Source organism: Bradyrhizobium roseum, assembly GCF_030413175.1.
Lineage (GTDB): Bacteria > Pseudomonadota > Alphaproteobacteria > Rhizobiales > Xanthobacteraceae > Bradyrhizobium > Bradyrhizobium roseum.
In genome coordinates, this window is the sequence record NZ_CP129212.1 from 970103 (window position 1) to 1026343 (window position 56241).

56 protein-coding genes (2 of these 56 only partly in view) are annotated in these 56241 nt (G+C 62.7%); 37 read left to right on the plus strand and 19 right to left on the minus strand.

The annotated features are described in order from the left end of the window. The 3 genes in view from QUH67_RS04435 to QUH67_RS34900 are tightly spaced (at most 11 nt apart) and all read left to right on the plus strand, a layout consistent with a single transcriptional unit that may run on beyond the window. On the plus strand, positions 1–937 hold the 3' portion of the coding sequence (locus tag QUH67_RS04435; RefSeq protein WP_300945439.1) for an ABC transporter permease. 242 nt of this gene lie to the left of the window's left edge; 937 of the gene's 1179 nt are visible here — the last part of the coding sequence; the start codon falls outside the window, past its left edge; it ends in the stop codon at positions 935–937. Between the two features lie 9 nt (positions 938–946). After that, entirely contained in the window at positions 947–2572 is a 1626-nt protein-coding gene (locus QUH67_RS04440) for an ABC transporter ATP-binding protein (RefSeq protein ID WP_300945441.1), read from the plus strand. An 11-nt stretch (positions 2573–2583) separates the two neighbouring features. Further along, the gene (locus QUH67_RS34900) at positions 2584–2700 is read left to right on the plus strand and encodes a hypothetical protein (RefSeq protein ID WP_407080406.1); all 117 of its coding nucleotides are present in this window, start codon (positions 2584–2586) and stop codon (positions 2698–2700) included. 668 nt (positions 2701–3368) lie between these two features. On the opposite strand, the gene QUH67_RS04445 is transcribed toward QUH67_RS34900, so the two are convergent. Next, a complete protein-coding gene (locus QUH67_RS04445; RefSeq protein WP_300945442.1) occupies positions 3369–5015 on the minus strand; it encodes a mechanosensitive ion channel family protein in 1647 nt (548 codons plus the stop codon). A gap of 297 nt (positions 5016–5312) precedes the next feature. Between QUH67_RS04445 and QUH67_RS04450 the strand changes: the two genes are divergently transcribed. Further along, entirely contained in the window at positions 5313–6617 is a 1305-nt protein-coding gene (locus QUH67_RS04450; protein WP_300945443.1) for a DUF2254 domain-containing protein, read from the plus strand. 236 nt (positions 6618–6853) lie between these two features. Here the strand turns inward: QUH67_RS04450 and QUH67_RS04455 are convergent, their stop codons facing one another. Beyond that, positions 6854–7696 carry a C40 family peptidase gene (locus tag QUH67_RS04455; RefSeq protein ID WP_300945444.1) on the minus strand — a complete coding sequence of 281 codons (843 nt, stop codon included), beginning with the start codon at positions 7694–7696 and terminating at the stop codon, positions 6854–6856. Then, entirely contained in the window at positions 7689–9071 is a 1383-nt protein-coding gene (locus QUH67_RS04460; RefSeq protein WP_300945445.1) for a leucyl aminopeptidase family protein, read from the minus strand. Before QUH67_RS04460 ends, QUH67_RS04455 begins: the two co-directional genes overlap by 8 nt. 127 nt (positions 9072–9198) lie before the next feature. On the opposite strand from QUH67_RS04460, the gene QUH67_RS04465 reads away from it, so the two are divergent. Beyond that, entirely contained in the window at positions 9199–10032 is an 834-nt protein-coding gene (locus tag QUH67_RS04465) for a tetratricopeptide repeat protein (RefSeq protein WP_300945446.1), read from the plus strand. 245 nt (positions 10033–10277) lie between these two features. Here QUH67_RS04465 and QUH67_RS04470 read toward each other — a convergent pair whose 3' ends face one another. The 9 genes from QUH67_RS04470 to QUH67_RS04510 form a co-directional block, all read right to left on the minus strand. Continuing rightward, positions 10278–11252: a type II secretion system F family protein gene (locus QUH67_RS04470; protein WP_300945447.1), complete on the minus strand. Its 975-nt coding sequence runs from the start codon at positions 11250–11252 to the stop codon at positions 10278–10280. Positions 11253–11262: 10 nt separating this feature from the next. Next, positions 11263–12240: a type II secretion system F family protein gene (locus tag QUH67_RS04475; RefSeq protein WP_300945448.1), complete on the minus strand. Its 978-nt coding sequence runs from the start codon at positions 12238–12240 to the stop codon at positions 11263–11265. A gap of 7 nt (positions 12241–12247) precedes the next feature. After that, the gene (locus QUH67_RS04480; RefSeq protein WP_300945449.1) at positions 12248–13705 is read right to left on the minus strand and encodes a CpaF family protein; all 1458 of its coding nucleotides are present in this window, start codon (positions 13703–13705) and stop codon (positions 12248–12250) included. A gap of 21 nt (positions 13706–13726) precedes the next feature. Further along, positions 13727–14998 carry an AAA family ATPase gene (locus QUH67_RS04485; protein ID WP_300945450.1) on the minus strand — a complete coding sequence of 424 codons (1272 nt, stop codon included), beginning with the start codon at positions 14996–14998 and terminating at the stop codon, positions 13727–13729. Further along, positions 14995–15750, minus strand: coding sequence for a CpaD family pilus assembly protein (locus QUH67_RS04490; RefSeq protein ID WP_300945451.1), 756 nt, complete (start codon positions 15748–15750; stop codon positions 14995–14997). Before QUH67_RS04490 ends, QUH67_RS04485 begins: the two co-directional genes overlap by 4 nt. Before the next feature lie 9 nt (positions 15751–15759). Then, the gene (locus QUH67_RS04495) at positions 15760–17226 is read right to left on the minus strand and encodes a type II and III secretion system protein family protein (protein ID WP_300945453.1); all 1467 of its coding nucleotides are present in this window, start codon (positions 17224–17226) and stop codon (positions 15760–15762) included. A gap of 17 nt (positions 17227–17243) precedes the next feature. Beyond that, the gene (gene cpaB / locus QUH67_RS04500) at positions 17244–18032 is read right to left on the minus strand and encodes a Flp pilus assembly protein CpaB (RefSeq protein ID WP_300945455.1); all 789 of its coding nucleotides are present in this window, start codon (positions 18030–18032) and stop codon (positions 17244–17246) included. 127 nt (positions 18033–18159) lie between these two features. Further along, positions 18160–18684 (minus strand): A24 family peptidase, encoded by a 525-nt coding sequence (locus tag QUH67_RS04505; RefSeq protein ID WP_300945456.1) that lies wholly within the window; start codon positions 18682–18684, stop codon positions 18160–18162. A 191-nt stretch (positions 18685–18875) separates the two neighbouring features. After that, the gene (locus QUH67_RS04510; protein WP_300945457.1) at positions 18876–19040 is read right to left on the minus strand and encodes a Flp family type IVb pilin; all 165 of its coding nucleotides are present in this window, start codon (positions 19038–19040) and stop codon (positions 18876–18878) included. A 309-nt stretch (positions 19041–19349) separates the two neighbouring features. On the opposite strand from QUH67_RS04510, the gene QUH67_RS04515 reads away from it, so the two are divergent. From QUH67_RS04515 to QUH67_RS04545, 7 genes are all read left to right on the plus strand, one after another. After that, entirely contained in the window at positions 19350–20168 is an 819-nt protein-coding gene (locus QUH67_RS04515) for a sterol desaturase family protein (protein WP_407080444.1), read from the plus strand. Between the two features lie 100 nt (positions 20169–20268). Further along, complete coding sequence (locus tag QUH67_RS04520) at positions 20269–21714, plus strand: hypothetical protein (protein ID WP_300945459.1); 1446 nt, start codon at positions 20269–20271, stop codon at positions 21712–21714. An 86-nt stretch (positions 21715–21800) separates the two neighbouring features. Beyond that, positions 21801–23258, plus strand: a complete 1458-nt coding sequence (locus QUH67_RS04525) for a hypothetical protein (protein WP_300945460.1) — start codon at positions 21801–21803, stop codon at positions 23256–23258. 77 nt (positions 23259–23335) lie between these two features. After that, positions 23336–24163, plus strand: a complete 828-nt coding sequence (locus QUH67_RS04530) for a sterol desaturase family protein (protein ID WP_300945461.1) — start codon at positions 23336–23338, stop codon at positions 24161–24163. Between the two features lie 154 nt (positions 24164–24317). Then, the gene (locus QUH67_RS04535; protein WP_300945462.1) at positions 24318–24815 is read left to right on the plus strand and encodes a pilus assembly protein N-terminal domain-containing protein; all 498 of its coding nucleotides are present in this window, start codon (positions 24318–24320) and stop codon (positions 24813–24815) included. A gap of 245 nt (positions 24816–25060) precedes the next feature. Beyond that, positions 25061–25615 carry a TadE/TadG family type IV pilus assembly protein gene (locus QUH67_RS04540; protein WP_300945463.1) on the plus strand — a complete coding sequence of 185 codons (555 nt, stop codon included), beginning with the start codon at positions 25061–25063 and terminating at the stop codon, positions 25613–25615. 19 nt (positions 25616–25634) lie between these two features. After that, entirely contained in the window at positions 25635–26246 is a 612-nt protein-coding gene (locus QUH67_RS04545) for a TadE/TadG family type IV pilus assembly protein (RefSeq protein WP_300945464.1), read from the plus strand. 601 nt (positions 26247–26847) lie between these two features. Here QUH67_RS04545 and QUH67_RS04550 read toward each other — a convergent pair. The 4 genes from QUH67_RS04550 to QUH67_RS04565 form a co-directional block, all read right to left on the minus strand. Continuing rightward, complete coding sequence (locus QUH67_RS04550) at positions 26848–28434, minus strand: TadE/TadG family type IV pilus assembly protein (protein ID WP_300945465.1); 1587 nt, start codon at positions 28432–28434, stop codon at positions 26848–26850. Between the two features lie 277 nt (positions 28435–28711). Beyond that, positions 28712–28924, minus strand: coding sequence for a cold-shock protein (locus QUH67_RS04555; protein ID WP_002714433.1), 213 nt, complete (start codon positions 28922–28924; stop codon positions 28712–28714). A 267-nt stretch (positions 28925–29191) separates the two neighbouring features. Further along, positions 29192–29476 carry a translation initiation factor IF-1 gene (gene infA, locus QUH67_RS04560; RefSeq protein WP_300945466.1) on the minus strand — a complete coding sequence of 95 codons (285 nt, stop codon included), beginning with the start codon at positions 29474–29476 and terminating at the stop codon, positions 29192–29194. 23 nt (positions 29477–29499) lie between these two features. Then, positions 29500–30972 carry a DEAD/DEAH box helicase gene (locus QUH67_RS04565; RefSeq protein ID WP_300945467.1) on the minus strand — a complete coding sequence of 491 codons (1473 nt, stop codon included), beginning with the start codon at positions 30970–30972 and terminating at the stop codon, positions 29500–29502. A 195-nt stretch (positions 30973–31167) separates the two neighbouring features. Between QUH67_RS04565 and QUH67_RS04570 the strand changes: the two genes are divergently transcribed. From QUH67_RS04570 to QUH67_RS04645, 16 genes are all read left to right on the plus strand, one after another. Then, positions 31168–31359, plus strand: coding sequence for a hypothetical protein (locus QUH67_RS04570; RefSeq protein ID WP_300945468.1), 192 nt, complete (start codon positions 31168–31170; stop codon positions 31357–31359). A 211-nt stretch (positions 31360–31570) separates the two neighbouring features. Then, a complete protein-coding gene (gene urtA, locus QUH67_RS04575; protein WP_300945469.1) occupies positions 31571–32854 on the plus strand; it encodes an urea ABC transporter substrate-binding protein in 1284 nt (427 codons plus the stop codon). Between the two features lie 126 nt (positions 32855–32980). Then, positions 32981–34594 carry an urea ABC transporter permease subunit UrtB gene (gene urtB / locus QUH67_RS04580; RefSeq protein WP_300945470.1) on the plus strand — a complete coding sequence of 538 codons (1614 nt, stop codon included), beginning with the start codon at positions 32981–32983 and terminating at the stop codon, positions 34592–34594. After that, positions 34591–35760, plus strand: a complete 1170-nt coding sequence (gene urtC / locus QUH67_RS04585) for an urea ABC transporter permease subunit UrtC (protein WP_300945471.1) — start codon at positions 34591–34593, stop codon at positions 35758–35760. Before urtB ends, urtC begins: the two co-directional genes overlap by 4 nt. Before the next feature lie 4 nt (positions 35761–35764). After that, positions 35765–36526 (plus strand): urea ABC transporter ATP-binding protein UrtD, encoded by a 762-nt coding sequence (gene urtD / locus QUH67_RS04590; RefSeq protein WP_300945473.1) that lies wholly within the window; start codon positions 35765–35767, stop codon positions 36524–36526. A gap of 3 nt (positions 36527–36529) precedes the next feature. Continuing rightward, on the plus strand, positions 36530–37225 hold the full coding sequence (gene urtE, locus QUH67_RS04595) for an urea ABC transporter ATP-binding subunit UrtE (protein ID WP_300945474.1): 696 nt from the start codon (positions 36530–36532) through the stop codon (positions 37223–37225). A 30-nt stretch (positions 37226–37255) separates the two neighbouring features. Further along, positions 37256–38092 (plus strand): urease accessory protein UreD, encoded by an 837-nt coding sequence (locus tag QUH67_RS04600; RefSeq protein WP_300945475.1) that lies wholly within the window; start codon positions 37256–37258, stop codon positions 38090–38092. A gap of 22 nt (positions 38093–38114) precedes the next feature. Then, positions 38115–38417, plus strand: coding sequence for an urease subunit gamma (locus tag QUH67_RS04605; protein ID WP_291854211.1), 303 nt, complete (start codon positions 38115–38117; stop codon positions 38415–38417). Between the two features lie 9 nt (positions 38418–38426). Continuing rightward, the gene (locus tag QUH67_RS04610; protein WP_212419424.1) at positions 38427–38732 is read left to right on the plus strand and encodes an urease subunit beta; all 306 of its coding nucleotides are present in this window, start codon (positions 38427–38429) and stop codon (positions 38730–38732) included. Further along, entirely contained in the window at positions 38729–40444 is a 1716-nt protein-coding gene (ureC, locus tag QUH67_RS04615) for an urease subunit alpha (RefSeq protein ID WP_300945477.1), read from the plus strand. Before QUH67_RS04610 ends, ureC begins: the two co-directional genes overlap by 4 nt. 102 nt (positions 40445–40546) lie before the next feature. Beyond that, positions 40547–40846: a putative quinol monooxygenase gene (locus QUH67_RS04620; RefSeq protein WP_300945478.1), complete on the plus strand. Its 300-nt coding sequence runs from the start codon at positions 40547–40549 to the stop codon at positions 40844–40846. Positions 40847–40874: 28 nt separating this feature from the next. Continuing rightward, on the plus strand, positions 40875–41174 hold the full coding sequence (locus tag QUH67_RS04625; protein ID WP_300945479.1) for a putative quinol monooxygenase: 300 nt from the start codon (positions 40875–40877) through the stop codon (positions 41172–41174). 5 nt (positions 41175–41179) lie between these two features. After that, positions 41180–41755, plus strand: coding sequence for an urease accessory protein UreE (locus QUH67_RS04630; RefSeq protein WP_300945480.1), 576 nt, complete (start codon positions 41180–41182; stop codon positions 41753–41755). Further along, a complete protein-coding gene (locus tag QUH67_RS04635) occupies positions 41736–42473 on the plus strand; it encodes an urease accessory protein UreF (RefSeq protein WP_300947939.1) in 738 nt (245 codons plus the stop codon). Before QUH67_RS04630 ends, QUH67_RS04635 begins: the two co-directional genes overlap by 20 nt. 153 nt (positions 42474–42626) lie before the next feature. Further along, a complete protein-coding gene (gene ureG / locus QUH67_RS04640) occupies positions 42627–43259 on the plus strand; it encodes an urease accessory protein UreG (RefSeq protein WP_300945482.1) in 633 nt (210 codons plus the stop codon). A gap of 341 nt (positions 43260–43600) precedes the next feature. After that, entirely contained in the window at positions 43601–45259 is a 1659-nt protein-coding gene (locus QUH67_RS04645; protein ID WP_300945483.1) for a CHASE domain-containing protein, read from the plus strand. Between the two features lie 254 nt (positions 45260–45513). On the opposite strand, the gene QUH67_RS04650 is transcribed toward QUH67_RS04645, so the two are convergent. Beyond that, positions 45514–46062 (minus strand): sigma-70 family RNA polymerase sigma factor, encoded by a 549-nt coding sequence (locus QUH67_RS04650; protein ID WP_300945484.1) that lies wholly within the window; start codon positions 46060–46062, stop codon positions 45514–45516. Next, positions 46062–46259: a NepR family anti-sigma factor gene (locus QUH67_RS04655; RefSeq protein WP_300945485.1), complete on the minus strand. Its 198-nt coding sequence runs from the start codon at positions 46257–46259 to the stop codon at positions 46062–46064. Before QUH67_RS04655 ends, QUH67_RS04650 begins: the two co-directional genes overlap by 1 nt. 312 nt (positions 46260–46571) lie before the next feature. Here QUH67_RS04655 and QUH67_RS04660 point away from each other — a divergent pair, with 312 nt between their 5' ends. From QUH67_RS04660 to QUH67_RS04670, 3 genes are all read left to right on the plus strand, one after another. After that, on the plus strand, positions 46572–47378 hold the full coding sequence (locus QUH67_RS04660) for a response regulator (RefSeq protein ID WP_300945487.1): 807 nt from the start codon (positions 46572–46574) through the stop codon (positions 47376–47378). Between the two features lie 125 nt (positions 47379–47503). Beyond that, complete coding sequence (locus QUH67_RS04665) at positions 47504–48475, plus strand: DUF808 domain-containing protein (protein WP_300945488.1); 972 nt, start codon at positions 47504–47506, stop codon at positions 48473–48475. Positions 48476–48778: 303 nt separating this feature from the next. Then, a complete protein-coding gene (locus QUH67_RS04670; RefSeq protein WP_300945490.1) occupies positions 48779–49660 on the plus strand; it encodes a DMT family transporter in 882 nt (293 codons plus the stop codon). Between the two features lie 3 nt (positions 49661–49663). Here QUH67_RS04670 and QUH67_RS04675 read toward each other — a convergent pair whose 3' ends face one another. Beyond that, entirely contained in the window at positions 49664–50119 is a 456-nt protein-coding gene (locus tag QUH67_RS04675) for an energy transducer TonB family protein (RefSeq protein ID WP_300945491.1), read from the minus strand. A gap of 118 nt (positions 50120–50237) precedes the next feature. Between QUH67_RS04675 and QUH67_RS04680 the strand changes: the two genes are divergently transcribed. From QUH67_RS04680 to QUH67_RS04705, 6 genes are all read left to right on the plus strand, one after another. Beyond that, positions 50238–51512, plus strand: a complete 1275-nt coding sequence (locus QUH67_RS04680) for an MFS transporter (RefSeq protein WP_300945492.1) — start codon at positions 50238–50240, stop codon at positions 51510–51512. Positions 51513–51585: 73 nt separating this feature from the next. Continuing rightward, positions 51586–51822 carry a hypothetical protein gene (locus QUH67_RS04685; RefSeq protein ID WP_300945494.1) on the plus strand — a complete coding sequence of 79 codons (237 nt, stop codon included), beginning with the start codon at positions 51586–51588 and terminating at the stop codon, positions 51820–51822. Between the two features lie 107 nt (positions 51823–51929). Beyond that, positions 51930–52538: a 2-hydroxychromene-2-carboxylate isomerase gene (locus QUH67_RS04690; RefSeq protein WP_300945495.1), complete on the plus strand. Its 609-nt coding sequence runs from the start codon at positions 51930–51932 to the stop codon at positions 52536–52538. Between the two features lie 192 nt (positions 52539–52730). Then, positions 52731–53993 carry a tyrosine-type recombinase/integrase gene (locus tag QUH67_RS04695; RefSeq protein ID WP_300945496.1) on the plus strand — a complete coding sequence of 421 codons (1263 nt, stop codon included), beginning with the start codon at positions 52731–52733 and terminating at the stop codon, positions 53991–53993. A gap of 350 nt (positions 53994–54343) precedes the next feature. Continuing rightward, positions 54344–55879: a Fic family protein gene (locus QUH67_RS04700; protein WP_300945498.1), complete on the plus strand. Its 1536-nt coding sequence runs from the start codon at positions 54344–54346 to the stop codon at positions 55877–55879. A gap of 117 nt (positions 55880–55996) precedes the next feature. Further along, on the plus strand, positions 55997–56241 hold the beginning of the coding sequence (locus QUH67_RS04705; protein ID WP_300945499.1) for a helix-turn-helix transcriptional regulator. The gene runs 709 nt beyond the window's last position; only the first 245 of its 954 coding nucleotides appear in the window; it begins with the start codon at positions 55997–55999; its stop codon lies off the right edge, out of view.

The window sequence follows — 56241 nt, forward strand, 5'->3', positions numbered from 1 at the left end:
GTACTGGCCGGCCTTCGTCAGCTATTCGGAGACGACGTTCGGCGGCGATTTCGAGACCTCGGCTGACTACCGCGATCCCTATTTGCAGAAGCTGATCGCCGAGAAGGGCGGCACGATCGTCTGGCCGCTGATCCGCTATTCCTACGCCACCCACAATCTCGATCTGCCGACCCCGGCGCCGTCGAAGCCGACATGGATGTTGACGGAAGAACAGTGCAAGCCGGTAGTTGAGAAGAAGGGGCTGAAGAGCTGTCGCGATCTCGAGTACAACTGGCTCGGCACCGACGATCAGGGCCGCGACGTGGTCGCGCGGCTGATCTATGGTTTTCGGATATCGGTGTTGTTCGGTTTGACGCTGACCATCCTGTCGTCGATCATCGGCGTCATCGCCGGCGGCGTGCAGGGCTACTTCGGTGGCTGGGTCGACCTGTCCTTCCAGCGCTTCATCGAAATCTGGAGTGCGATTCCTTCGCTCTACCTGTTGCTGATCCTGTCATCGGTGCTGGTCCCCGGTTTCTTCGTGCTGCTCGGCATCCTCCTGCTGTTTTCCTGGACGACGCTCGTTGGACTCGTGCGCGCGGAATTTCTACGCGGTCGCAATTTCGAATACATTCAGGCGGCGCGCGCGCTCGGCGTCTCCAATGGCGTCATCATGTTCCGGCATCTGCTGCCGAACGCGATGGTGGCGACCATGACCTTCCTGCCGTTCATCGTATCATCCTCGGTGATGACGCTGACCGCGCTCGACTTCCTCGGTTTCGGCCTGCCGCCGGGCTCGCCGTCGCTCGGTGAGCTCTTGTCGCAAGGCAAGGCCAATGTCCAGGCGCCGTGGCTTGGTTTTACCGGCTTCTTCTCGCTCGCGATCATGCTGTCCCTGCTCATCTTTGTCGGCGAAGGCGTGCGCGACGCCTTCGATCCACGCAAGACGTTCAGATAAGGATCGAGCATGGATGCCATCAACCAGCCCCTGCTCGATGTGCGCGACCTCTCGGTAGCGTTCCACCAGCCGAGCGGTGTCACGACTGCCGTCGACCACGTTTCTTTCTCGATCAAGCGCGGCGAGTGCGTGGCCCTCGTCGGCGAGTCCGGCTCCGGCAAGTCCGTCAGCGCGCTGTCCGTGCTGAAGCTGCTGCCTTATCCGGCGGCTTCGCATCCCTCAGGTACGATTCATTTCAAGGGCCGCGAACTGCTCAATGCCTCGGAACGAGAGATGCGCGAGATCCGCGGCAACGACATCTCGATCATCTTTCAGGAGCCGATGACCTCGCTCAATCCGCTCCACACCATCGAAGCGCAGATCGGGGAAATCCTGTCGTTGCATCGAGGCATCGGCGGCCGGGCGGCGCGGGCGCGCACGCTGGAACTGCTGACGCAGGTCGGCATCCCCGATCCGGAAACCCGTTTGCAAAGCTATCCGCATCAATTGTCCGGCGGCCAGCGCCAGCGCGTCATGATCGCGATGGCTCTCGCCAACGAGCCGGATCTGTTGATCGCGGACGAGCCGACCACCGCCCTCGACGTCACCGTGCAGGCCCAGATCCTGGCGCTGCTCGCCGACATCCGCCGGCGGCTCGGCATGAGCATGCTGTTCATCACCCACGACCTCGGCATCGTCCGCCGCATCGCCGACGTCGTCTGCGTGATGAACTCGGGAAAGATTGTCGAGCAGGGGCCGGTCGAGGAAGTCTTCAGTGCGCCGAAGCACGCCTACACCCGCGCGCTGCTCGCGGCCGAGCCGAAGCCCGATCCGGCGCCGCCGCGGCCCAACGAGCCGGTGGTGATATCGGCCGACAATCTCAAGGTCTGGTTTCCGATCAAGCGCGGACTGTTGCGCTCGACCGTCGGCCACATCAAGGCGGTGGATGGCGTCAGCATCGCGGTCCGCAAGGGCGAGACGCTCGGCGTCGTCGGCGAATCCGGTTCCGGCAAGACCACGCTGGGGCTGGCGCTGCTCCGGCTGATTTCCTCCGAAGGGCCGATCGTCTTCCTCGGCAAGGACATCCAGGGGCTGCGTTTCAAGGATATGCTGCCGTTCCGCCGCGACATGCAGATCGTGTTTCAGGATCCGTTCGGCGCGCTGAGCCCGCGCATGTCGGTCGGCGATATCGTCGCCGAAGGCCTGACCGTGCACCAGAAGGCGCTGTCCTACGAGGAGCGCGAAGCGCGCGTCGTCAAGGCGCTACAGGACGTCGGGCTCGATCCGGCGACGCGTTTCCGCTATCCGCACGAGTTCTCCGGCGGCCAGCGCCAGCGCATCTCGATCGCGCGCGCGGTGGTGCTGGAGCCGAATTTCGTCGTGCTGGACGAGCCGACCTCGGCGCTCGACATGCTGTTCCAGGCCCAGATGGTCGATTTGCTGCGCGAACTGCAGCGCAAGCGCGATTTGACCTACATGTTCATCTCGCACGATCTGCGCGTCGTCGCCTCGCTGGCCAGCCACCTCATCGTGATGCGCCATGGCAAGGTGGTGGAGGAGGGGCCGGCCGCGGAGCTCTTCAAGAATCCCAAGAGCGACTACACCCGCGCGCTGTTCGCGGCGGCGTTCCGGATTGAGGCGGTGGCGGAGTTGTAAGCGGCGTCAAGATGACGAGCTTCTCCGGCTATGTGGCTTGGTCCGTGGCTTTGCTTCTGCCGATATACGCGCTGGTGAGGCTGATCTTTTCTCACCGGTCTGGTATTGGGCGATGCAGCGGGCAATAGGCATGCTGCAGAAGGTGGGCGGCTGGTGTCGGGCTGGATGCTATCGTGCAAGGCCCGCGGCATCTTTGGTAGGCCGCAGAAATTTCCCACAGAGGTCCAGCTTGAAATAGGCGTGCAGCCGCAGGTAATGCTTAAGGTGGTCTGCTTTCAAGCAAAACACAGCGGCCGCGGGTCCGGATGTCCGATATCCCAGATTAGTTGGTAGTTTGGCCAATAGCCACAGTCCTCATTTCGGCTTTGAATCTGGCGGACACTCGGGTCTTATTGTCAACGGCTCACCACCGCTTTGCACTGTGGGCGCAGCCGAGTTGGACCCGCCTGCACTCGGCAAAATGGCGCTCTTTCCCACCGTCATAGATGTCGTTTTTTCATCGGTCGTTCCCGACGTTACCGAGCCCGGCGTCGTGCAACTGGTGACCGATTTTTCGCTCGACGGCGTCGCTGGCTGTGCAGCTAAAGCTGCGGTCCAGAACAAGCTAAAGAGACTCGCTATGGCAGCGCGAAGAATTTTCGTTTTCATCGTCCATCGCTTTTCTGAGTTCGAATTAAGAAGACTCCCAGTCGGGACGATAGTTCCACCCTGGTAGGACCGACCATGAAGGCCAAGCATTACGATGAAGGCCGGGGTGCGCGTCACGACCGTCACGACTGCGCGGCGTTGCAAATATTCACTCTTTCAGCAAGTTTTCCTTCGCTTCCGGCGCCTGGCCCCTGGATTGGGCAGACACCTCGGTCTGTTCGTTGCTCAAGTTACCTTCGCCGATTGCCGCAGAAAGCCTTTCTTCTCGGCAATGAATGGAACCCTCCGCCTTCGGAGACTCAAACTTGGAATTATGCGCATCGGCAGGGACAATTGGTATGCCTTTCGGAAAGACAACTTCACGAGCTGCATCGGGAAGTTCGATACCTGCGCCTAGCAGCGCGTCCTTTGTCAGGCGAAGGAGGGCCGAATTGATCTTGATCGGAGAATAGATGGCACTGACGAACCAATAATAGACTCGGAGATTTACGGTCGCCATGCCCAGTTCCTCCACAAGGACCAGCGGTTCTGGCACATCGAGAACCGCGGGATGTTGCTTCAGCACATTCGCGATGAGGGCCTGAGCCTTAGTGGTAGATGAATCGTAGCTGATGCCAACTGAAAAGTCGGCTCTCCGGCTCGCCGAACTGCTGTAGTTCATAATTGTGCTCTTGAAGACAACGGCGTTTGGAATTTGGACGTAGTGGCCATCGAGTGTGAGGAGAACAGTGCTTCGAATGTTGAGGTTCTGAACTATCCCTGTGTTTCCATCGACTTCTATGAGATCGCCCGTCCTGAAGGGATTTCGCACGCTGAGCAGGATGCTGGAAAGAAAGTTCTCAGCGATGTCGCGAAAAGCGAAGCCGACGATGATGCCAAAAAGCCCGGTGCCGCCCAGAACGGTCAGCGCGAGGCGTGTCAGGCCTGCGACCTGAAGGACGAAGTAAAACCCGAGAAGGAAGACCGGGATAGAGAACAAGCGGACAATGACGCTGAGTAGGAGCGGTGAAGGGATCCGACTGACGAAAAAGCGTCGAGCGAGATGCGCAGCGAGACGAGCCGTGAGCCACGTGATCATGAGAATCACAACCGCAATCAGGATCCATGGCCAAACTTGAAGCGCCTGCCGATACGTTTTCTCAAACTCTTCACCGGCGTGTCCAAACGTTGATCCAATGTCCGCCTCAACCCCAATGCGGTTGACCACTGCAACGGTGCCTTGGGTTTTTTGTGCCAGGGCACTGGCCCAGCGGAAATGAGCCTGAGTCTTTGTTTTTCCCTCGATAAAGACTATGCCCTCCCGCACCGAGACGCGCGGGTTTTGGAACCAGTCCGTCGATTGCAGAATGCGCTGGATCCGGCTCGCGATCGCCGTATCGCCGGCGGCGGGCTCGACTTCCACGGACTTTGAAATCAATTGGTCATCTTGGCCGATCGCAGGAGGTGCCGGTGCTGTCGTTTGTGCAATCGCAGGAGAAACTGCCAACGTGATCGCGCTGCAAATCGTAATGCATCGCACGCCTTTACCGGTTGCGAACAACCACCTCAAATCTACACCTGTGCAGAGCGTTCGGCCCGCGACGACTGCCAAAAGGGCCGTCTGTGGGCCGAGCCTGCTCCAACGGCGGACCACACCGCTCGTGCCGCGCAAAGCACAAGCCAAAAGCGCCGCGGAAAATACCAATAAAAGCATGTCCCTCAACAACCAGATAGAGATCATAAGAAACAAGCCGATAGCGCCGTAGCCCAACATCTGGTCGATGCTCTGCAGATGTCGAGCGTTATTTCCGTTCAAAATCCGATCCTCCCTTGTGGAAGATGTGTGCTTGTAAGATCCCAGCGATTATTTCAGTTTCGTTTCAAGAATGCTGCTCTCAATCTCTGTGGCCTATTGCAACCTTCCGGTGGGCGGTTCGTTCAGATCGTGCAGCAATTTGCCGATATAGTTCGCCAATAGTCGCTTCGACGCCGGACGCCGTTGTTATCGACTTCGCAATCTCAAGGGGCTGATCCCTCCATCTACCAAACGTGCGTGTCTCAATTTCCTGTTCTTCACTGAGGAGCTAAAACCTATGATTATGGTGGGTCGTACATGACCGCGCGGCTCCGGAAGCTTTTGGCTGATCTCGCAGAGACGTTTTGGCTAGTCCCAGCGCTTCTGGTACTATTTAGTGTCGTCGGAGCGGTTGGCTTCGTCTCCCTCGACCGTAGCGGAGCAGTCCCGACCCGGCTGCTGGAGAACTGGCTCTATGACGGGGGTGCCACAGGAGCCCGGACCTTGCTTGGAACTATTGCGGCGTCGACTATAGGTGTAGCCGGGACGGTCTTCTCGATCACGATCGCAGCGCTTTCACTAGCCGCTGGCCAAATGGGGCCAAGATTGCTTCGCAACTTTACCCGCGACCGCGGCAATCAACTCACGTTAGGCGCGTTTCTTGGGACTTTCTGCTATGCGTTGATCGTGCTTCGAAGCGTGCGCACCGAAGCTGAAGGCGCTTTTATCCCTCACCTCGCGCTTAGCGTGGGCATCGGTCTCGGGTTCGTCTGCGTCGGAACGCTCGTCTACTTCGTCGGCCACATTGCTGGTCGGATAAACGTCGATACCGTAATCGATCTGGTGAGCGATGATCTCCATGCCGCGATTAAGCGCCTCACGACTGAAGCGACGCAGATCGATGCACCTGGCCCCGGCTTCTGGGCTGCAGCTCAGCCAGTCTCGGACACTCGGCGCGGCTATCTGCAGCAGCTAGACGAGCACGGCCTCGCAACGTGGGCGAGCGAGCACAGTGCTGCTGTCCGCCTCCTAGTCCGCCCGGGGGACTACATTTTTCCTGGAGCGCCCATTGCTCTCATAGTGCCTCCGACCGAGGGGGCTTATGAAGCGATACGGAGTGCCACCGCTCTCGGATCGCAGCGTGTCAGCTCGTCCGACTTGCGCTTTGCGGTTCGCCAGCTCGTCGAAGTGGCCGTCCGCGCCCTGTCGCCGGGAATTAACGACCCGTATACTGCAATGGGTGTGCTCGACCGGCTCGGTGCAGCGCTATGCGAAATCAAGCCGTTGAAGCTCCCAACAGGCGTTACGGTTCAAAATAAACGCCTGGTGTTGGTCGTTCCCCATGTGCAGTACGACGAACTCGTCAACACGATGCTGCACATGATACGTCAGAACGCGGGAGGCAAGCCTTCCGTTTTTATAAGACAGCTGGAGATCTTGACTCAGGTGGTGAGTTACGAACGCGATCCCCAACGAATGCTTTCACTGAGCCGACATGCCGATCTTATCATGGCTGACGCCCAGCGGGATGTCCGATCGCCCAGCGATATTGAGGATATTCATCGGCGGCATCGGGCATTTATCAAGGTGATGCGGAAAGGTAATCTGGCTAATTTCGGATAACCGGATTTCTCGATGCCAATCGCTAGGCAGCATCGATGCAAATTGACACGCTTGCGATCTGACGTCCCGTCTTCATACCTAGCGTCTTGAACAAGGACGGGTCGGCATTGTGCGCTCGCCTTTTGATCTATTGCCATGGATGAAGAAAATTCCGGCCGTCGTGACCCTGTCTTCTATAGCTGACGTCTCTGGAATACTGGGTCACCGCCTTCGTGTTGACGACAGTGGAGGCCGTGCTACAGCCGTTTGATCGCCGTCACTTCACTGCCGGCGGCCTTGATTCGCACGATCGCTTCCCGCGTGCTTTCGATCACGGTCGCCATGTGATGCGCATTGGCGTGCACCATGGTGTCGGCGTCGCGGACGATGGCGACGTGTCCCTTCCAGAAGATCAGGTCCCCGCGTTGCAGCTTCTTCGTCTCGGCCGTGTCGAGCGCTCGTCCGAGCCCATCCTGCTGCATGTCGCTGTCCCTCGGGCAGCCGGTGCCGGCGGCATTCAGCGAAACCTGGACCAGGCCGGAGCAGTCGATGCCGAGTGAGCTCTTGCCGCCCCACAGATACGGCGTGCCGACGAAGCGTTCGGCGACCGCGACGAAATCCTTTTCCATCGCATCGAGGCTGCCGACATGGCGTCGCGGCAGATACCAGCCGTCGTCCGTGACGGCGAACGCGCCGTCTTCGCGGGCGACGGTGACGCGCGCGCCCATCGGCAGCGTCTCGACCGGCGGCAGTTTGATCGAGGGGCCCGGGAACGCGAACGTCCGCAGCGCCGTAACCTTGTGCGTCGGAGCCGCCGCGGGCCTGGCCAGCGCGGCATCCGGAATCCAGCCGACATAGCCGTCGTCGTTCAATTGGCCCCAGGCCAAGCCTTCGCCATCACGGTCGTATATCCTGACGCGCTCGCCCTTCAGCGCCTGCGTCGCCAGCATGGCTTCGGCGGCAGGTCCCTCGCGCAGCGGCGCGATCGCGTCGCGCACGCAGAATTCCTCGCCGGTGACATAGCGCGCGGCCTTCACCTTGCCTTCGAGATATTTGGCGGCGAGGTCCGGCCGGGCCGGGGTCAGGCGCGGATCATCCATAGCGCTGGCTCAACAGCTTGTAGATCGCGCGCGCGGCCTGGCATTCGCCGCCTTCGGGGCGCGCGGGCTTGGCAGACGGAGTCCACCCGTAGATATCGACATGCAGCCAGCTTTTCGCATCGGTCACGAAGCGTTGCAGGAACAGCGCGCAGGTGATCGAGCCGGCAAAGCCGCCCGACGGTGCGTTGTTGATGTCGGCTGTCTTCGAATCCAGCCAGGAATCATAGGGCGGCCACAGCGGCATGCGCCACAACGGATCGTTCTCGTTCCTCGCGTTCAGGGCAACGGCGTCGGCCAGATCTTCGTCATTGGTGTAGAACGGCGGCAGGTCCGGTCCCAGCGCCACCCGCGCCGCGCCCGTCAGGGTGCCGAGGTCGACCAGCAGGTCCGGCTTCTCCTCGTCCGCCAGCGCCAGCGCATCCGCCAGCACCAGCCGCCCCTCGGCATCGGTGTTGCCGATCTCGACGGTTGGTCCCTTGCGCGACTTGAAGATGTCCAGCGGACGGAAGGCGTTACCGGCCACCGCGTTCTCGACCGCGGGGATCAGCACGCGCAGCCGCACCTTCAGCCCGGCGTCCATCACCATCTGCGCCAGCGCCAGCACGTTGGCGGCGCCGCCCATGTCCTTTTTCATGATCAGCATGCCGCTGGACGGTTTCAGATCGAGGCCGCCGGTGTCAAAGCAGACGCCCTTGCCGACCAAAGTCACCTTAGGGTTCGAAGGATCGCCCCAGCTCAGGTCGATCAGCCGCGGGGCGCGCGTCGAGGCCATGCCGACGGCGTGGATCAGCGGAAAGTTCTGCTTCAAAAGTTCGTCGCCGACGATGCAGTTGAACGAGGCGCCGAACCGCGTTGCCAATGCCTGCGCCGCCTGCGCCAGTTCTTCCGGGCCCATGTCGTTCGACGGCGTGTTGATCAAGTCGCGCGCCAGCGCGGCCGCCTCCGCCATCCGCGCGATGTCGGCGGCGTCGACACCCTCGGGCGGCACCAGGCGGACGTTAGGCGCATCATTCTTGCGGTAGCGGCCGAAGCGATAAGTGCCTAGGGCAAAGGCCAGCGTCGCCAGCCGCAGGTCGTGCGGCGCATTGGCGAAGCGATAGACGCCCGGCGGCAGCAGGCCGGGCAGGGCGCCCGGCCGGAACAGGTCGCGGGATTTGCTGCCCTCATCTTCAAGCCCGAACACCACCTGCGCGATCTTGCCGTCGGGTCCGGGCAGCGTCAGGCATTTGCCGGGCTTGGCGGTAAAATCGTTGGCCACCGCGAACTGTCGGGCTGGTTCGGGAAGCTCCTTTGCGACGCCCGCCCATGTCGTTTTGGTCGCGAAAAGGATGGGGATGGCGGCGGTGTCGGGGGCAGTCTCGAACGGAGATGGCATGCGGGTCTCGCGCGAAGGGATTGGGCGGGGTGATGCGGCAGGCATAGCACGGCCGATTAACCGGCCGTTAGGGTTAACAGTCTATTGCTGGCTGCATTCGTCAGCCTTTCCCGCGAGTTGAAGTGCCATGCGTCGACAGTCCAGCCATGCCGGATTCCGGTTCCTCTGCTCCGCGGCCGTGACGGCGATTCTCGCTGCCGGCCTTGGCGGCTGCCAGACCATGTCCGACATCACGGGGTCGCTGACCTCCTCATCGTCTCCGAAGGCGCAGGCCGCCCCCGAGGATCCCCAGCGCGCCGTAGAGGTGTATGGCGAGCAGTACCGCGCCAACCCAAAGGATGCGCAAGCGGCTTTGGCTTACGGCCAGGCGCTTCGTACCACCGGCCAGCGGGAGCAGGCTTCCGCCGTGCTCGAACAGGCCACCATCGCCCATCCCGGCAACAAGACCCTGCTCGCCGCCTACGGCCGCGCGTTGGCCGACAACGGTAATTCACAGGCCGCCTTCGACGTGCTCAGCCGCGCCCATTCGCCTGCCAATCCCGACTGGCGCATTCTTTCGGTGCAGGGCACCACGCTCGACAAGATGGGCAAGCACGAGGAGGCGCGCCGCTACTACGCGAGCGCGTTGAAGATCGTGCCGGAAGAGCCCTCCGTGCTGTCCAATCTCGGCCTGTCCTACATGCTGACCCGGGAGCTGCCGCAGTCGGAGGAAACGCTGCGGCGCGCCTATGCCAATCCCCGTGCCGACGGTCGGGTGCGCCAGAACCTGGCGCTGGTGGTCGGCCTGCAGGGCCGCTTCGCCGAAGCCGAGACCATCGCCAAGGGCGATCTGCCCGCCGAGGAGGCGGCCGCCAACGTGGCGTATTTGCGGGAAATGCTGAACCGCAAGGACAAGGACAATTCGCGTCCGCCCGGCCGCAAGGCGACCGTCCCTGTCGCGGCCCTCAACCGGCCCGACTGAGCGCGGGCGGCCATTCCCGAACTATCCGGACATTGAGGCGGGCGCTCTGCGCACCGCCTCGTTTCGCCCGCTCCACATCCAGCTGTAACGCCGCGGCTTCGCCCGGACGCCGCTACCGGTGCTTGACGCCTTGCCGCCCGGTGAGCTCACGCACCGAAATGGAAAACGGCGCAGCGTTGTCGCCGCGCCGTTTGCCTGGATCACGATGGAAAATGAAGAGCCGGCTTTCCTAACAGCTCGCGATATCAGTGCATCATCTGGAGCTTGATGTAGGTCGGCCCGAGAATGACGATGAACAGGCAGGGCAGGAAGAACAGGATCATCGGCACGGTCAGCTTCGGCGGCAGTGCGGCCGCCTTCTTCTCGGCCTCGGTCATCCGCATGTCGCGGTTTTCCTGCGCCATCACGCGCAGGCTCTGGCCGAGCGGGGTGCCGTAGCGCTCCGACTGCATCAGCGCCAGACAGACCGATTTCACGCCTTCGAGGCCGGTGCGCTTGGCGAGGTTCTCGTAGGCGTTCTTGCGGTCCTGCAGGTAGGACAGCTCCGCCGTGGTCAGCGCGAATTCCTCCGACAGCGCGATCGACTGGCCGGCGATTTCGGTCGAGACCTTGCGGAAGGCGACTTCGACGGACATGCCGGACTCGATGCAGATCAGCAGCAGGTCGAGCGCGTCGGGAAACGCGCGCTTGATCTGGAGCTGGCGCTTCGAGATGGCGTTCTTCAGGAACAGCATCGGAGCCTGCAGGCCGAGATAGGCGGCGCCGATGCAGATACCGAGCTTGATCGTCAGCGACTTGTCCAGCGGCACCAGTACGAACACGTAGAGCGCCGCGGCGATGAACAGCGCGATCGGTGTCACCGCGCGGGCGAACAGGAACGTGACATAGGGCGCGTGACCGCGGTAGCCGGCCATGATCAGCTTGTCGCGCGCCGCCTCCTGCGCCAGCCATTTGGTCAGGTTGAAATCTTCCACGACCTTGGAAACAAGCTGCTTCGGGGTTTGCCGCAGCGATACCTTCTCCGATTTGACGAGGCGCTCGCGCTCGCGCTGCCGGAGCCGTTCGCGTTCGCTGGCGACCGCCTTCATGCGCTTGGCGAGGCCTTCGCCGGCGAACAGCGGCATGATCAGCGTATAGGCGGTCGCGCTCGCCGCGACGGCGGCCAGCAGCATCGTCATGAACCGCGCGTCGTGCATCTTGGTGATCAGAAAATCAATCATGTTCGCACCGTCAGAAGTCGAAGTTGATCATTTTTTTCATGACCATGACGCCGATCGCCATCCAGCCGAGGCAGCACACCAGCATGAACTGGCCGATCTGGTGGGTCCAGAGCAGCGCGATGTAGTCGGGCGTCGAGAGCCACACCAGCAGCATCACGGCCGGCGGCAGCGCCCCGATGATGCTCGCCGAGGCCTTGGCTTCGGTCGACATCGCCTGAATCTTTTCGCCCATCTTCTTGCGGTCGCGCAGCACCTTGGAGAGGTTGCCGAGCGCTTCCGACAAATTGCCGCCCGACTTCTGCTGGATCGCGACGACGATGCCGAAGAAGTTGGCCTCCGGCAGCGGCATTCGCTCATAGAGCCGCGCGCAGGCTTCGCCGAGCGGCATGCCGATGGTCTGGGTTTCGATGATGGCGTTGAACTCGCTGCGGAGCGGCTCGGGTGAATCGGCCGCCACCACCTTGATCGATTCGAACAGCGGCAGTCCGGCCTTGATGCCGCGCACGATGACGTCGACGGCGTCGGGCAGCGCCTTCAGGAAAGCCTTCTCGCGCCGCTTCTTGAGAAAGTTCAGCGCCCAGCGCGGCAGGCCGAGGCCGCAGGCGAAAGCCATCACGGCGGCGCCCAGCGGGCTGCCGCCGACCATGAAGGCGAGGCCGCCGCCGACCGCGCCGGAAATGCCGGACGCGATCCAGAATTTCTGGGTGGTCCAGGTCCCTAAACCGGCCTGGGCGAGCCGCAGGCCGAGCGGGACGGAGCTCTCCTTCTTGCGCCGCGCGTCGAGCTCCTTGAGCGATCCTTCGACCTGCTCGCGGCGCGAACGCTGGGTTTTTTCGGCCTGGCGCGCCGGCGCGTCCGAACGCGCGATCGAGGCGCGGCGCGATTCGGCCTTCCGCTCGCCCGACAGCGACGGATAGATGAATACCCAGGCCAGCCCGCCAAGGGCGGTGGCGGCGAGAAACGCCAGCGCGAGCGTCTGTATGCTCATGGACTCCTCACCTGTTCTCGATGACTTCGGCGGCGTCGAGCGCGGCTGCAAGCCGCTTCTCCTCGCCGTAGTATCGCGCCCGTTCCCAGAACCGTGGACGTCCGATCCCGGTCGAGCGGTGCCGGCCGATGATCTTGCCGTTGGCGTCCTCGCCGACCATGTCGTACAGGAACACGTCCTGGGTGATGATGGTGTCGCCTTCCATGCCCATCACCTCGGTGATGTGGGTGATGCGGCGCGAGCCATCGCGCAGGCGCGCGGCCTGCACGATGACGTCGATCGAGGCGCAGATCATCTCGCGGATGGTGCGCGAGGGCAGCGAGAAGCCGCCCATGGTGATCATGGATTCGCAGCGCGACAGGGCTTCGCGCGGGTTGTTGGCGTGCAGCGTTCCCATCGAGCCGTCGTGGCCGGTGTTCATCGCCTGCAGCAGGTCGAATGCCTCGGGTCCGCGGACTTCGCCGACGATGATGCGTTCGGGGCGCATACGCAGGCAGTTGCGGACCAGTTCGCGCATCGTGACCTGGCCTTCGCCTTCGATGTTGGGTGGCCGGGTTTCCAGCCGCACCACGTGGGGCTGCTGCAATTGCAGTTCGGCGGCGTCTTCGCAGGTGATGACGCGTTCGTCCTCCTCGATGAACTGGGTCAGGCAGTTCAGCAGCGTGGTCTTGCCGGAGCCGGTACCGCCCGAGATCAGCACGTTGCAGCGGACCCGGCCGATGATCTGCAGGATCTGCGCGCCTTCCGGCGAGATCGCGCCGAACTTGACCAGCTGGTCGAGCGTCAGCTTGTCCTTCTTGAACTTACGAATGGTGAGGCAAGGCCCGTCGATCGCCAGCGGCGGAACGATGGCGTTGACGCGGGAGCCGTCGGCGAGACGGGCGTCGCAGATCGGCGAGGATTCGTCGACGCGCCGGCCGACCTGGCTGACGATGCGCTGGCAGATGTTGAGCAGCTGCTGGTTGTCGCGGAAGCGGATGCCGGTCTTCTGGATCTTGCCCGCGACTTCGATGAACACCGTGCCGGCGCCGTTGACCATGATGTCGGCGATGTCGTCGCGCGACAGCAGCGGTTCCAGCGGGCCGTAGCCGAGCACGTCGTTGCAGATGTCGTCGAGCAGTTCTTCCTGCTCGGCGATCGACATCACGATGTTCTTGATCGCGATGATCTCGTTGACGATGTCGCGGATTTCCTCGCGTGCCGACTCGCCGTCCAGCTTGGCGAGCTGGGCGAGGTCGATCGCCTCGATCAGGGCGCCAAAGATCGTCGCCTTGACCTGGTAGTAATTTTCCGATCGCCGCGCCTCCATGGCGGGCGCGGGCGGCGCCTTGGCGGGCGCGATCGGCGGCGACGCCACGGCCGGCGCTGCCGTCTCGCGCGGCGCTGTCGCGGCGATGGAAGCCGGCTGTGGCGCCTGAATGGCGGGCTTCACCCGCGTATCGCTATCACTACGCTTACCGAACACGATGATACTCCACGCAGGCGGCTACTTCTTGGCCCGCAACTTATCGAGCAGGGGCGAAAGCAACGAACTCTTGGGCTTCTTGGTCTCGCCGCGGCCGGTGAGCCGCTGGGCGATTTGCAGGAACGTCTCTGTCGTCTTGTGGTTGGCGGCGATCTCCGCGATCATCTGGCCGTTGTTGGCGGCCGAACCGAAGATCTGCGGCTCGAACGGGATCGTGGCGATCGGGTGGTTTTCAATCGCCTTGGCGAACTCGGCGGCCGGAATCTCCGGACGTTTCGGGACGCCGACCTGGTTGAGGCAATAGAGCGGAGCGCGGTCGTTCGGCCGCGACGTCTTCAGCAGGTCGTAGATGTTCTTGGTGTTGCGCAGGTTGGCGAGATCGGGCGCCGCGACGATCAGGATGTCGTCGGCCGCGATCAGCGCGCGCCTGGTCCAGCCCGACCATTGATGGGGAACGTCGAGCACGATGCAGGGCATGGTGGTGCGCAGCGTGTCGAAGATCGAATCGAACGCCTCCGCGCCGAAATCGTAGACGCGATCGAGCGTCGCCGGTGCCGCCAGCAGGCTCAGATGATCGGTGCATTTCGAAAGCAGGCGGTCGAGGAACGCGGTATCGACGCGGTCGGGCGAGAACACCGCGTCCGCGATACCCTGCGGCGGGTCCTGATTGTAATCGAGCCCGGCAGTGCCGAAGGCAAGGTCGAGATCGGCGACGACCGAATCCAGCGAAAGATCGCGCGCGATCGCCCAGGCGACGTTGTGGGCGACCGTGGAGGCGCCGACGCCGCCCTTGGCGCCGACGATGGCGATGATGCGGCCGACGGCCTTGGCTTCCGGCGCCGAGAACAGGTTGCAGACCGAGCGCACGACGTCGATGGCGTTGACCGGCGCGATGACGTAGTCGCTGACGCCGCGGCGCACCAGTTCGCGATACAGCATGACGTCGTTGATGCGTCCGATCACGATCACGCGGGTTCCGGCGTCGCAGACCGTGGCGAGCTGGTCGAGGCCGAGCAGGATGTCGTTGCGGCCCTCGGTCTCCAGGATGATGACGTTCGGGGTTGGGGCCGAACGGTAGGCCTCGACGGCGGCGGCCATGCCGCCCATCTGGATCTTGAGGTGGGCCTTGCCGAGGCGGCGGTCTTCGCCCGCGGACTGCACGGCAGCCGCGGTTTCCACCGTCTCGCAGAAAGCCTGCACCGACACCCGGGGTGCCGGCGCGATGTGGTCTTCGGTGGACGCTGCCCCGGACTCCGGCGACTGCTCTGTATCTTGGCGCGAGTAAGTGATCATTTGCCGGTATCGCTGAGTTTGGCCTTGTCGGCATCGGGATAGATGGTCGAGGTCGGGGTGCCCTTGCGGTATTTATCGAAGGCTACGGCGCGGCGCGGTGCCCAGGCCGCGGTTTCGGGGCGCGGTTGCACGAGATCCGATGGATTGTCGATCATCGCCGCCAGATTGCGTTGATTGGAACAGCCGAAATTGTAGTACGGCTTGTTTTCGAAATAGCTCTTGTTGTGGACCGACGGACCCAGATCCTCCGGCCACAGCCCGCATGGGCCCGCCACCGCCGAAATCTTCGGATAGTTGAGGCGGATCGCGGCCATGTGCCTGGGGTCTTCGGGGCGGTACTGGCGGACGGTGGTGGCGCGCGGCGGCACGCCGACGGCCGCCAGCATCGACTTGATCTCGCGCAACGAATCTTCGGCCGCCCGTGCATTCGGCGTGCTGACGGGCACGTCGATAGAAATGACGCCGGTGCCTTCGCGCATCCAGGTCTGGCCGAGATACATCACGTCGGCGCGCTGGGTGGCCGAGAGGCCGCCGCGTCCGCGGCCGACGAAAACCACGATCGAGCGGTCGGCTTCCTGGATGGCGATCGGATGCCGCAGGCGAACGTCGTCGGGTACGCTTGCCGTGGTCGCCACATCGGTGGCGGCTGTCTTGCAGGCGCCCAGCGCCACGGAAAGCCCGATCAGCGCTCCCGCCAGGCAGAGCATGCGCCTGGGATCGGCGGACTTTTTTGATTTGATCTTCGATGTCATCGTCCCGCCTCAGTCCGTAATAAAGCCGTAGGTGCCGCGATAATTCCGGGCCTTCTCGACGCGGCCCGGAACGCCGTAGATGCGATTGACGCTGCCGAGCAGATCGGCCTGCGGGTCGGAGGCGGCGGCAAAGCCGTCGTCGGGCCGCGACAAATCCTTCTGCGCGACCGCGCGCACCACATAAGGCGTGACCAGCACCATCAGTTCGCTCTGGTTGTTGACGTAGTCGCGGCTGCGGAACAGCGTGCCGAGAACCGGCACTTGCGCCAGGCCGGGGAGGCCGTTGATGGCCTGCTTGGTCTGCTCCTGGATCAGCCCGGCCATCGCCATCGCACCGCCGGACGGAATTTCCAGCGTCGTCTCGGCGCGGCGGGTCTTGATCGAGGGGATCGTCGTGCCACCGGACCCGCCCTGCAATGCGTTTTCGGTCGAGACTTCCGATACTTCGGTCATCACCCGAAGACTGATCCGTCCCTCTGTCAGCACGACCGGCGTAAAGTTGAGGGAGATGCCGAATTTCTTGAAGCTGACGGTCTGGACGCATTGTCCGATGCCGCCCGACGATGTCGTTTGGCAGGTCACGCCGGTTGGAATTGGAAATTCGCCGCCCGAGATAAAGGTTGCGGACTCGCCGGAAATAGCCGTGAGGTTGGGTTCGGCAAGGGTCCGCACCACGCCGGCGGTTTCCATCGCGCGCAGCGTCGCCTGCACGGATGGCGTCGAGCCGAAACTCCCGACAAGGGAGTTGCCGGCGACCAGCGGCGCGCTGTTCGCGGAGAACGGGTTGCTGTTGTTGAACCTGACGACGGATGTGCCGTAGGTCAGGTTGGCGCTGAGATCGATGCCCAGCTGCTTGATGACCGAGCGCTGGACTTCAGCGAGAGTGACTTTCAACATCACCTGGTCGCGGCCGCGGACGGCGATCGAATTGACGACCTTGGCGTCACCACCGACGAGGCGGGCCGCGATATCTGCGGCCTGCTGCGCCTCGATCGGGCTCGCCGCGCTGCCGCTCAATACGACGCCGTCGCCGACGCCCTCGATCGAGATGTCCGAATTCGGAAGCGACTGCTTCAGCGCGGCCCGCACACCGTTGAGGTCGCGCTTGACCGCGATGTCATAGGCCGCGATCTGGGCGCCCGTGGAATCGAAGAAAATGATGTTGGTCTGACCGACCGCTGCGCCGATGATATAGGCGCGCTGGGTCGAGCGGATCACGGCGTTGGCGACCTTCGGGTCGGCGACCAGCACGTCCTTGATCTCCCGCGGAAGGTCGATCACGAACGATTTGCCGATCCCGAGCGAAACGAACCGCGCGTTCATCTGCCCGTCGGTGGTGACTGGCGCGGCGGCGCGATAGTCGCTCGCCATCACCGGCGTCAGCGCCGGGTTGATCGTGAGCGCGGCCACGGCCGAAAACGACAGGGCGCGGACGATGGACGTTCGCATCATCGGCTGAATTTCCCTGCACTTCATAACGTGCGTCCTTTCGCTCACTTCTGCATCGTCTGCTGGCTGGCAACGCCGTAACGGATGACGTTGAGACTTTCACCGCGCTTGTCCGCGGCCTCCAGCGGCTTCTCGTCGGTCTTGATGTCGGCAATGCTGCGCAGCGCCAGCGACAGCGTGCCGCTCTGGCGGGAGCGCGCAAGCGTCTCGGTCTGTTCGGGCTTCAGCTCGAGCGTGACGGTTCTGCCGACCAATGCGCTCGAGCCCTCCTTTTCCTTCGGTGCCTGGTCGATCGCGAGCACGCGGATATTGCTCAGGATGACCTCGGCGACGGCGACGTCGGCGCCCTTGCCGTCGGGATTCTTGTCGCGCTTGGTCAGCAGCACGTCGACGCGGTCGTTCGGCAGGATGAAGCCGCCGGCGCCGGTCTCCGGCGAAATTTCGGTGGAAACCGCCCGGAAGCCCTGGGGCAGGATCGCCGCCATGAAGCCGGAGCCGTCGGCCTTCACCAGCTTCTGGTCACGTATCGGCTCGCCCGCGATGAACGGCGAGCGTGCGATCGAGCCCGTGATCTCCTTGATGGCGTCGGCTTTGCTGGCGCGGCTGATGAAGCTGCTGGCAGTCGCGGCCGGCCAGGCCTGCCACTGCAGATCGTCCGGCTTGACCGACTGGCCGAGGCCGATGTCCGCCTTGGCGACGAGAATATCGACGGTCTGCATCTGCACGACCGGTTGAGCCGGCGCAGGATTGTCGTTGGAGCCGCTTGCGAGATATGCGGCGATGCCACCGGCGCCGAGGGCGATGGACAGGACTGCAATGCGTGCGGTATTCATTACGCTTCACTTTCCACATTACGCTGCGACGCATCCGCCGCCGTAAAGGGAGTTGACCAGCTATTCGTCAAAGCATGGTTAATGAGGCGTGTGTAAATTGCCTTAACGGAAAGTTAGCGACGCCGGATCAGCGCATCGCGAGATGTGCGAGGTCGATCGCCTTGATCCATTCGGTCTCCGGATAGACCATCAGTGCGCCGATCGCGAGCGCGATGCCGTAGGGAATGCCGCTGCGTTTGTCGTGCAGTCGCTCCAGCCAGGCCTGCCTCGCCAGCAGCGAAGGCAGCGGCCATTGGCGAAACTGAATCAGAAGGACCGTCAGTGCTCCGCCGAGCAGCGAGACGAACAGCAAGTAATCGAGCAGATGGTCGAAACCGAACCAGAGCGCCACGCTGGCTGCGACCTTGGCGTCGCCGCCGCCGACCCATCCCATCGCGAAGCAGCCGAAGGCCACCACCAGTACGGCTGCGCCGGCGCCGATATGCATCAGGATGTCGTGCAGACCCATGCCGCCCAGCACCGCGAGCGCCGCAAAGCCGGCGATCAACGCCAGCGATACCCGGTTTGAAATCGTCATCGTGAACAGGTCGCTCGCGGCTGCGAACGCCATCAGGGCCGGAAACAGCAGGAGGCGGGCGGTGTCGAGAATCATGAGTTCACCGAGGCTGCGGTTGACCGGGAGTGGCGGAAGCCTAGCCACTAGAAATGAACAATCGGGAAACGCCGGAAAGTAGACCGTTCGAGCCGCATCCGGCGGCGGCATGCCGATGCACGCCGAAGCGCCTGGCCAAAAAACAAAGGCCCCGGCAAGCCGGGGCCTTTGAAGCGTTATCGCGACGTCGCTTACTTGAGCGAGTTCGAGATCGCGACGAAGTTGCTCGACAGCTTGGTGCCGAGGCCGTTCACCGCGCTGATGATCGCGACCGCGATGCCGGCGGCGATCAGGCCGTACTCGATGGCGGTGGCGCCGGACTCATCCTTCACGAAACGCGAAACCAGATTCTTCATTGATGATAGCTCCTGTGTACACATGGCTGGTCGAACTTTAACTGCGGTCTCTCCGGCGTTCTCAGCGCCGTGACCATGCCGAACCCTAGGGGTGCGACAATTTCGACGCAGTTAATTCGATCGCGCAAAAATGCCTGGAACTTGCAGTTGCTGGGCACAGTAAACACGGCATTAAGCGGTTCGAGAAAATGCGGGAGAATTTGCTGTCGCCGTTCCTCGCCGCCTCGGTCGGCTGCCTTCATTCACGGCTCTTTAAGCGCCACCGGATACCCCTGACGTCTCAGATTGAACGGGGTCGTCATGTCCGAAATGTCAATGCAAGTGATCACTGTCGTGGGGCAGACGATTGCGAAGGTCGTGCCGATCACGATCGCGCTCGCGCTGGTGTTCACGGTGCTCTCGCATTTCTGGGCCTGCAATCCTGGCAAACCGTGGTGGCGCAAGCGCGAACTCGTCACCGACATCTGCTATTGGTTCCTGGTCCCCGTATTCGGACGGATCCTGCGCATCGGCTTGCTGGTAACGGGCGCAGCGGTCGTCTTCAACATTCACGAGGTCGATGACCTGATTGCATTCTACGACAACGGCCATGGGCCTTTGTCGACGCTTCCGCTCTGGGTGCAGGCGATATTGTTCCTCGTTGCGTCCGACTTCATGCTGTATTGGCTGCATCGTATGTTTCACGGCGGCGGGTTCTGGAAATACCATGCCATCCATCATTCCTCGGAAGATCTGGAGTGGATCTCGGCGGCGCGGTTTCATCCCGTCAACCTGTTTATCGGAACGATCCTGGTCGACGTCGTCCTGCTGATGGCGGGCATCTCTCCCAACATCATGCTATGGGTCGGGCCGTTCACGACTTTCCACTCCGCCTTCGTCCACGCCAACCTGAACTGGACGCTGGGCCCGTTCAAATACGTGCTTGCCACGCCGGTCTTCCATCGCTGGCATCACACGTCGCTCGAACAAGGCGGCAACACCAATTTCGCGGGCACCTTCCCGCTGTGGGACATCCTGTTCGGCACCTTCCGCATGCCTGAAAACGTACTGCCCGAGCACTACGGCGCGGACGATCCGAAGATCCCCACCGAGATCGGTGGACAGTTGGCATATCCCTTCCGTCAGTAGGGCATGATCCAACGACGACGCGTGCCGGTACGCGACGGGACGGCAAACGGGGGGCCGGTTTGAACCGATCAAGCGCTGCGGCGCCGGGCTGGAACGTGTCATGAGCATCGACGCCGCGACCATTCGCCATGTGAAAGTCTCCAGCTTCGGACAGATTCCGGCCTGGCTGTGGCTTGGCGCCGGCCTGTACGCGTTTCTGCTGTTCGCCAGCAGCGGGCTTCTCAACGATTCCGACACCTACTGGCAGATCGCCGTGGGCCAATGGATTCTCGACCACGCAGCGATGCCGCGCGTCGATGCGTATTCGTTCGCCATGCCCGGCGAGGCCTGGATTTCGTCATCCTGGCTGGCGCAAGTGCTCTATGCCGCAAGCTACAGCGTGGCCGGCTGGGCCGGGCCGGTCGCGGTTGCGGCGGGCGGCATCGCTGCGACTTTTGCGCTGCTCGCCCATATCCTGGAACGGCGCCTTTCCCCGACTTATGCGGTCCTGATCTCGCTGGCGGCCGTGGTGCTGTCGATGCCGCATTTTCTGGCGCGTCCGCACGTACTGGTGATGCCGCTCATGGTGGCCTGGGCCTACGGATTGATGACGGCGAGCGAGCGGCGTCAGCCGCCGTCGCTCTGGCTGCTGCCGGTGATTGTACTGTGGGCCAATCTGCATGGCGGCTTCGTGTTCGGTCTGGTGCTGGCGGGCGCTTTTGCGATCGACGCATTATGGAACGCGGAGCCTTCGCAGCGCAGGCCGCTGGCGCTGCGCTGGGCCGGGTTCGGGTTGGCCGCGCTGGCGGCCTGCTGCGTCACGCCTTACGGCTGGGGATCGATCCTGGCCTCACGCAGGATTCTCGATCTTGGCGAACTGCTGCGGCTTCTCAGCGAATGGGCGCCGGCGGATTTCAGCAAGCCCAGTGCCTTCGAATTGACGATCCTCGTCCTGATCGCGGGCGCGCTTTATCGCGGTATCAAGCTGTCGCCGCCGCGGATCGCGCTGGTGCTCGGCCTGCTGCACATGGCGCTTTCGCATGGACGGAATCTGGAGATATTCGCGCTGCTGCTGCCGATCGTCGTGTTGACGCCGGTGTCGCAACAGTTGGGGCTGCAACCGGATCGATCGGGCAGGGTCACGCTTGGTTCGGCGGTGGTGCTGGCCGCGGCGCTCGCCGTCTCGACCTGGACCGCCGCGGCGCACGGTACGTATGCGCCGCCGCACGATCAGTCGCCCGCCGCGGCGGTCGAAGCCGTCAAGTCGCATAACCTCCGGCGCGTGTTCAACGACCGCGCCTTCGGCGGCTACCTGATCTGGCGGCGGGTGCCCGTCTTCATCGATGGGCGGGCCGAGTTGTACGGCGAAAAATTCACGATGGCCTACTACAACGCGCTGGAGCGTAATGACGTCGGTCGATTCCTCGGCCTGCTCCAGGAGTACGACATCGACGGGTTGCTGCTGCGGCCGGGCACCCCCACGGTGGGTCTGCTCGACCATCTGGGCGGCTGGCGGCGGGTCTATGCCGACGATGTGTCCATCCTTTATGTGCGTGGCGGAGGCTGACCGATGAGGGCGACGCCGCCGGGTTGGCCCGCGCGTTCCGGGGCCGGGGTATCCCGCGCTTTTTCAAACCTGTGTGGGTGGCCGGCATGAACACGAGCGTTATGCCGGCAACCGTCGGAAAATCCTCCATCCTGGGCCAGGTGCCGGCATGGCTCTGGGTCGGGATGGGCGTCTACACGCTGGTGCTGGTTCTGCTCGGCGCGCCGGTGCTGTTGAGGGATTCAGACACTTACTGGCAGATCGCCGTGGGGCAGTGGATCCTCGACCACCATGCAGTGCCGCGCGTCGACATCTATTCCTTCACCAAGGCGGGTGAGCCTTGGATGTCGTCGTCCTGGCTGGCGCAGGTCCTGTATGCGACGAGCTACAATCTGGCGGGCTGGACCGGGCCGGTGGTTCTCGGAGCGAGCGCCATCGCTGCGACCTTCGCATTGCTCACCCACATGCTCGGGCGCCGGATTCCGGCCGTCTGGGCGGTCGGCGTCGCGATCGCGGCGTTGATGCTTTCGTACGGTCATTTTCTGGCGCGCCCGCACGCGCTGGCCTTGCCGGTCATGCTGGCATGGGCGTACGGGCTGATGTCGGCGAGCGAACGCGGGCAGGCGCCGTCGCCATGGCTGCTGCCGTTGATCGCGCTGTGGGCCAACCTGCACGGCGGATTCATGTTCGGCCTGGTACTGACAGGGGCTTTCGCGCTCGATGCGCTGTGGAACGTCGACCGTGTCTTGCGAAGGGCGCTGGCACTGCGCTGGACGGCGTTCGGCGTCGCGGCGCTGGTGGCCTGCTGCGTCACGCCTTACGGGTGGGGATCGATCCTGGCCGCACGCAAGATCCTGGATCTCGGTGAACTCCTGCATCTGATCTATGAATGGATGCCGGCCGACTTCAGCAAGTTCGGCCCGTTCGAACTGGCGATCCTCGCCCTGGTCGGCGGCGCGCTGTACGGCGGGGTCAAGCTGACGCCGCCGCGGATCGCGCTGGTGCTCGGCCTGCTGCACATGGCGCTGGCGCACATCAGGAACTTCGAGATATTCGCCCTGCTGCTGCCGATCGTCGTGCTGTCACCGGTGGCGTCGCAGTTCGCGCTGCGGCCGGCGTGGACGGCCCGCGGGAGCGTCCCGGCGCCGGTGATGGCCGCGGTCATGCTCCTGCTCGGTGGCTGGACTTGGCTGCTCGCCGCCAACGCTGCCATGGCCGTGCCGGAACACCAGGCACCGGCGGCGGCGGTCGAGGCGATGCGGGCGTATCAGCCGAAGCGGGTTCTCAACGATCTGCCGTTCGGCGGCTATCTGATCTGGCGACAGATCCCGGTGTTCGTCGACGGACGTGCCGAGCTTTACGGCGAAGCGTTCGACGTCGCCTTTTACCGCGCCATGCAGCTCAAGGACGTCAACGAACTGCTCGGCATGCTGAAAAAATGGGACATCGATGCGGTGCTGCTGACACCGCACACGCCTGCGGTGGGCCTGCTCGATCGCATCGACGGCTGGCGGCGCGTCTATGCCGACCAGAACGCCGTGCTGCACGTTCGGACCCCCAACTGAAACCTCCCACCGAACCGCCCGGCCGCCGCGGCCCCGTTCCGATTGAGGGCGCGCCCGGATTCTGATACCCGGGCCGGATGAACCTGCCGACCGAAATCCTCGAGATGCTCGGCCAGACCCTGACGAAGGTGGTGCCGGTTACCATTGCGCTGGCGCTCGTGTTCTCGGTGCTGGCGCATTTCTGGGCCTGCAATCCGGGCAGGCCGTGGTGGCGCAAGCGCGAACTGGTCACCGACATCTGCTACTGGTTCCTGGTGCCGCTGTTCGCACGCGTGTTTCGCGTCGGCCTGCTGGTGCTCGGCGCCGCTCTGCTGTTTGGCATCCGCGATGCGGACGAACTGATCGCCTTCTACGACAACGGCCATGGTCCGCTGTCGCGCCTGCCATTGTGGCTGCAGGCGATCCTGTTCCTGGTCGCAGCCGACTTCATGATGTACTGGCTCCACCGCATGTTCCATGGCGGCGGATTCTGGAAATACCATGCCATCCATCATTCGTCGGAAGACGTGGACTGGATCTCGGCGGCGCGCTTTCATCCCGTCAATCTGCTGCTGGGCACCATCGGGGTCGATGTCGTGCTGCTGCTGGCCGGCATATCACCCGGCGTGATGCTCTGGCTCGGGCCGTTGAATATTTTCCATTCGGCGTTCGTTCACGCCAACCTCAATTGGACGCTCGGGCCTCTCCGTTACGTGCTGGCGACGCCGGTATTTCACCGCTGGCACCACACCTCCCGCGAGGAGGGAGGCGATACCAATTTCGCGGGCACATTTCCGCTCTGGGACATCCTGTTCGGGACCTTCCGGATGCCGAAAGGCGTGCTGCCGGGGCACTACGGCGTGGACGATCAGTCGTCGTTCCCCCGTGAAATCATCGGCCAGATCGCCTATCCGTTCCGCAAATAGTGCACGATTTTTTAACCATGTTGGCCGGGGATTTCTTGCCTCATTCCGGGGTCTCTTTTCCCTTTGTTCATCAATAGCCGTCAGATTCACCTTGTCGGGCGCCGGTGCCGCTGCGTATCGCCACTGCCGGCTTGTTGATGCCCCGGGGTAAAAGATGTCGTTCAAGTCCCAGCGTACCCGCGCGCGCGCGCGTTTTGGATTGCGTTCCCTCCTTGCAGGCCTCCTGCTGTGGCCGGCCGTTGCGCTCGCCGCACCCGATCCCGACCGCATCGCCGTCTATGTCGACCAGGCCAAGCTCGTGAAGCTTCCCGCCAAGGTCTCCACCATCGTGGTCGGAAATCCCCTGATCGCGGACGTAACGCTGCAGAGCGGGGGCATCATTGTCGTCACCGGAAAGGGCTACGGCGCCACCAACTTCATTGCCATGGACCGCAACGGCGAGGTGCTGGTGGACCGCCAGATCCAGGTCGAAGGCCCGACCGACCAGCTGGTGACGGTCTATCGCGGTGTCGAGCGCGAATCGTATAGCTGCATGCCGATCTGCCAGCGCCGGATTACGCTTGGCGACGGTGAAACCTTCTTCAAATCGGCGATCGACCAGGCCGGCAACCTCAGCGGTCAGGCCGCCGGCGCCGGAGGCCGATCGAACTGATCGTTCACGGCTCCGATCGAAATCAGAGCCGAGGTTTCCATCGTCCACGTGTTCCTGCCCGAAGCCATCACGACCGGCATACCCGTTGGCGTCGACTCGCCGTGGCCCGCGAAGGCCCGCTGCGGCGATGGTTAACGCTTCGTTAGCGGCCGGGGCCGCTCTGCATCGATGCGTCGAAACCATTCCACAATCACTTTCAGGTAACTCTCGCTGGCAGATATCGCTGCCGTCCCGGGGATCTTTCGATGTCGTCACCTGCTGTTGCAACAGCCCCTGTCAAAAGCATTCTGGGCCGCTTCCGCCGCAACCGGCGGGGCTCGGTCGCCGTCGAGTTCGCGCTGGTCGCGCCGTTGTTCTTCTGCATGCTGTTTGCGATTCTCGAAACGGCGATCGTGTTTTTTGCCGGCCAGGTCCTGGAGAACGCAACGCTGGAAAGCGCTCGGCTGATCCTGACCCGTCAGGCCCAGAACGCGGCCATGACCGAAGCGGACTTCAAGCAAAATCTCTGCGATCGCATCAAGATAATGTTCAATTGCCAGGGCAATCTCGGCAACCTGACCGTCGATATGAAGTCCTTTGCGCCGGGCGCAACGATCACGATTACCGATCCGATCGTCGCCGGCAGCCTTACTGGACCCTTCGTCTATTCGTTGCCGCCGTCGGGCTCTCCCAACACCATCGTGGTTCGTGCCTTCTACCAGTGGCCGTTGTTCGTCACCGGGCTCGGCTACAACATCGGAAATCTCAACGGCAGCAAGCGGCTGCTCTCCGCGACCGCCGCCTTTCATGTCGAGCCGTGATGCGATGATGGTATCCCAAATGCAGAATATGTCGCTTCGCCTGCGCGGTCTTTGGGCCGATCGCAGTGGTCTCGCCGCCGTCGAATTCGCCATGATTTTTCCGATCATGGTGGCGATGTACTTCGGCGTGGTCGAATATTCGTCGGCGATATCGGTGGACCGCAAGGCCACCCAGGTGGCGCGAACGCTTGCCGACCTGACGTCGCAGAGCCAGACCATTGCCGACGCCGATCTCATGAGTTTTGGTCAGGCGGCAAAAGCCATCATGACGCCTTATCCGGGGCAGCCGCTGGTATCCTATGTCACCCAGGTTTACATCGACAGCTCGACGGGGGCCGCCCGCGTTCAGTGGAGCAAGGAACTGGTGATCGACGGGGCGGGCAATGTCACGATCTCAGGGACAGCGCCTCATACGCAGGGCACAACCGTGACGTTGCCGTCCACGCTTTCCGTGGCCAAGGGGACGTTCGTGGTCTGGAGCGAGATCAGCTACAAGTATACGCCCGCAGTCGGTTATCTGGTGTCGAAGACCGGCATGACGTTCAGGGATGTCGCCTATACACGCCCGCGCCTGGTTCTGTGCGTGACCTATCCGACGGCCGGCTTCTCGAACTGCGCGACACCTTTGTAACGGCAGGCGGTTCCGGACCAACTACGTAACCGTTCTCCTGTTTACCGCGCCCTTCCCTTCAAGGACGAGGGGCGCGCGGCATTGCCGGGATCCGCTTCGGCTGGCACGCGCCGGCCCATCCGTAGCGGCCTTTGATCGCGGCTCCGAACGCAGCATCGCGTCGGCGCAGGTCGCGGTTGGCACGCCCCTGCTTCGACTGACATGGGCATACGCCCTCTGTCCGCCCCGTGCTCCGTCGCGGGCTCTGAGGCCGGACAAGGTCAGTCAGGCCGGCCGCAGCAACGGTCCGGCGGCCGGACGCAGGCAGCCTGAGGGCTGCGAACCCCGGGGTCGTTCTACTTTGCATGGGGTTGTTTTCGATATTTCGTGTCAGGGCGTCAGCGGCGCCCGGAACAAGCCGCGATCGCCGGCTTGGCCGGCTGCTCCGGCGGATGACCGGTCCCGGATACGGGTCGCTTGCGGGGATGCTGCGCGCTTGGCGTCCAGCGCCGCGCCGGCATCGGCCGGCGAAGTTGCGCTGTGGAAGAGGGCGGCGCAGTTCTCGGGAGCCAGGCCCGCGCGGGCCGTCGGCGGAGCCGACGACCGCCCTCTCGTTGCCGGGTCAGTTCGTAATATGCGCCGTCTGTAGCGCGTGGTTGAACATAGCATTCAGCGCCGCGGTGATTTCAGTAGGCGAACTCGCGGTGTAGAAGAAGCCCGGCGACGCGCATTTCTGCAGGCTGGCCGGAATATACGCAATGTTGTCGTTGGCAGCGGTGCCTTCGTTGTTGGCAAAGCTCGTATTCACGGGATCGATCTTTTGGTAGGGGATGTAGAGCACGGAAACGACGACGCCGCGGCTCTTGAGCGTTTCGCATTGGGAAACGGTCGCCAGGGCGCCCCGATTATCGATCGTGGTCGCATGATTGCTGCCCGACCAGGAACCGTTTGGAACGCCTTTAACCTGGTTGTTTTGTGCGCCGTCGGTGACGAGGAAGACGTAGGGTTGCGGAGTGCTCTGCGTACTGCCGTCGCCGACGGCGCCGCTGCCGCTGCCGATGAGGCCGTTGACCGTGGTGAGCGCGGTGGTGATATGCGTGCCGCCCGAGCCGAGGCTTGAATTCATGTTCGTGTCGAGCTGCGTGGCAAGGTTTGCGGCTGCGTAGTTGATGGTGCCCGGCGTGGTGGGAGATCCGTTGATGGCGCTGGTCAGCGGAAAATACGCGTAGAGGTATCGAACGAAGGGATAGATCCCGATGCGGAACTGGTCGGGGACCTTCTTGGAGGCGTTCGCGGTTTTGAACAGCTCGGTTACGGCGTAGCCGACGGCGTCGGCGCGCAACTGGACGCAGGCGTCGGTGCCGGCTGTGTCGCAGGAAGAAACCGTCGTCAGGTTCGAGTACAACGAATCCGGCAATCCGTCTCGGATCGTATTTGACTTGAACCTTTTTCCCGCAGGGTAGGTCGAATTCACAGTCGTGTTCTCGAGCAGGTTTTTGAAGCCGGACTGACTGACACGCGAGATCGCATAGCCCAGACAGGCGTTGTTCGTGGGGTATCCCTGAGTGCCGGTATTGGTACAGGCGCTGTTCTTGGGCTCGAAATGGCAGGCGAAGACGCAGCCGGTGGGATATTGGCGATAGTTGTCAGGGTTGACCTGGGAAAGCCGCGTCTGCTCGGCGGGCGTCGACGCCAGGCCCATTGAGCCCGAGGTGTCCAGCGTCAGGTAGAAATCGAGGTACGGCGGCAACGTGGCGGCTGCGCTCGAAAGCCCCGACACCGTCAGCTTGTTGAAATTGATCACGCGCAGGAAGGTTGTCGGAACATCGACCGAGAACGTGACGCTGGCGGCGAGCTTGATGCCGGTCTTCGTTACCGAGATGTTGATGTTCGGGTTGGTGTAGCCGGTGATGCCGTTCATGTTGGCGTTGAAGACGTTGGTCGCGTCGGTGACGCCGGCGGTGACGGAGCCGTTGCCGGTCATGACCGAGGCCGCGAGGAAGCCCGGCGATTTCTGCGAGAGCGCGGCAATGCCCGCGGCGTCTGCCGCGGATTGCAGTTTTGCTTTCATTCGCGTCGCCATCGAATAGTCCACCGCGCAACCGATCGCCGATACAAGGGGGATCGCTGCGAACGTGAAGATGATGGCCACGTTACCGCGTCGGTCGCGGCGGAAACGGGAAAGAAACTGCTGAAGACGAATTGGCACGAGCGCGCCCCCTGGCTATCCAAAAGCGCGCGATCGTAGCCGCAGCCTTCCTAAGTGCGGCTTAATTCGATTGCCGAAAAACCGGCCGATCCGGGGATGTGACGGATTGCAGGTGCCGCCGGTTACGATTTGTTTACGGCTTGGGTCGGTGCGACCCTGCGCCTGTTCGCCAGCGCGTATCGTTCCCAACAAACGAAAGGCCGCGCTATCGGCGCGGCCTTTCGGCTCAGTCAGTGGCGATTGCCCGGGACGCCGTCGCGAGCGGCCCGGGGAATCGTTATCCGGCGGCGCGCAGATTGTCGGCCGAAGATTTGCCAGAACGGCGATCTGCCACGATCTCGTAGGAGATCTTCTGGCCTTCACGCAGCGTTCCGAGGCCGGCACGCTCGACAGCGCTGATGTGCACGAACACGTCATTGCCGCCGTCATCCGGCTGGATGAAGCCATAGCCCTTGGTTGCGTTAAACCACTTCACGGTTCCCATGCTCACTGGGGTAGTCCCTTCTCAGATATACAAGTCGTAACCCACCCTTCGATGGGCTGGTGAGATCGAATTTTTGGAAGGGTCGTCAGCGTCTAAACCGGCTGTACCGGTGGATAGCTAATGTCGTCCGGCCGAAAATCGATGGACAATATTATTCGATTGCAACGTTCAAAACAATCCTGACGTGCACGATTTTTTGATTCGGCCGGGCAGCCGCCCGCCTCCGCGCGCGACAGGGCTGCCGGGCGCGTTTCCGATAAGGTTAGCGGTACGTTACCGTCGGCGGAACTGACCGCCGCGCGGCGGTCCCCCACGCGGGGCACCGGGGTTCGGGCGCTCGTCCTTGTGACGGAAGATCAGGCGGCCCTTCTCCAGATCGTAGGGCGACATTTCGATCGTGACCCGATCGCCTGCCAGCGTCTTGATCCGGTTCTTCTTCATCTTGCCGGCCGTGTAGGCGACGATTTCGTGTCCGGCATCGAGCTGCACGCGGTAGCGCGCATCAGGGAGGATTTCGGTCACCAGTCCTTCGAACTGGATCAGCTCTTCTTTAGCCATGGTGGTCTCCAGGTCGATCGAGGCTAGCGCTGCGGTCGGTGGGTACGGTTGGGTTGAGTATTCGGACGGCTCTCGCGATGCAAGAAGGCGACGCCCTGAATGCCCTCACTTTTCCCGCCTTGGCTCTTGCCGGCCTGTTGCGCCGGACGCGGCTGGTCGTGCCGGTTCGGCTGCGGCGCGGCACTATTACCACCACCTCGGCGGGGACGGCGAGGGCCTTTTGAGCCCGGCGCCGCTTCATGTCCCCGGGATTCGTGACCCCGGGAGTCCTGTGTGCGGGCGGCGTGGGCGCGCGGGGCGGAGCGTCCGCCACGATTCTTTTGCGCGGGGCGCTGCGAAGCAGCCGGCGCGGCGTCGCGGCTGCCCGGCGTGCGGCGGTCTTCCCGCGGCAGGGTGATGCGGATCAACCGCTCAATGTCGCGCAGATAGCCCATCTCTTCAGCGCCCGCGACCAGCGAGATCGCCACGCCTTCGGCGCCGGCGCGCGCGGTGCGGCCGATGCGGTGGACATAGGATTCCGGAATGTTCGGCAGATCGAAATTCACCACATGGCTGATGCCGTCGACGTCGATGCCGCGGGCGGCAATGTCGGTGGCGACCAGGGTGCGGATCTCGCCGGTGCGGAACGCGGCGAGCACGCGCTCGCGGTGGTTCTGCGACTTGTTGCCGTGAATGGCGTTGGCGGGGATGCCTGCCTTCTCCAGCGTCTTCACCACCTTGTCGGCGCCGTGCTTTGTGCGGGTAAAGATCAGCGCGCGGTCGACCGGTTCCTGCTTCAGAAGCTGCGCCAGCACGCCCGATTTGGCCGAGAAGTCCACCTGGATAATGCGCTGCGTGATGCGATCGACGGTCGAGGCCACCGGCGTCACCGCCACGCGGGCGGGGTCGCGCAGCATGGCTTCGGCGAGTTCGGCGATGTCCTTCGGCATGGTGGCTGAGAAGAACAGGGTCTGGCGCTTGATCGGCAGCTTGGCGACGATTTTGCGGATGTCGTTGATGAAGCCCATGTCGAGCATGCGGTCGGCTTCGTCGAGCACCAGGAATTCGACCTGGTTGAGCTTCAGGCCGTTGCTCTGGACGAGATCGAGCAGGCGGCCGGGGGTCGCGACCAGGACCTCGACACCCTGCATCAGCGAGCGGACCTGGCGGCCCATCGGTACGCCGCCGATCGCCAGGGTCGAACTTAGGCGGATATGGCGGCCATAGGCGTTGAAGCTGTCGAGGATCTGGCCTGACAATTCGCGGGTCGGCGACAGCACCAGCACGCGGCAGGTCTTGGGCTGCGGCCGGATCCGGTTTTCCAGAATACGATGCAGGATTGGCAGCGCGAACGACGCGGTTTTGCCGGTGCCGGTCTGGGCGATGCCGACGATGTCGCGGCCGGTGATGGCGAGCGGGATGGTCTGGGCCTGGATCGGCGTGGGGGTATGGTAGTTTTCTTCCTTGAGAGCACGGGAAATGGGTTCGGCCAGGCCGAAATCCTGAAAGGAGGTCAAAAGAGGGTTCTTTCCATCAAAAAAGGCAGGCGCCCAACCGGGTTCGGCCAGGAGCGCGCGAGGGGGGTGTCAGAGACACCCGCGTGTTTGGGGCGTCGGTTTTGCTAGCTGAAAGGGGCAAGCCAGAAACCGCAAAACGGGATCAGAACACGCGGCTCGCAAGGACCTGATGATTCTCTAGGTCACCCCTGTCATATGGCTGACCTGCGCGGCGCTTTCAAGGCGAATCCCACGCATTTCATCCGCAGAGTGAAGGAATTGCTCTGCGAGACAGCGCGTGACCGCCTGCTGGCAACCCCAAACGATCAAAAACCGTGCAAGAAATTTAGCCAAATTGCGGCATCTGCACAAAAATTAGATAGTTTGCTGCCAAAGCATACATTTTGAGGGTCTAAAAATTAAGCGGTTTGGCTAGAGGCAATTTCCGCACGCCACAAATTCCAAAACAATTAGATGGGTTTATCCCGTTTTTTCCCAATGGCATGGTTCTTGCGATTCCCTTAACGCAGGCGGCCGTTGGGGCCGTTCGCAGCGTCTAACGCCTGCGTCAGGGAGATGACACCTCATGCTTACTCAATTGACTCACGATATAGCGACGATGAGCCGCCGTCGCTGGCTGGCCGCCACGGCCGGCCTGGTTCTGGGCCTTGCTTCATTTTCAAACGCCCAGGCGCAAGAGACCATCAAGGTCGGCGTCCTGCATTCGCTCTCCGGCACCATGGCTATCAGCGAAACAACGCTGAAGGACACCATCCTCTTTCTGATCGACGAGCAGAACAAGAAGGGCGGCGTGCTCGGCAAGAAGCTCGAGGCCGTCGTTGTCGACCCCGCCTCGAACTGGCCGCTGTTCGCCGAAAAGGCCCGCGAGCTGATCACCAAGGACAAGGTTTCGGTCGTGTTCGGCTGCTGGACCTCGGTGTCGCGCAAGTCCGTGCTCCCGGTGTTCAAGGAGCTGAATTCGATCCTGTTCTACCCCGTGCAGTACGAGGGTGAAGAGTCCGAGCGCAACGTGTTCTACACTGGCGCCGCCCCGAACCAGCAGGCGATCCCCGCGGTCGACTATCTGATGAAGGACGAGAAGGTGAAGCGCTGGGTGCTGGCCGGCACCGACTACGTCTATCCGCGCACCACCAACAAGATTCTGGAAGCCTACTTGAAGTCGAAGGGCGTCAAGCAGGAAGACATCATGATCAACTACACGCCGTTCGGTCATAGCGACTGGCAGACGATCGTGGCCGACATCAAGAAGTTCGGCTCGGCCGGCAAGAAGACCGCCGTCGTCTCCACCATCAACGGCGACGCCAACGTTCCCTTCTACAAGGAGCTCGGCAACCAGGGCATCAAGGCGACCGACATTCCGGTGGTCGCGTTCTCGGTCGGTGAGGAAGAACTCGCCGGCATCGACACCAAGCCGCTGCTCGGCCATCTCGCCGCCTGGAACTACTTCCAGTCGATCAAGTCTCCCGAGAACGAGAAGTTCATCAAGGCCTGGCAGGCCTACACCAAGAATCCGAAGCGCGTGACCAACGATCCGATGGAAGCGCACGTCATCGGCTTCGACATGTGGGTCAAGGCGGTCGAGAAGGTGAAGTCGGTCGATCCGGACAAGGTGATCGACGCGCTGCCCGGCATCGAAGCCAAGAACCTGACCGGCGGCACCTCCAAGATGCTGCCCAACCATCACATCACCAAGCCGGTATTCATTGGCGAAATCAAAGCCAACGGCCAGTTCGACGTGGTGTGGAAGACCCCCGGTCTTGTTGCCGGCGATGCATGGTCGAAGGAGCTCGACGGCTCCAAGGACCTGATCGGCGACTGGGTCGGCAAGAAGTGCGGCAACTACAACACCAAGACCAACAAGTGCGGCGGCCAGGGCTCCTGATGCCGATCTGATCCAATCGGATCTATCCCTGACGCTATAAAAAACCTCCAAGAGAACGACCAAACAAGAACGGAGAAGGCGGCGCTGCCGCCGCCTTCTCCCCACAACTCCTGCCGGGGTCGTATTGTGCCTGCCAATTTCCTCCACCGTATTCGTGCGGCGCTACTTGCCATCCTCCTGACCGCAGTCTTCGCCGTGCCGGCGCTGGCCGGTCCGTTCGAAGATGCCGTCGCCAAATTCGCCAATGACGATTTTTCCGATACCGACGAGGCGATCGGCGCGGTCGCCACCTCGGGCAATCCGCTGGCGTTTCCAATCATCAGCGCGTTGCAGGAAGGCCGGCTGTCGGCCGATCCGGAATCCAAGAAAGTGTTCGTCACCGGGAGCGACGGCAAGTTCATCGATGCCGCCACCGGCGCCGCCGTCGACAAGCTGCCCGACAATGCCGCCGCCGTCCGCCTCAACAACCGCCTGCGTCGCACGGTGGAAGCCGCGCTGGGCGGCCTGACGCTGCTGTCGCCCGATCCCGCCAAGCGCATCGCGGCCGCGCAGTCGGTGTTCAAGAGCCACGACGAGAATGCGCTGCCTGTCATCGACGGGGCGCTGGCCAAGGAAACCAACAAGGCGGCCAAGGCCGCCTTCACCGAAGCCCGCGCCGCCATTCTGCTCTACAAGGCCGACGCGACCGAGCAGGAAAAACTCGAGGCTGTCGCCGTCGTCAAGGCGAAGGGCGACCAGGAAGCGATGGCGTTGCTGACCGGATTGGGCAGCGATGTGCCGCCCAACGTGGCGCGCGCGGCCACCAGCGCGATCGCCTCGATCCAGAGCAATCTCGCCATGTGGTCGATGGTGCAGAATGCCTGGTACGGCCTGTCGCTGGGCTCGGTGTTGCTGCTGGCCGCGATCGGGCTCGCCATCACCTTCGGCGTCATGGGCGTCATCAACATGGCGCATGGCGAAATGGTGATGATCGGCGCCTACGTCACCTTCGTGGTGCAGGAGGTCATCCGCACCCGCTATCCCGGCCTGTTCGATTACTCGCTGCTGATCGCGGTGCCGCTGGCTTTTCTGGTGGCCGGCGCGATTGGCATTCTGATCGAGCGCGGCATCATCCGCTTTCTCTACGGCCGCCCGCTGGAAACGCTGCTGGCGACCTGGGGCCTCTCGCTGGTGCTGCAGCAGGCGGTGCGCACGATGTTCGGCCCGACCAACCGCGAGGTAGGCAATCCCTCCTGGATGAGCGGCGCGTTCGAACTCGGCCAGATCACCATCACCTACAACCGGCTCTGGATCCTCTGCTTCACGCTTGCCGTGTTCGTCATCCTGCTCGCCATGCTGCGCTACACCGCGCTCGGGCTCGAGATGCGCGCGGTCACGCAAAACCGCCGCATGGCGGCCTCGATGGGGATCGCCACCTCGCGCGTCGACGCGCTGACCTTCGGCCTCGGCTCGGGCATTGCCGGGATCGCCGGCGTGGCGCTGTCGCAGATCGACAATGTCAGCCCCAACCTCGGGCAGAGCTACATCATCGACAGCTTCATGGTCGTCGTGTTCGGCGGCGTCGGCAATCTCTGGGGCACGCTGGTCGGCGCCTTCACGCTCGGCATCGCCAACAAGTTTTTGGAGCCGGTGGCCGGCGCCGTGCTCGGCAAGATCGCCATTCTGGTGCTGATCATCCTGTTCATCCAGAAGCGGCCGCGCGGCCTGTTCGCGCTCAAGGGCCGGGCGGTGGAAGCATGACGCCGCACGTCCTGACGCGATCGCTCGACCGTAGCGCTTCCATCTTCATCTTGGTGGTTGCCGGCCTCGGCGTGCTGATCCCGCTGTCCAACCTGCTATTGCCGGCAGGCTCGATGTTCCAGGTGCCGACCTATCTGGTCGCGCTGTTCGGCAAATACGCCTGCTACGCTATATTGGCGCTCTCGATCGACCTGATCTGGGGCTATTGCGGCATTCTCTCCCTCGGCCATGGCGCGTTCTTCGCGCTCGGCGGCTACGCCATGGGCATGTACCTGATGCGCCAGATCGGCAGCCGTGGCGTGTATGGCAATCCGATCCTGCCGGACTTCATGGTGTTCCTGAACTATCCGAGCCTGCCCTGGTACTGGTACGGCTTCGACATGTTCTGGTTTGCGGCGCTGATGGTGCTGCTGGTGCCGGGCCTGCTGGCGTTCTGCTTCGGATGGCTGGCGTTCCGCTCGCGCGTCACCGGCGTCTACCTCTCGATCATCACCCAGGCGATGACGTATGCGCTGCTGCTGGCCTTCTTCCGCAACGATTTCGGTTTCGGCGGCAATAACGGCCTGACCGACTTCAAGGACATTCTGGGCTTCAACGTGCAGGCCGACGGCACCCGCGCCGTGCTGTTTCTGCTGAGCTGCCTCGCGTTGATCGTGACTTTCCTGATCTGCCGGGCGGTGGTGACCTCGAAACTCGGCAAGGTGCTGATCGCTGTTCGCGACGCCGAATCGCGCACGCGTTTTCTCGGCTACCGCGTCGAGTCCTACAAGCTGTTCGTGTTCACGCTGTCGGCCTGCATGGCTGGCGTCGCCGGCGCGCTCTATGTGCCGCAGGTCGGCATCATCAATCCCGGCGAATTCGCACCCGGCAATTCGATCGAGGCGGTGATCTGGGTTGCGGTCGGCGGCCGCGGCACACTGGTCGGCGCAGCGCTCGGTGCCGTCGTCGTCAATTACGCCAAGACTGTTTTCACTTCGGGTCCGCTGGCGCCGTACTGGTTGTTCATGCTGGGCGCGCTGTTCATCCTGGTGACGCTGCTGCTGCCAAAGGGGATCATCGGCACCTTCAACGCATGGTGGGAGGGACGGAAGGCAAAACAACTATCGGCCATTGCCGAAAGCGCCGAGCGCGAAGATGGCGTCGGCGAACCGAGACCGGCGGAGTGAGCGCATGAGTGTCATGGAGGGAAGGACCACTTCCGCGCTGCTCTACCTCGACGGCGTGCACGTCTCGTTCGACGGCTTTCACGCCATCAACAACCTGTCGCTGACGCTCGAGCCCGGCGAGATGCGCGCCATCATCGGCCCGAACGGCGCCGGCAAGACCACGATGATGGACATCATCACCGGCAAGACCAAGCCCGACGAAGGCACGGTGCTGTTCGACGGCATGACCGACCTGACGCGGCTGGATGAGACCCGCATCGCCGAACTCGGCATCGGCCGGAAATTCCAGAAGCCGACCGTGTTCGAGAGCCAGACCATCGAGGACAATCTGCTGCTGGCGCTCAATGTCGATCACAGCGTCAAGGGCACGCTGTTCTGGCGCGGCAGCCGCGACGAAGCCGAACGGATCGAGCGCGTGCTGGAAACCATCCGCCTGACCGATGCCCGCAACCGGTTGGCCGGCAGCCTGTCGCACGGCCAGAAGCAGTGGCTCGAAATCGGCATGCTGCTGGCGCAGGACCCGAAGCTGCTGCTGGTCGACGAGCCCGTCGCCGGAATGACCGACGTCGAGACGCATCAGACCGCAGAGCTCTTGAAGGAAATCAACAAGGAAAAGACGGTCATGGTCGTCGAGCATGACATGACCTTTGTGCGCGAACTCGGCGTCAAGGTGACCTGTCTGCATGAAGGCACGGTGCTGGCGGAGGGGACCATCGATCAGGTCTCGTCGAACGAGCGGGTGATCGAAGTGTATTTGGGGCGCTGAACCATGCTGAAGGTCGACAATATCAGCCTGTACTACGGTGCGGCGCAGGCCTTGCGCGGCGTCTCGCTGTCGGCGGAGCCGGGCAAGGTGACCTGCGTGCTCGGCCGCAACGGCGTCGGCAAGACCTCGCTCTTGCGCGCGATGGTCGGGCAATATCCGATAGCGGGCGGTTCGATCGCGCTTGAGGGCCACGACATCACCGGTCTCAAACCCTACGAGCGGGCGCGGGCCGGCATCGGTTTCGTGCCGCAGGGCCGCGAGATCTTTCCGCTCCTGACGGTCGAGGAAAATTTGAAAACCGGCTTCGGGCCGCTCAGGCGTGAGGACCGTTACATTCCCGACGACGTATTCTCGCTGTTTCCGGTGCTGAACTCGATGCTGGGACGCCGCGGCGGCGACCTCTCCGGCGGCCAGCAGCAGCAATTGGCGATCGGCCGCGCGCTGGTGATGCGGCCAAAACTGTTGCTGCTGGACGAGCCGACCGAAGGCATCCAGCCCTCGATCATCAAGGACATCGGCCGCGCCATCACCTATCTGCGCAGCCTCGGCAACATGGCGATCGTGCTGGTCGAACAATATCTCGACTTTGCCTGCGAGCTCGGCGACAATTTCGCGGTCATGGATCGCGGCGCGGTGAAATATGCCTGCGACCGCGCTCACCTCGATCCCGCCGAAATCAGCCGCCAGATGGCGTTGTAAGGTCGTATCGGGCGTACATTTGGGGGATGGATGCGGACCGATAGCGCACGCGCGAGTTCAGCGACATTCGCAGCCAACCGCGCCCAGGGCGCGGTGCGGTTCGGCGTGCATTTGCAGGATGGCGTCACCCGCCGTGGCGATCTGCATGAATCCGGCTCATTGCGCGTGCGCTTTCCCTCGCCCGAAGCGGAGGGACTGTCGGGCGTGTTCGTCAACACGGCCGGCGGCATCGCCGGCGGCGACCGTTTCGATATCGACATCGCGGCAGGCGAGGGGGCGCGGCTGACGCTGACGACCGCGGCGGCGGAAAAAGTCTATCGCGCGCCCGGACCTGCCGCGCAACTCGACATCGCGCTCAGGGCAGCAGCCGGCGCGCATCTGGCATGGCTGCCGCAGGAGACCATTCTGTTCGACCGCGCGCGAATATCGCGGCGGATCGATATCGACCTGGCCGAAGAGGCTTCGCTTCTGCTCTGCGAAATCGTGGTGTTCGGCCGCGCGGCGATGGGCGAAACGATGTTGCACGGCGAGTTCGTCGATCGCTGGCGCCTGCGCCGCGGGGGCCGTCTCGTATTCGCGGAAACCGTCCGGCTCGATGGCGACATCGGCGAAAAGCTGGCGCGGCCGGCCGTTGCCAACGGTGGCGTCGCCATCGGCACCGCGCTGATCGTCCCCGGCGACGAGGCGCTGGTGGAGCGGATCCGCGAGGCATCGGAATCGTTCGGCGGCGAGGTGGGCATCTCCGCGTGGAATGGATTTGCAATGGCGCGCTTCTGTGCCCAAGATGCAGCGCGGCTCCGCGCCGATATGATGGCCGTGCTCGGCCGCGCCAGCAGCGTGGCATTACCCCGGCTGTGGCTCAACTAGGTCAAACCACCAGAGTGCTCGCATGAATCTGTCTCCCCGCGAAAAGGACAAGCTCTTGATCTCGATGGCGGCCATGGTGGCGCGCCGCAGGCTGGAGCGCGGCGTCAAGCTCAACCATCCCGAGGCGATCGCCATCATTTCCGATTTCATCGTCGAGGGCGCGCGCGACGGCCGCACGGTGGCCGAACTGATGCAGTCCGGCGCGCAGGTCATCACCCGCGCCCAGTGCATGGACGGCATTGCGGAGATGATCCACGACATCCAGGTCGAGGCGACATTTCCGGACGGCACAAAACTCGTCACCGTACATGAGCCGATCCGATAGGAGCACCAGATGATCCCCGGCGAACTCTTCATCAAGGACGGCGAGATCGAACTCAATGCCGGCCGCAAGACTGTGACGCTCACCGTCGCCAACACCGGCGACCGCCCGATCCAGGTCGGCTCGCACTATCATTTCTTCGAGACCAACCCGGCGCTGAAGTTCGATCGGAAGAAAGCGCGCGGCATGCGGCTCGACATCGCGGCGGGCACCGCGGTGCGTTTCGAGCCGGGGCAGACCCGCGACGTGCAGTTGGTGGCGCTCGCCGGCAAGCGCGTCATCTACGGCTTTCGCGGCGAGGTGCAGGGGAAACTATGAGCGTAAAAATCAAACGTTCCGTCTATGCCGACATGTTCGGTCCGACCACCGGCGACAAGGTGCGGCTGGCCGATACCGATCTCATCATCGAGGTGGAGAAGGATTTCACCATCTATGGCGAGGAGGTGAAGTTCGGCGGCGGCAAGGTGATCCGCGATGGCATGGGGCAGTCGCAGGTCACCAACCGGCAGGGCGCGGCCGATACCGTCATCACCAATGCGCTGATCGTCGATCACTGGGGCATCGTCAAGGCCGACGTCGCGATCAAGGAGGGAATGATCGCCGCCATCGGCAAGGCGGGCAATCCGGATATCCAGCCCGGCGTGACCATCATCATCGGCCCCGGCACCGACGTGATCGCGGGCGAAGGAAAAATCCTCACCGCCGGCGGCTTCGACAGCCACATCCATTTCATCTGCCCGCAGCAGATCGAGCACGCACTGATGAGTGGCGTCACCTCGATGCTGGGCGGCGGCACCGGGCCGTCGCACGGCACGTTTGCGACCACCTGCACGCCCGGGCCCTGGCACATGGGGCGGATGATCCAGTCGTTCGACGCGTTCCCGGTCAATCTCGGCATATCCGGCAAGGGCAACGCCGCGCGCCCGGCCGCGCTGGTCGAGATGATCAAGGCCGGCGCCTGCGCGCTGAAACTGCACGAGGACTGGGGTACCACACCGGCCGCGATCGATAACTGTCTCAGCGTCGCCGACGATTACGACATCCAGGTCATGCTGCATTCGGATACGCTGAACGAGTCAGGCTTCGTCGAGGACACGGTGAAGGCGTTCAAGGGCCGCACCATCCACGCGTTTCACACCGAAGGCGCCGGCGGCGGCCATGCGCCTGATATCATCAAGATCGCCGGTCTGAAGAACGTGCTGCCGTCTTCGACCAACCCGACGCGGCCGTTCACGCGCAACACCATCGATGAGCATCTGGACATGCTGATGGTGTGCCACCATCTCGATCCGTCAATTGCGGAAGATCTCGCCTTCGCCGAAAGCCGGATTCGCAAGGAAACCATCGCGGCCGAAGACATTCTGCACGATCTCGGCGCGCTCTCGATGATGTCGTCGGACTCGCAGGCGATGGGCCGGCTCGGCGAAGTCATCATCCGCACCTGGCAGACCGCCGACAAGATGAAGAAGCAGCGCGGCGCGCTGCCGGAAGACAAGGGCAACGACAACGACAATTTCCGGGTCAAACGCTACATCGCCAAATACACCATCAACCCGTCGATCGCGCATGGCGTCTCGAAACTGATCGGCTCGGTGGAGAAGGGCAAGCTGGCCGACCTCGTGCTGTGGTCGCCGGCGTTCTTCGGCGTCAAGCCGGACTGCATCATCAAGGGTGGCTCGATCGTGGCGGCGCCGATGGGCGATCCCAACGCCTCCATTCCGACGCCGCAGCCCGTACACTACCAGCCGATGTTCGCGGCCTACGGCAAATCGCTGACCGCGTCGTCGGTGGTGTTCACCTCGAAGGCGGCGATTACCGGTGGTCTTGCGCGCAAGCTCGGCATCGAGAAGAAGCTCTATCCCGTGAAAAACACCCGTGGCGGTATCTCCAAGAAGAGCATGATCCATAACGGGGCGACGCCGAAGATCGAGGTTGATTCGGAGACCTATGAGGTGCGTGCAGACGGCGAGCTTCTGACATGCGCCCCGGCCGAGGTGCTGCCCATGGCGCAGAGGTATTTCATGTTCTAAAGCGCGATCGGCAAAGGTGGATTCCGGTTTTGCGTCCGATTGTGCTTCTGTACTAAGGTCCCGCCCGGAACCAGCCAAAACAAGTATCCGGGAGGATTTTGAGTGATTTACGTCGTTGCCACGCTGACCATCAAGCCTGAAACGCGCGCCGATTTCATCGCCGCCGCAACCGCCTGCATCGCCGAGACCCGGAAAGAGCCGGGCAATATCGCCTATGACTTGCATGAAAGCGTTACCGATCCCGCCAAGATGGTATTCGTCGAACAGTGGGAAAATGCCGAGGCACTGGGGCCCCACCGCGGCGCCGAGCACATGAAGACCTTCGGCCGCGTCGCCGTGAAATGCATGTCGGCGCCGCCGAAGATCGAAATCATCACGCCCGAAAAGGTCGACGTCCGCTAATCAAGAAAAGCCAAAGGGAGAACGATTCATGATCTACGTGATCGCCACCACGCCGATGAAGCCGGAAAACAAGGACGACTTCATCAAGGGCCACAAGGCCTGCATCGCCGAAACGCTGAAGGAAAAAGGCTGCCTCTCCTATGAAGGCCATGTCAGCGTCAACGACCCCAATCTGTATGTAGTGGTGGAGCGCTGGGAGACCCGCGACGACCTCAATGCGCATGGCAAGGCGCCGCACATGAAGGTGTGGCGGGAATATTCCTCGCAAATGAAGACCGCGCCGACGGTGATCGAGATCATCAGCGACGGCAAGGTGGAGAAGTTTTGATCCCCATGATCCGCGCGACAACAGTCTTGGGCCAGCATCGCTGGACGCAATCCGCGGCCGATACCGTCGTGCTCGATTTCGACGACCGGCACCGGCGGCGGATGGCGATGACGGGAACGCGCGGACTGGAGTTTTTGCTCGACCTGGAGAACGCCGTCGCGCTGCGCGGCGGCGATGCGCTCGTGCTGGAGGATGGCCGGCTGATCGAGGTGGTGGCCGCCGCCGAGCCGCTGCTTGAAATCCGCGGCGCGGATCCATTGCATCTGGTCCGCGTCGCCTGGCATCTCGGCAACCGCCATCTGCCGACGCAGATCATGCCAAAAGGCCTGCGGATCCGCAGGGATCACGTCATCGAGGCGATGGTCAAGGGACTGGGCGCACGTATCATCGAGATCGAGGCGCCGTTCGATCCCGAGGGCGGCGCGTATGCGCAGCCGGCCCATGATCACGCCGCGCATGACCATGGTCACCATCATCATGATGATCATCACCACGGCGACGACCACCACCATCATCACGACGAACATTGCGACCACGATCACCACCACCACGATCATTCCCATGCTCATGACCACAAGTGAGCCCGCGCCGCCCGATGTGGGCGGCGGCATGAATGCGGATGAGGCGGCGGCGCTCTATCGCCTGATGACCTGGCTGTCGCCGTCGTTTCCGGTCGGGGCATTCTCCTATTCCAGCGGCATCGAATGGGCGGTGGAGGCGGGCGACATTTCGGATGCCGCGTCGCTGCGCGGCTGGCTGGCCGCGATGCTCGGCGAGGGCTCGGGCTTTTGCGACGCGGTGTTTCTGGCGCAGGCGCACCGCGTCGGATCGATCGGGGACGACGTGGCGCTGCGCGAGATTGCCGAACTCGCCGCCGCTTTCGTGCCCTCGCGCGAACGCCAGCTCGAGACCACGACGCAGGGCCGCGCCTTCATCGAGATCGCGCGCTCGGCCTGGACCTGTGACGGGCTCGATGAACTGGTCGCCGCCTGCGATGGCCCGATCGTCTATCCCATAGCGGTCGGTCTCGTCAGCGCAGCCCACGGGCTGCCGGTTGCGCCGGCGCTGCATGCCTTCCTGCATGCGGTGGTGTCGAACTGGATTTCCGCCGGCGCGCGGCTGGTGCCGCTCGGGCAGACCGACAGCCAACGCATTCTCGCTGCGTTGGAGACCGATGTCGCCACCACGGCGAAGCGCGCGCTCGCAGCGTCGCTCGACGACCTCGGCAGCGTCACCTTCCGCGCCGATCTCGCCAGCCTCCGGCACGAGACGCAATATACGAGGTTGTTCCGGTCATGATGGGGCGCACTCTCGCGTCGTCCCTGCGAACGCAGGGACCCGTACCGCGTGATCCATCGATCAGGCAGGACGGGCGACGCCGTTTGCAACAACCATGGACGGTGGTTATGGATCCCTGCGTTCGCAGGGACGACATGAGAGAGGGCTGCACACATGTCTAACTCCCACGGTCCACTTCGCATCGGCGTCGGCGGCCCCGTCGGCTCCGGCAAGACCGCGCTGATGGACCTGCTCTGCAAGTCGATGCGCGAGCGCTACGACATCGCCGCAATCACCAACGACATCTACACCAAATGGGATGCGGAGTTTCTGGTGCGCTCTGGCTCCTTGACGCCGGACCGCATCGCCGGCGTCGAGACCGGCGGCTGCCCGCACACGGCAATCCGCGAGGACGCCTCGATGAATCTCGCCGCGGTCGCCGACATGCGGGCGAAATTCCCTGATCTCGACCTGGTGCTGATCGAATCCGGCGGCGACAATCTCGCCGCGACGTTTTCCCCCGAACTTGCCGATCTCACCATCTACGTGATCGACGTCGCAGCCGGCGACAAGATCCCGTCCAAGGGCGGACCGGGTATCACGCGTTCTGACCTTCTGGTGATCAACAAGATCGATCTAGCCCCGCATGTCGGGGCGTCGCTTGAGAAGATGGAAACCGACGCCAGGAGAATGCGCGGCGCGCGGCCGTTCGTGATGACCAACCTGAAGAAGAGCGAGGGGCTCGATCGCATCATCGGCTTCATCGAGGCCAAGGGTGGCCTGCGCCCGGCGGCGAAGGCCGGGTAGGGACCGCGCGACGATTCGGACAGGGCACGCGAGGCCCGTCGGCCTGCGGCGCGCGACAGTATGTTAACATTAACGACCGGACCGCCGCACAGCGCACAAAAACTCCTTCAGCGCCGGGAACCAAATCGGCGGCATCGGATTATCAATCTCTGGCCCCGCCAATTCAGCGTTAACGGCGGCCTGTCGTTTACCTCGCTGCCAACCTCTCAGTTGCGTGCTGATGAACGCTCCGTCATATTCGCCGCGGTTGGCCTTCGCGCTATTGCCCTGTGTCTCTGCCCCGGCAGGCTCAAAGATGCTTTCGATACGTCTTCGCCAACACGTCATTTCCGAGTAAGCGAGTGGTTCGGCTGGGCTTCATCATCGGCTTCATCGCGCTGATCGGAGTTCTGCTCTCCGGTTTTGCGGCCTATCGCGTCCACGAACAGGAAATGGCGATCGACGGAATCGCGCTGTCGCGCGCCATCGACGTTCATGCCAGCCTGGTGCAGGACCGCCTGACCGAGCGCGAATTGCTCGCGCGCGTTGCGTCCGGATTGTTTCGCGCGCCGTCGGTAGTGAAAGCCAACATGCTGCAGCCGCTGCGCTCAGCGATTTATGCCTTCAAGACCGATTTCGTGACGGCGTTCTGGATCGCGCGGCTCCAGCCGGTCGATCTGGCGGCGGCGCAGGCGGAGCTGAAGAGCGCAGGCTTCACCAACCCGGTGATCCGTGATTTCGACGACAAGCCGCTCGACATCAAGGCGATCGATCAGCCGCTCGACGTTCTGATGGACCTCGAACCGCGCAGTGCGGATAGGCTGAGCTATCCGGGCCGCGCCTACGACCGTCATTCGGTGATCGGGCCGATGCTGGTGCAGGCGGCGGCCAGCGGCAAGCCGGTGGCATCGAACCCGATTCCGTTGTTGCGGAAGGATGGGCCGATCGGCCTCGTGCTCGCGTCGCCCGTTCTGAAGGAAGGTACCTCCGAGCCCGCCGGATTCATCACGTTTTCCTACGAACTGTCGCCGCTGATGCTGACCAACGACGACCGCGCGCTGTTTTCGGTGGTGCTGAAGGACCCCGATGACGCCAGCGACGAATACGTCGCCAGCGACCAGGGCGCGATTTCGTTGCGAGCGGTCAAGGTCGGCGATCCGCCGCCGTCGGTGGTGCGGACGGTTACGTTCGGCGGTCGCGACTGGTCGCTCGGTTACTATGCCAAGAAAAATGCAGTGCAGCGCGCCCAGCAGACGGCGATCATCGTGGCGGCCATTGGCTTTGCGCTCACCGGCATCGTCTGCGGCCTGTTCGGCTACGTCGCCTACAACAATCTGCGGCTCAGCCGCGAGATTCAGGTCCGGATCGGCTTCGAGCGGCGGCTGACCGCCGTCATCGACGAACTCAACCACCGGGTCAAGAACATCCTCGCCGTGATCCAGTCGATCGTGACGCGCACCTTGCGCCACGGCTCCGACCTGGACGTGGCGCGCGACCTTTTGATCGGCCGCATCCATGCCATGTCGAACGTGGTGACGCTGCTTTCGGAAAGCCAGTGGCAAGGCGTCAAGCTCCGCGGCCTGTTCGAGTCGCGCGCGATCCCGCATGCCGATCGCATTGCGGTCAACGGTCCCGACATCGCCGTCAGCGCGCGCGCCGCTCAATCGCTCTCGCTGTTGTTCTTCGAGCTCGCCTCGCATTCCGATGAGGGGCTGTCGCTGGTCGGCAAGCACCCGCACATCACGGCCAATTGGGAAGTCACGGGCGAAGAGCCCGACCAGACCTTCCATTTCCGCTGGGAGGAGTTCAACACCAGCGCGGCCACCCGGCGCGAAGACAGCGATTTCGGCCTGATCCTGCTCGACCGCGTCGCGCCCGAAGCGCTCGGCGGCACCGCCAAGCGCTATTTCACCGAGGTGAGCTACATCTACGAACTCACCGCGCCAATGGTCACCGTCGTCGACATGACCGAGCGCGACCGCACCGAGCAGATTACCGCGCCTGTGCGCCCGGCGCGTTAGGGAACTCCGTCACGCCGTTCTGCATTGCTCCGCATCGATATCAATGACCGACGGAGCTCAATCATGGGACGTTATCTGCTGCTGTGGATGCTCGGTATTCCCCTGCCGATTCTCGTGCTGATCTACATGTTCGGCGGGCTGAACTGACGCGGCCTGCTTCTGGATTGGGTAGCAGAGGCACCTCATCCACAAAACGACCAACAAAAAAGGCGGCCCGTCGAGGCCGCCTTTTCCGTGTCATTTCGACCACGTCGTCATCCGCCGTTGCCGCCGATCACCGCACGCACGGTCTCGTCGGGCCCGAAATCCTCGGCGCCGTCGACATACAGCAGCGCGGACAATTTCGAGCGCGCGCGGTTGACGCGGCTCTTGATGGTGCCGACCGCGCAGCCGCAGATAGCGGCGGCGTCCTCATAGGAGAAGCCGGAAGCACCGACCAGGATCAACGCTTCGCGCTGGTCCTGCGGCAGTTTCTCGAGGGCGTGGCGAAACTCCTCGAACTCCAGATGCGCGTTCTGCGCCGGCTGGGTCTTGAGGGTTTTCGCATAATTGCCCTCGGCATCCTCCACCTCGCGTCGCCGCTTCCGGTAGTCGGACCGGAACAGGTTGCGCAAAATGGTGAACAGCCATGCCGGCAGGTTCGATCCCGGCTGGAACGAGTCGATATTGGCGATGGCACGCAGCAGCGTTTCCTGCACGAGGTCGTCCGCCCGGTCGCCATTGCCCGAGAGCGAAATCGCAAACGCGCGCAGGCTGGGTACCGACGCCAGAATATCATCGCGAAGAGAGTCTGTGAGAGGCATTAATCTCTCCCGCTGGTTTTTGCCGGATCGTCGATCTGGGCCGCCGCCGCGTCTGGCCCATCGAGCTTCCGGATCAGTTCCGCAAAGCGGTCCGGCACGCCCTGCCGGACCACGTCATCGTACATGGCGCGAAGCTGATGCCCGATCCTGGATTGAATCTCGGCGTTGAGCCCGCCCTGCTTCTTTACTTCCTTCATGGTCTCATCCACGCTTCCCCGAGAGTTAATTCTCTGTGATTTCAAGAGGTTACCTCGAAATTGGGCCTAGGCCACCGCGTTATACGTCGAAGGCTAATGCGAATAGCTGCGGAAGGTTCCGAAATCCGGGAACTTTTTTTGGAACTTTTTGATCCCCCGGGAGTAGTCGGGAGGTGACAGGGGAACCACGGTCCCCCCGCCAGATCTAAAATTGACCTGCGGCGCGGTGCTTTATGGTTACGTCCGCGCGGCTGAGACCCTAAGTAGCACGTACGGGCGAGAATGCAGCCCAAGACAAAGGATGGAATGGGGATGTCCCGATCACAGCTCGTTGCTGAACATTTGCCGCTGTTGCGGCGCTATGCCCGTGCGTTGACCGGAAACCAGGCCTCGGGCGATGCCTATGTCGGGGCCATGCTGGAAGCCCTGCTGCAGGATGGCTCGCTGCTCGATGAGAAGCACGGCCCCCGTGCCGGCCTGTTCAAGCTTTTCACCCAGATCTGGAATTCGGTATCGCTCAACGACAATCCCGAGGTCACGACGCTGGCGTTGCCGCCGGAGCGCAGGCTGTCCAACATCACGCCGCTGCCGCGGCAGGCGTTCCTGCTGCTCTCGCTGGAAGGCTTCTCCGAAGAGGAGGTGGCCTTCATCCTCAACGTCGACATCCCCGAGATGCGCGCACTGACGGACACCGCCGGCCGCGAGATGGCGGCGGAAATCGCCACCGACGTTCTGATCATCGAGGACGAGACGTTTATCGCGATGGACCTCGAGAGCCTCGTAAAGAACCTCGGCCATAACGTGATCGGCGTCGCCCGCACCCATTCCGATGCGGTGGCGCTCGCCAAGAACAAGAAGCCCGGCCTGATCCTCGCCGACATCCAGCTTGCCGACGGGTCGTCGGGACTGGATGCGGTCAATGAGTTGCTGCGCCTCTTCGAGGTGCCGGTGGTGTTCATCACCGCCTATCCCGAGCGCTTCCTGACCGGCGAACGCCCCGAGCCGGCGTTCCTGATCTCAAAGCCGTTCCAGCCGGCGATGGTCTCGGCAGTCGCCAGCCAGGCGCTGTTCTTCCAGCGCAATTCGCGCAACCGTGCGCCGCGGGCGGCCGCGGGCTAGGTAGAGCCCCCGGTCGTAGCCTGGGAGCAGAAAATGATCCGGCGCGCACCGCGCGCCGGATTTTTGTTGAGTTGACTGCTACGGTCTTCCTGAAACGAACGTCTGATGGTGTGGAGCAATAGCCGATGAGTGTCGGGCTGATCGGCCTTCTCGATGATATCGCTGCGATCGCCAAGGTGGCTGCGGCGTCGCTCGATGATGTGGCGAGCCAGGCCGCCAGGGCGGGCGTCAAGGCCGCCGGCGTGGTCATCGACGATACCGCGGTCACGCCCGGCTACGTGATCGGGTTCGAGCCGAAGCGCGAGCTTCCCATCGTGGGCAAGATCGCGGCGGGATCGCTGCGCAACAAGCTGCTGATCCTGCTGCCGGCGGCGCTGCTGCTGAGCTATTTCCTGCCCTGGACGATCACGCCGCTCCTGATGCTGGGCGGTGCCTATCTTTGCTACGAAGGGGTGGAAAAGGTGCTCGAGGCCGTGATGCCGCACAGCGCGAAGCAGCATGAGTCGCAAATCGGCACGGTGGCGTTGAGCGCAAAATCGGTCGAAGATGAGAAGGTCGCCAGCGCGGTCAAGACGGACTTTATTCTCTCCGCCGAAATCATGGCGATCACGCTCGCCGCGCTTCCCGCGGGCAGCCTGTGGAAGCAGGCGCTGGTGCTTGCGGTCGTGGCCGTCGGGATCACGGCTGCCGTGTACGGCGTGGTGGCGCTGATCGTGAAAGCCGACGATGTCGGCCTGGCGCTGGCACGGGGCACCACGCATGCCGGCCGCGCGGTCGGCCGTGGCATCGTCCGCAGCATGCCGGTGCTGCTGAATGTGCTGAGTGTTGTCGGCACCGCAGCCATGATCTGGGTCGGTGGCGGCATCGTCCTGCATGGCCTCGAGATCTACGGCCCGCCGGCGATCCCGCACGCCGTTCACGCGGCGGAAGAGGCGGCGGCCCATGTCTTTCCTCCGGCTGCCGGGCTCCTTGCATGGATCGTCGAGGCCGCGATTTCGGGTGTCGTCGGTCTCGTGGTCGGTGCCGCGACAATTCCCGTTGTCGGCTATGCGCTGGCGCCCGCATGGGCAACCGTGAAGGGCTTTCGCAAAGGGTGAGCCGCGGCATCGCTGCCGCGATCCGGGCGCAGACACGTTCCCGTGTGCAAGCGCTGTGAACCAGGTCACGTTTCGATTTCCTGTCGGGGGGTAGCATCCAGCTGGATTCATCGCCGGCCTTCGAACGGCGACGTACGGGCTTCGACTTCGCGGCCAGGCACCTCCCCCTGGCTCGGGCCACCAGCTTCGAATTCGTGGCTGGTCGGACTTCCGGCGCGCCCAAGGCGCGCCGGATTTTTTTCACGTGAGAGCCATGCGCGCGCCGGGATGGAGCGGCTGATTCTGGCTTGCTAAGAAGCCGCCATGGATGCGGCACGGCGCGACAAGTGGATCGGCTCTCTCTGTCTTGGCGTCACCGCGTTCGGATGGGCGCTGAACTGGCCGTTGATGAAGATCCTGCTTCAGCAATGGCCGCCGCTGTTTTCCCGCGGACTTGCCGGTGTGGCGAGCGCGCTGATCCTGTTTTCGATCGCCAAGGCGCGAGGGCAGGCCCTTGACGTCCCGCGCGAGGCCATCCCGCGCCTCTTGTTCGCGTCCTTCACCAACGTCTTTGCCTGGATGGGATTTGGCACGGTGGCGATGAAATTCGTCCCCGTCAGCGAAGGCGCGCTGATCGTCTACACCATGCCGATCTGGGCGACGCTGCTGGCCTGGCCGCTGGCCGGCATCCGGCCAAAGCCCGTGGATATCGCAGCGCTCGTGCTTGGCATGGGCGGTGTCACCGTGCTCCTGGGCGGTGGCGGATTTTCGTTCGACATCGGCCGGATCGCCGGGATCATCCTGTTGTTCGCCGCCGCCATCCTGTTTGCGATTGGCAACATCCTGAACCGCGTACCGCTTCCGATGCCGCCGCTGGTGGTGGTCGCCTGGCAGGTCGGGCTCGGTTGCCTCGTGATGCTGATCCTCGGCGCCGCGTTCGAGCAGCCCGACTATGGCGCGCTCACCGCGCAGGGCTTCGCCTGCTTGGTCTACATGACGGTGGTGCCGATGGGCATCTGCTATCTCACCTGGTTCGAGACGCTGCGCCGCCTGCCGCCGTCGTCGGCCTCGACCGGCATGCTGCTGGTCCCGCTGATTGGCGTGATCTCGGCGGCGCTGATTTTGGGTGAGCCGCTCGGCCTGCGCGAAATCGTAGCGATGGTGCTGGTGCTCGGCGGCGTGACGCTGGCATTGCAGAAGGCGTAAGCCTCAACAGCCCCGGCAGATGCTGTTCACCTTTGCCCGCAGCCTCGCCTGTTCCTCGTCCCATGCGCCAGACTCCTGTCCCGATAAGGCCGGCCGGGAGCGGAAGATAATCGGAACCGTGAAAGTTATGCGATCTTCCGTTAGACGATCTGACGGAGGCATAGGAAATGGCTTGGCGCGTTCGAGGATGGCCAGGCTCTCTTCATCGAGCGTGCGATTGCCTGTGCTCTCCTCCAACCAGTGCGAAACGAGATCACCCTGCCGGTCGAGCACGAACCCGACTTTGGCCGTGCCTGTCTCACCCATCGCCTGCCGCGGAAAGCGTCTGTGGCTCTGAAGATGAGAAAAGAATTGCTTTTGCCACTCTTTGATCTGATCAGTCTCTGCATGCACAGATAGCGAGACGGCAATGAGCAGAGCAGCCAAACCAATCCGGCGCAACATCGGCAAAACCTGCAATTCCAGATTTCCGGATCATATTCGCGTTTAGGTTGATTGCAAGGTTGTTGAACTGCGCTCCCCGCCCGCATAGGCTTGCGGCAGAAACAATAAAAGATACCGGAAACGCCTTCATCTCATGCAGTCCGCCGAGCGGCCTTTCCCCTACCGCCGGGGCCTGATCATCGTTGCGACCATGGCTACCGCCTACGTCGCCAGCCATTTTTTCCGCGCCTCCAACGTCACCATCGGCCTCGATCTGATGCGCGATCTCGGAATCGGACCGGAAGCGCTGGGCGCGCTCACCGGCGCGTTCTTCTTCGGCTTTGCCGCGATGCAGATCCCCTGCGGCTTCTTCTTCGATCGCTTCGGGCCGCGCTACACCGTCGTCGGCATGCTGATGCTCGCCGCCATCGGCGGCGCGATGTTCACTCTGGCGCCGAGCTGGCCGGTGCTCTTGACCGGGCGGGTGCTGATGGGCGCCGGCTGCGGCGTGATGCTGATCGGCAGCATGGTGCTGATCTCGCGCTGGTTTCCGCCGGATCGTTTTTCCACGCTCACCGCCGTCGTGCTGTCGATCGGCCTGCTCGGCAACCTCGCCGCCACCACGCCGCTCGCCTGGGCCGCGCAGGACGTCGGCTGGCGGCCGGCGTTCGGCGCCGTCGTCGTCTTCATCGCGCTGGCGACGATCGCGATCTGGCTGGTGGTGCGCGATGCGCCGCCCGGCCATCCCTTTCTGTCCCGCAAGGTCGAGCCGTCGGGCGAGATGCTGAAAGGCATGCTCGAGGTGCTGCGCAACCCGCGCCTGAAGCCAATCATCGCGATGAATTTCTGCAACTACGCCTGCACCTTCACCGTGCAGGGCCTGTGGGGCGGCGCGTTCCTGCGCGAGGTGCACGGCTTCAGCCCGATCGCGGCCGGCAACGTGCTGCTCTGCGCCGTGATCGCCTACCAGGCCGGCATGCTCGCCTTCGGCCCGCTCGACCGCCGTCTCGACACCCGCAAGGGGATCGCGATCGGCGGCACGCTGGTGATCGTCGGCCTGCTCGCGATACTGGCGCTGTTCTCGCATCCGCCCGTCTGGCTGCCGGTCGCCGTCATCATCGCCATGGGTTTCTTCTCGGCCTCGAGCACCATGGTGATGACCCACGGCCGCGGCATCTTTCCGGACCGGCTGATCGGTCGCGGCATCTCCACGATGAACACGGCCGTGATGCTCGGCGTCGCCTGCATGCAGACGCTGTCCGGCATCATCATCGGCGCGTTCGAACCGCTGGCGAGCGGCGCCCGCACCGAAGATGCCTACCGCGCGCTGTTCGGCACGCTGACGCTGGTGCTGATCGTGGCGGTGGCGATCTACAGCCGCTCGGAGGATGTCAAGCCGAGCGAGGAGATGCGGGCGAGGGCGCTTTAATTCTGGTGCAGTGCAGGATTGCCATTCCGTCCCGGCGGGAGGATGGTTCAAGAAAGCCACAAGGGAGAGCGGCATGAGCAAGGCAGGTCCCGACAACCGCAAGCAGGACGGTGAAATCGGCCACAAGCACGGCGCCACGCCCATCGGCACGTTGCGCAAGATTTACGGCCAGGGTTTTGCCGCCGGTTATCCGCCGACCGACAAGCTCAGCGATGTTTTCCCGAACTTGAACGAGACGGCGCTGAGCCAGCTCCGCCGTGACTACAAGACGGGGCATCTCGATCACAAGATCACGAACGCCCTGCACTGAAGGCGGCCGTCATCGTTCGTGACCGAAGCAGGTTGCCGGCATACCCGCACAAGGCTAGCTTGATCGAAAGGCTGGCCTGACGCCGCCTGCTCGGAGATCTCGACATCATGCCGGTTACCATCGACTACTATTTGTCGCTCACCTCGCCGTGGACCTATCTCGGCAGCGCACGGTTCGCGGAAATTGCCAGGCGAAACGGCGCGACCGTCAACGTCAAGCCGTGCAAGTTCGGTCCGATCTTCGAGCAGACCGGGGGGCTGCCGCTGCCAAAACGGTCGCCGCAGCGGCGCGCGTACCGGATGATGGAGTTGAAGCGCTGGCGCGACGCTTTGGGCATTCCGATCCATCTCGAGCCGAAGCATTTTCCCTGCGACGACGCGGCAGCGACCCGGCTGGTGATCGCGGCCAAGCTGCAAGGCAAGGACGCGCACCGGCTGTCGCTGGAACTGGGGCGGGTGGTATGGGAGCGCGAGGAAACCCTTACCGATCCCGAGGCGGTCGCGGCGGCTGCGCGGCGGGCCGGTCTCGACGCTGCGGAGCTGCGTGCGGCCAGTCCGTCGGATGCCGAAATAGACAAGGTTCACGAGCAGTACACGCAGGAGGCACTGGCGGCGGGCGTCTTCGGCGCGCCGAGCTACGTATTGCCTTCGGGCGAGATATTTTGGGGCCAGGACCGGCTAGACCTTCTGGAGCGGGCGTTGAAGGAGCTGGCCTAAAAAAGCAGGGCGCGACCGGCATCACCACGGTCGCATGGTGTTTTTGCTTTTGTCCGTCTCGGGTCGCTGCCGGCTTCTAACCGCCTGTTTATTCTGCTATAATTGCTCAATCTAATTCCGCAGTGGTTCACCGAAATTCGCGGTCGTTCGTCGCAATCCGGGACCAATGGTGGGGCGGATGGTGGGGCGGACATGGGCAAAAGACAGCTGCATAAACTCTCCGCTCGAGAAGCGGAAACAATCACTCAATCCGGACGGCACAGCGATGGTGGGGGACTTTACCTCGCGATCGAGACCGGTGCGCACGGGCGGCGTCAATGGGTTTTCATGTACCGTGTGCGTGGTACGGGCAAGCGCAGAGAGATTGGTCTTGGTTCAGCCAAAGGTAAGAGTAAGGACGGCTTGTCACTCACCGATGCCCGCCTTAGGGCGGCGGACGCGCGTAAGGCGCTAGCTGAAGGTAGAAGCCCGACCGCAGATCGACGCGCCGACGTGGTAGCAGGCACTACGTTTGGAGAATTCGCGGACATCTTCTTAGCGTCGATCAAAGCGGGCTTCAAAGGTAGAAACACGTTCGTCGACTGGACGCGAGATCTAAAGGTGCACTGCAAACCTATCCGCGCTAAGGAGCTCGCCGACATCAACTCAAATGATATATTGGAAATCTTGTCGCCAATCTGGATGACGATCAACCGAACGGCTCGCGAGACGCGAAGTCGAATTGAGCGCGTGCTTGACGCCGCGGAAGCCAAGGGGTTTCGGTCTGGAAAGAACCCTGCGACGTGGAAGACATTGAAGCCACTCTTGCCGAAGGCGAAACGGTCGAAGCGCCATCACAAAGCCGCACCCTACAAGGACGTGCCTGGTATCGTCCGGGCGTTGAATGCCAAACACAATATGGCCGAAACGACAGTGAACCTCGCAGCTGAATTTATCATCTTAACGGCGGTGCGGACCGGCGAAGCCCGCTTTATGCGCGTGCGCGAGGTCGATTTTGCGGAACGTCTTTGGACAGTCCCAGCGGAGCGGATGAAGGCGGAGGTCGATCCGGAAGGCAACGATTTCGAAGTACCACTTTGCGATCGCGCAATCGCGATCTTGAAAGCGGTCATTCCGAAGGATGCTGCTTCTGACGCCTACGTGTTCGCCGGGCAGTGGTCTTCGGACCACTCGAAGCCGCTTGGTATGAACGCGGTGCTACACGCGCTCAAGGCTGTTTATCCGGCGATGACGACGCACGGGTGTAGGTCGAGTTTTCGCGATTGGGTAGGGGATGAAACTCGTTTCGAACGAGACATCGCTGAAATGGCACTAGCCCACAAGGTCGGCGACGAAACGGAGCAAGCCTATCGACGCAGTAGCGCGTTGAAAAAACGGCGGCAGTTGATGGAAGCTTGGGGGAGATACGTTGGAAGCGCTTCTAACGTGATCGCTCTTCCCCGTCGAGCATCATAGAGTTGCGACGATGGCAGATGGTCGCGGGGATCGTTCACGTCTGCGCGGGATCGTATGTAGCGAGGAATTCGTACCTTACGAGAATCGACCGACCCCGAATTGTCGCCGCCGTTACTCGGCCCAACCCATTTCGAAGATCCGTTTCGACCGTCATCTCGAAATGCCCCTCCTTTGGCCGGGACTGGTACGCTGCCTTGGGGTGGCTGTATTGGCCAGATTCTGGCCAAGGGAATATTTTTCACAGAATACGTATGGAGAAATTATTTTTCATGAATTATGATAGAAATTCGAGCTGTAGGAGACTTTGTGAACGAAATTCGGGCGAGAGAGCGTTTTTCGGGAGAATTTGATTGAGCGTGCAATTTTCAGGGCCGGTGAGCGTTTTTCATGACCGGAGACTGCCGGAGACGGCTGCTCCGGCGGGTTACGCTGCCCTGATCGACGCTTACAAGCTGCCCGTTCCTGTCCCGCGGACCCTTTCGGCGATAGGAACTAAGCACCGGATTCTCGAGCAGAACGGCTGGCGCATCTATACGCCGCGCCACGCCCCGGAGGCCTCCCTTGAGGGACACCTGACTTTTGCTCTCAAGAACGAGGGATTGGACCTTGCCGTCCTGAAGCGGCTTTTCCTCGCCGTGATGGAAGGGGAGATTGCAGAGCTTGTAAGGCAGAAGCCGACCGGCCTCTACACCCGCCGCATTTGGTTCCTGTACGAATGGCTGCTTGGCCGTGAGCTGAAGCTGCCGCCCGCCGACAAGGTCTCATACGTGGATGCGGTTGATACCGATCTTCAGTTCGCAGGGCCAGGAGAGAATTCGGCTCGGCATCGTGTTCGCGACAACCTTCCCGGAACGCCGGAATTCTGTCCGCTCGTGTTTAGGTCTCCTGCGCTGAATGAGTTTATTGCGCAGGACTGGAAGGAGCGCGCGCGCGCGGTCGTCAATGCAGTTCCGAAGGACCTGCTCGCTCGGACGGCTGCGTTCCTTTTGCTGAAGGATTCGAAGTCCAGCTATGTGATCGAGGGAGAAAGGCCGCCGCAGGATCGTATTCAGCGGTGGGGTCGCGCTATCGGCGAGGCGGGCCGCGCGCCGCTCGACGAACAGGAATTCCTGCGATTGCAGAACATCGTCATCGGTGACGGGCGTTTCGTGAAGATGGGCTTTCGTCAGGAAGGCGGCTTTGTAGGTGAGCACGACCGGGATACGCAACGCCCCATTCCCGATCATATCGATGCGCGGCATGAAGATATTGCCTCGCTTATGACGGGATTGATCGCGTTCGACCATGACGTCGAGAACGATCTCGATCCCATCATCGCCGCAGCGGTACTGGCATTTGGGTTCGTCTACATCCATCCCTTCGAAGACGGCAACGGACGCATCCATCGCTACCTGATGCATCACGTTCTCGCGCGCCGAGGCTTTAATCCTGCGGGACTGCATTTCCCCGTATCGTCGGCGATTCTCGATAGAATTATGGAGTACAAGGCTGTGCTGGAGAGCTATTCCAGCAGGCTGCTTCCCTGCGTCCAATGGGAAGCTACGCAAAAGGGCAATGTAACGGTCCTTAACGATACGGCTGACTTCTACCGTTTCTTCGATGCCACGCCGCATGCTGAGTTCTTGTATGAATGCGTACGCCAGACGATAGAGCAGGATCTTCCGAACGAAACCAACTTCCTCCGTAACTTCGACACATTCCGTGCTGGCATCGAGAACATGATCGATATGCCGGAACGAACGCTCAACAACCTGTTCGGGTTCCTCAGGCAGAATCAGGGAAAGCTTTCAAAGAGAGCGCGAGATAACGAATTCGCTCTGCTGACTTCGGATGAAGTCGGGCAGATCGAAGACTTATACCGCGTTTCGTTTCCCGAGGCAGGATAGCGGAGCTATCATACCTTAAGAGTACGAACTTGATTACGGAGCTCAAATTATCATTCTGACGAGACGGCTCCTTGAAGGCTGAACGGCTCGCCGCCGTCCTGTTACAACTGTCCGGCTATGAAGAGATTGATCCGCAAAGCAGGACGACGCTTTTCTTTCAGAAAACTGACGCAAACTGCTGTCGATCACTGTCGATTGTCGCGCGACGCGCCTGCGCCTGATATGGTCGCGTCATGTCAGCGTCGCCAACAGCAACGAGCCCACACGGTACACCCGGATCCCAAGCAATTGAGATTTCGGGTGTGTGCCGGATCGAATTGCTGCGATCATCGGTTTCTCGCCTTCGAGACTCAGAGCGGCAC

What these genes read in the sequence shown, in the direction of transcription:
- QUH67_RS04440 (WP_300945441.1), top strand. Translation starts at nt 947, where the DNA reads ATGGATGCCATCAACCAGCCCCTGCTCGATGTGCGCGACCTCTCGGTA.
- QUH67_RS34900 (WP_407080406.1), top strand. Translation starts at nt 2,584, where the DNA reads ATGACGAGCTTCTCCGGCTATGTGGCTTGGTCCGTGGCTTTGCTTCTG.
- QUH67_RS04450 (WP_300945443.1), top strand. Translation starts at nt 5,313, where the DNA reads ATGACCGCGCGGCTCCGGAAGCTTTTGGCTGATCTCGCAGAGACGTTT.
- QUH67_RS04455 (WP_300945444.1), bottom strand. Translation starts at nt 7,696, where the DNA reads ATGGATGATCCGCGCCTGACCCCGGCCCGGCCGGACCTCGCCGCCAAA.
- QUH67_RS04460 (WP_300945445.1), bottom strand. Translation starts at nt 9,071, where the DNA reads ATGCCATCTCCGTTCGAGACTGCCCCCGACACCGCCGCCATCCCCATC.
- QUH67_RS04465 (WP_300945446.1), top strand. Translation starts at nt 9,199, where the DNA reads ATGCGTCGACAGTCCAGCCATGCCGGATTCCGGTTCCTCTGCTCCGCG.
- QUH67_RS04470 (WP_300945447.1), bottom strand. Translation starts at nt 11,252, where the DNA reads ATGATTGATTTTCTGATCACCAAGATGCACGACGCGCGGTTCATGACG.
- QUH67_RS04475 (WP_300945448.1), bottom strand. Translation starts at nt 12,240, where the DNA reads ATGAGCATACAGACGCTCGCGCTGGCGTTTCTCGCCGCCACCGCCCTT.
- QUH67_RS04485 (WP_300945450.1), bottom strand. Translation starts at nt 14,998, where the DNA reads ATGATCACTTACTCGCGCCAAGATACAGAGCAGTCGCCGGAGTCCGGG.
- QUH67_RS04490 (WP_300945451.1), bottom strand. Translation starts at nt 15,750, where the DNA reads ATGACATCGAAGATCAAATCAAAAAAGTCCGCCGATCCCAGGCGCATG.
- QUH67_RS04495 (WP_300945453.1), bottom strand. Translation starts at nt 17,226, where the DNA reads ATGAAGTGCAGGGAAATTCAGCCGATGATGCGAACGTCCATCGTCCGC.
- cpaB (WP_300945455.1), bottom strand. Translation starts at nt 18,032, where the DNA reads ATGAATACCGCACGCATTGCAGTCCTGTCCATCGCCCTCGGCGCCGGT.
- QUH67_RS04505 (WP_300945456.1), bottom strand. Translation starts at nt 18,684, where the DNA reads ATGATTCTCGACACCGCCCGCCTCCTGCTGTTTCCGGCCCTGATGGCG.
- QUH67_RS04510 (WP_300945457.1), bottom strand. Translation starts at nt 19,040, where the DNA reads ATGAAGAATCTGGTTTCGCGTTTCGTGAAGGATGAGTCCGGCGCCACC.
- QUH67_RS04515 (WP_407080444.1), top strand. Translation starts at nt 19,350, where the DNA reads ATGTCAATGCAAGTGATCACTGTCGTGGGGCAGACGATTGCGAAGGTC.
- QUH67_RS04520 (WP_300945459.1), top strand. Translation starts at nt 20,269, where the DNA reads ATGAGCATCGACGCCGCGACCATTCGCCATGTGAAAGTCTCCAGCTTC.
- QUH67_RS04525 (WP_300945460.1), top strand. Translation starts at nt 21,801, where the DNA reads ATGAACACGAGCGTTATGCCGGCAACCGTCGGAAAATCCTCCATCCTG.
- QUH67_RS04530 (WP_300945461.1), top strand. Translation starts at nt 23,336, where the DNA reads ATGAACCTGCCGACCGAAATCCTCGAGATGCTCGGCCAGACCCTGACG.
- QUH67_RS04535 (WP_300945462.1), top strand. Translation starts at nt 24,318, where the DNA reads ATGTCGTTCAAGTCCCAGCGTACCCGCGCGCGCGCGCGTTTTGGATTG.
- QUH67_RS04540 (WP_300945463.1), top strand. Translation starts at nt 25,061, where the DNA reads ATGTCGTCACCTGCTGTTGCAACAGCCCCTGTCAAAAGCATTCTGGGC.
- QUH67_RS04545 (WP_300945464.1), top strand. Translation starts at nt 25,635, where the DNA reads ATGCAGAATATGTCGCTTCGCCTGCGCGGTCTTTGGGCCGATCGCAGT.
- infA (WP_300945466.1), bottom strand. Translation starts at nt 29,476, where the DNA reads ATGGCTAAAGAAGAGCTGATCCAGTTCGAAGGACTGGTGACCGAAATC.
- QUH67_RS04570 (WP_300945468.1), top strand. Translation starts at nt 31,168, where the DNA reads ATGGCTGACCTGCGCGGCGCTTTCAAGGCGAATCCCACGCATTTCATC.
- urtA (WP_300945469.1), top strand. Translation starts at nt 31,571, where the DNA reads ATGAGCCGCCGTCGCTGGCTGGCCGCCACGGCCGGCCTGGTTCTGGGC.
- urtC (WP_300945471.1), top strand. Translation starts at nt 34,591, where the DNA reads ATGACGCCGCACGTCCTGACGCGATCGCTCGACCGTAGCGCTTCCATC.
- urtD (WP_300945473.1), top strand. Translation starts at nt 35,765, where the DNA reads ATGAGTGTCATGGAGGGAAGGACCACTTCCGCGCTGCTCTACCTCGAC.
- urtE (WP_300945474.1), top strand. Translation starts at nt 36,530, where the DNA reads ATGCTGAAGGTCGACAATATCAGCCTGTACTACGGTGCGGCGCAGGCC.
- QUH67_RS04600 (WP_300945475.1), top strand. Translation starts at nt 37,256, where the DNA reads ATGCGGACCGATAGCGCACGCGCGAGTTCAGCGACATTCGCAGCCAAC.
- QUH67_RS04605 (WP_291854211.1), top strand. Translation starts at nt 38,115, where the DNA reads ATGAATCTGTCTCCCCGCGAAAAGGACAAGCTCTTGATCTCGATGGCG.
- QUH67_RS04610 (WP_212419424.1), top strand. Translation starts at nt 38,427, where the DNA reads ATGATCCCCGGCGAACTCTTCATCAAGGACGGCGAGATCGAACTCAAT.
- ureC (WP_300945477.1), top strand. Translation starts at nt 38,729, where the DNA reads ATGAGCGTAAAAATCAAACGTTCCGTCTATGCCGACATGTTCGGTCCG.
- QUH67_RS04625 (WP_300945479.1), top strand. Translation starts at nt 40,875, where the DNA reads ATGATCTACGTGATCGCCACCACGCCGATGAAGCCGGAAAACAAGGAC.
- QUH67_RS04630 (WP_300945480.1), top strand. Translation starts at nt 41,180, where the DNA reads ATGATCCGCGCGACAACAGTCTTGGGCCAGCATCGCTGGACGCAATCC.
- QUH67_RS04635 (WP_300947939.1), top strand. Translation starts at nt 41,736, where the DNA reads ATGCTCATGACCACAAGTGAGCCCGCGCCGCCCGATGTGGGCGGCGGC.
- ureG (WP_300945482.1), top strand. Translation starts at nt 42,627, where the DNA reads ATGTCTAACTCCCACGGTCCACTTCGCATCGGCGTCGGCGGCCCCGTC.
- QUH67_RS04650 (WP_300945484.1), bottom strand. Translation starts at nt 46,062, where the DNA reads ATGCCTCTCACAGACTCTCTTCGCGATGATATTCTGGCGTCGGTACCC.
- QUH67_RS04655 (WP_300945485.1), bottom strand. Translation starts at nt 46,259, where the DNA reads ATGAAGGAAGTAAAGAAGCAGGGCGGGCTCAACGCCGAGATTCAATCC.
- QUH67_RS04660 (WP_300945487.1), top strand. Translation starts at nt 46,572, where the DNA reads ATGTCCCGATCACAGCTCGTTGCTGAACATTTGCCGCTGTTGCGGCGC.
- QUH67_RS04665 (WP_300945488.1), top strand. Translation starts at nt 47,504, where the DNA reads ATGAGTGTCGGGCTGATCGGCCTTCTCGATGATATCGCTGCGATCGCC.
- QUH67_RS04670 (WP_300945490.1), top strand. Translation starts at nt 48,779, where the DNA reads ATGGATGCGGCACGGCGCGACAAGTGGATCGGCTCTCTCTGTCTTGGC.
- QUH67_RS04680 (WP_300945492.1), top strand. Translation starts at nt 50,238, where the DNA reads ATGCAGTCCGCCGAGCGGCCTTTCCCCTACCGCCGGGGCCTGATCATC.
- QUH67_RS04685 (WP_300945494.1), top strand. Translation starts at nt 51,586, where the DNA reads ATGAGCAAGGCAGGTCCCGACAACCGCAAGCAGGACGGTGAAATCGGC.
- QUH67_RS04690 (WP_300945495.1), top strand. Translation starts at nt 51,930, where the DNA reads ATGCCGGTTACCATCGACTACTATTTGTCGCTCACCTCGCCGTGGACC.
- QUH67_RS04695 (WP_300945496.1), top strand. Translation starts at nt 52,731, where the DNA reads ATGGGCAAAAGACAGCTGCATAAACTCTCCGCTCGAGAAGCGGAAACA.